Annotated in this window: 42 protein-coding genes, 18 pseudogenes and 1 riboswitch (1 of these 61 running past the window's edge); of the genes and pseudogenes, 28 read left to right on the top strand and 32 right to left on the bottom strand. The window is 59.3% G+C overall.

The window, feature by feature from the left end; genetic code table 11:
• The 7 genes and pseudogenes from NKH21_RS10260 to NKH21_RS10235 form a co-directional block, all read left to right on the top strand.
• A protein-coding gene (locus tag NKH21_RS10260; RefSeq protein WP_352864681.1) for an 8-amino-7-oxononanoate synthase crosses the window boundary here: on the top strand, positions 1-442 show its 3' portion. 698 nt of this gene lie to the left of the window's left edge; the window shows 442 of its 1,140 coding nt (coding positions 699-1,140); its start codon lies off the left edge, out of view; it ends in the stop codon at positions 440-442.
• Between the two features lie 11 nt (positions 443-453).
• Entirely contained in the window at positions 454-1,089 is a 636-nt protein-coding gene (gene bioD / locus NKH21_RS10255; RefSeq protein ID WP_031194973.1) for a dethiobiotin synthase, read from the top strand.
• Positions 1,089-2,354 carry an adenosylmethionine--8-amino-7-oxononanoate transaminase gene (locus tag NKH21_RS10250; protein WP_352864677.1) on the top strand — a complete coding sequence of 422 codons (1,266 nt, stop codon included), beginning with the start codon at positions 1,089-1,091 and terminating at the stop codon, positions 2,352-2,354. Before bioD ends, NKH21_RS10250 begins: the two co-directional genes overlap by 1 nt.
• Positions 2,351-3,334, top strand: a complete 984-nt coding sequence (bioZ, locus tag NKH21_RS10245) for a 3-oxopimeloyl-[acyl-carrier-protein] synthase BioZ (RefSeq protein ID WP_352864674.1) — start codon at positions 2,351-2,353, stop codon at positions 3,332-3,334. Before NKH21_RS10250 ends, bioZ begins: the two co-directional genes overlap by 4 nt.
• A 60-nt stretch (positions 3,335-3,394) precedes the next feature.
• Positions 3,395-3,703 (top strand): annotated as a pseudogene (locus NKH21_RS10240) (aspartate 1-decarboxylase); the annotation flags it as partial.
• Between the two features lie 29 nt (positions 3,704-3,732).
• Positions 3,733-3,939: pseudogene (locus NKH21_RS32785) on the top strand (NrtR DNA-binding winged helix domain-containing protein); the annotation flags it as partial.
• A 731-nt stretch (positions 3,940-4,670) separates the two neighbouring features.
• Positions 4,671-4,793, top strand: a pseudogene (locus NKH21_RS10235) (HPP family protein); the annotation flags it as partial.
• 969 nt (positions 4,794-5,762) lie between these two features.
• On the opposite strand, the gene NKH21_RS10230 reads toward NKH21_RS10235, so the two are convergent.
• Positions 5,763-5,975, bottom strand: a complete 213-nt coding sequence (locus tag NKH21_RS10230; RefSeq protein ID WP_352864671.1) for a hypothetical protein — start codon at positions 5,973-5,975, stop codon at positions 5,763-5,765.
• A gap of 409 nt (positions 5,976-6,384) precedes the next feature.
• On the opposite strand from NKH21_RS10230, the gene NKH21_RS10225 reads away from it, so the two are divergent.
• The gene (locus NKH21_RS10225) at positions 6,385-8,040 is read left to right on the top strand and encodes an MFS transporter (RefSeq protein WP_352864668.1); all 1,656 of its coding nucleotides are present in this window, start codon (positions 6,385-6,387) and stop codon (positions 8,038-8,040) included.
• Positions 8,041-8,072: 32 nt separating this feature from the next.
• A pseudogene (locus NKH21_RS10220) lies at positions 8,073-8,622 on the top strand (ABC transporter transmembrane domain-containing protein); the annotation flags it as partial.
• Here NKH21_RS10220 and NKH21_RS10215 read toward each other — a convergent pair.
• Together NKH21_RS10215 and NKH21_RS10210 are read right to left on the bottom strand one after the other, a co-directional pair.
• Entirely contained in the window at positions 8,597-9,262 is a 666-nt protein-coding gene (locus tag NKH21_RS10215) for a cold-shock protein (RefSeq protein ID WP_352864665.1), read from the bottom strand. The pseudogene NKH21_RS10220 and the gene NKH21_RS10215 overlap by 26 nt on opposite strands.
• A gap of 262 nt (positions 9,263-9,524) precedes the next feature.
• A pseudogene (locus tag NKH21_RS10210) lies at positions 9,525-9,741 on the bottom strand (3-methyl-2-oxobutanoate hydroxymethyltransferase); the annotation flags it as partial.
• A 147-nt stretch (positions 9,742-9,888) separates the two neighbouring features.
• Between NKH21_RS10210 and NKH21_RS10205 the strand changes: the two are divergent.
• A complete protein-coding gene (locus NKH21_RS10205; protein WP_352864663.1) occupies positions 9,889-10,851 on the top strand; it encodes an NUDIX hydrolase in 963 nt (320 codons plus the stop codon).
• Between the two features lie 4 nt (positions 10,852-10,855).
• On the opposite strand, the pseudogene NKH21_RS10200 reads toward NKH21_RS10205, so the two are convergent.
• A pseudogene (locus NKH21_RS10200) lies at positions 10,856-11,182 on the bottom strand (transposase); the annotation flags it as partial.
• Between NKH21_RS10200 and NKH21_RS10195 the strand changes: the two are divergent.
• A pseudogene (locus NKH21_RS10195) lies at positions 11,182-11,404 on the top strand (PIN domain-containing protein); the annotation flags it as partial. The pseudogenes NKH21_RS10200 and NKH21_RS10195 overlap by 1 nt on opposite strands.
• A 227-nt stretch (positions 11,405-11,631) precedes the next feature.
• On the opposite strand, the gene hemN reads toward NKH21_RS10195, so the two are convergent.
• Positions 11,632-12,972, bottom strand: coding sequence for an oxygen-independent coproporphyrinogen III oxidase (hemN, locus tag NKH21_RS10190; protein ID WP_352864660.1), 1,341 nt, complete (start codon positions 12,970-12,972; stop codon positions 11,632-11,634).
• A gap of 1,046 nt (positions 12,973-14,018) precedes the next feature.
• Here hemN and NKH21_RS10185 point away from each other — a divergent pair.
• Together NKH21_RS10185 and NKH21_RS10180 are read left to right on the top strand one after the other, a co-directional pair.
• Positions 14,019-15,176, top strand: a complete 1,158-nt coding sequence (locus NKH21_RS10185; protein WP_352864657.1) for a porin — start codon at positions 14,019-14,021, stop codon at positions 15,174-15,176.
• 606 nt (positions 15,177-15,782) lie between these two features.
• On the top strand, positions 15,783-16,007 hold the full coding sequence (locus NKH21_RS10180; protein WP_352864655.1) for a hypothetical protein: 225 nt from the start codon (positions 15,783-15,785) through the stop codon (positions 16,005-16,007).
• Between the two features lie 81 nt (positions 16,008-16,088).
• On the opposite strand, the gene NKH21_RS10175 is transcribed toward NKH21_RS10180, so the two are convergent.
• From NKH21_RS10175 to NKH21_RS10145, 7 genes and pseudogenes are all read right to left on the bottom strand, one after another.
• On the bottom strand, positions 16,089-16,685 hold the full coding sequence (locus NKH21_RS10175) for a mobile mystery protein B (RefSeq protein WP_352864653.1): 597 nt from the start codon (positions 16,683-16,685) through the stop codon (positions 16,089-16,091).
• Positions 16,682-17,143, bottom strand: coding sequence for a mobile mystery protein A (locus NKH21_RS10170; RefSeq protein ID WP_352864651.1), 462 nt, complete (start codon positions 17,141-17,143; stop codon positions 16,682-16,684). Before NKH21_RS10170 ends, NKH21_RS10175 begins: the two co-directional genes overlap by 4 nt.
• 733 nt (positions 17,144-17,876) lie before the next feature.
• Positions 17,877-18,005: a hypothetical protein gene (locus NKH21_RS10165; protein ID WP_352864649.1), complete on the bottom strand. Its 129-nt coding sequence runs from the start codon at positions 18,003-18,005 to the stop codon at positions 17,877-17,879.
• Between the two features lie 272 nt (positions 18,006-18,277).
• Positions 18,278-18,517: pseudogene (locus tag NKH21_RS10160) on the bottom strand (ATP-binding protein); the annotation flags it as partial.
• Between the two features lies 1 nt (position 18,518).
• Positions 18,519-19,019, bottom strand: a pseudogene (locus NKH21_RS10155) (helix-turn-helix domain-containing protein); the annotation flags it as partial.
• Between the two features lie 480 nt (positions 19,020-19,499).
• Positions 19,500-20,651, bottom strand: a complete 1,152-nt coding sequence (locus tag NKH21_RS10150; RefSeq protein ID WP_352864647.1) for a DUF418 domain-containing protein — start codon at positions 20,649-20,651, stop codon at positions 19,500-19,502.
• A 644-nt stretch (positions 20,652-21,295) separates the two neighbouring features.
• A pseudogene (locus NKH21_RS10145) lies at positions 21,296-21,694 on the bottom strand (IS110 family transposase); the annotation flags it as partial.
• A 242-nt stretch (positions 21,695-21,936) separates the two neighbouring features.
• Here NKH21_RS10145 and NKH21_RS10140 point away from each other — a divergent pair.
• Positions 21,937-22,053, top strand: a pseudogene (locus NKH21_RS10140) (integrase core domain-containing protein); the annotation flags it as partial.
• Between the two features lie 23 nt (positions 22,054-22,076).
• On the opposite strand, the gene NKH21_RS10135 reads toward NKH21_RS10140, so the two are convergent.
• The 3 genes from NKH21_RS10135 to NKH21_RS10125 form a co-directional block, all read right to left on the bottom strand.
• Entirely contained in the window at positions 22,077-23,360 is a 1,284-nt protein-coding gene (locus NKH21_RS10135; protein WP_352864645.1) for a recombinase zinc beta ribbon domain-containing protein, read from the bottom strand.
• The gene (locus tag NKH21_RS10130; RefSeq protein ID WP_352864642.1) at positions 23,320-23,967 is read right to left on the bottom strand and encodes a recombinase family protein; all 648 of its coding nucleotides are present in this window, start codon (positions 23,965-23,967) and stop codon (positions 23,320-23,322) included. Before NKH21_RS10130 ends, NKH21_RS10135 begins: the two co-directional genes overlap by 41 nt.
• A 155-nt stretch (positions 23,968-24,122) precedes the next feature.
• The gene (locus tag NKH21_RS10125; RefSeq protein WP_352864640.1) at positions 24,123-24,320 is read right to left on the bottom strand and encodes a hypothetical protein; all 198 of its coding nucleotides are present in this window, start codon (positions 24,318-24,320) and stop codon (positions 24,123-24,125) included.
• Positions 24,321-26,053: 1,733 nt separating this feature from the next.
• Between NKH21_RS10125 and glyA the strand changes: the two are divergent.
• From glyA to NKH21_RS10110, 3 genes and pseudogenes are all read left to right on the top strand, one after another.
• A pseudogene (gene glyA, locus NKH21_RS10120) lies at positions 26,054-27,383 on the top strand (serine hydroxymethyltransferase).
• Between the two features lie 54 nt (positions 27,384-27,437).
• Positions 27,438-28,613: a methionine adenosyltransferase gene (gene metK / locus NKH21_RS10115; RefSeq protein WP_352864637.1), complete on the top strand. Its 1,176-nt coding sequence runs from the start codon at positions 27,438-27,440 to the stop codon at positions 28,611-28,613.
• 124 nt (positions 28,614-28,737) lie between these two features.
• Positions 28,738-29,715 carry an adenosine kinase gene (locus NKH21_RS10110; protein WP_352864634.1) on the top strand — a complete coding sequence of 326 codons (978 nt, stop codon included), beginning with the start codon at positions 28,738-28,740 and terminating at the stop codon, positions 29,713-29,715.
• A 32-nt stretch (positions 29,716-29,747) separates the two neighbouring features.
• Here NKH21_RS10110 and NKH21_RS10105 read toward each other — a convergent pair whose 3' ends face one another.
• The gene (locus tag NKH21_RS10105) at positions 29,748-30,425 is read right to left on the bottom strand and encodes a transposase (protein ID WP_352864631.1); all 678 of its coding nucleotides are present in this window, start codon (positions 30,423-30,425) and stop codon (positions 29,748-29,750) included.
• A 288-nt stretch (positions 30,426-30,713) separates the two neighbouring features.
• Between NKH21_RS10105 and NKH21_RS10100 the strand changes: the two genes are divergently transcribed.
• A complete protein-coding gene (locus NKH21_RS10100) occupies positions 30,714-30,965 on the top strand; it encodes an MFS transporter (RefSeq protein WP_352458261.1) in 252 nt (83 codons plus the stop codon).
• A gap of 62 nt (positions 30,966-31,027) precedes the next feature.
• A complete protein-coding gene (locus NKH21_RS10095; RefSeq protein ID WP_352864627.1) occupies positions 31,028-31,861 on the top strand; it encodes a helix-turn-helix transcriptional regulator in 834 nt (277 codons plus the stop codon).
• Between the two features lie 317 nt (positions 31,862-32,178).
• Here NKH21_RS10095 and NKH21_RS10090 read toward each other — a convergent pair whose 3' ends face one another.
• Positions 32,179-32,433, bottom strand: a complete 255-nt coding sequence (locus tag NKH21_RS10090; RefSeq protein ID WP_352864625.1) for a hypothetical protein — start codon at positions 32,431-32,433, stop codon at positions 32,179-32,181.
• A 555-nt stretch (positions 32,434-32,988) separates the two neighbouring features.
• A riboswitch (cobalamin riboswitch) is annotated at positions 32,989-33,189 on the top strand.
• A gap of 95 nt (positions 33,190-33,284) precedes the next feature.
• Between NKH21_RS10090 and metE the strand changes: the two genes are divergently transcribed.
• Positions 33,285-35,630 (top strand): 5-methyltetrahydropteroyltriglutamate--homocysteine S-methyltransferase, encoded by a 2,346-nt coding sequence (gene metE / locus NKH21_RS10085; RefSeq protein ID WP_352864622.1) that lies wholly within the window; start codon positions 33,285-33,287, stop codon positions 35,628-35,630.
• 98 nt (positions 35,631-35,728) lie between these two features.
• Here the strand turns inward: metE and NKH21_RS10080 are convergent, their stop codons facing one another.
• Genes NKH21_RS10080 through NKH21_RS10070 form a run of 3 tightly spaced genes read right to left on the bottom strand, consistent with a single transcriptional unit; the run spans position 35,729 to position 38,169 of the window.
• Positions 35,729-35,947 (bottom strand): FMN-binding negative transcriptional regulator, encoded by a 219-nt coding sequence (locus NKH21_RS10080; protein ID WP_352493360.1) that lies wholly within the window; start codon positions 35,945-35,947, stop codon positions 35,729-35,731.
• A 34-nt stretch (positions 35,948-35,981) separates the two neighbouring features.
• The gene (locus tag NKH21_RS10075) at positions 35,982-36,884 is read right to left on the bottom strand and encodes a dihydrodipicolinate synthase family protein (RefSeq protein ID WP_352864619.1); all 903 of its coding nucleotides are present in this window, start codon (positions 36,882-36,884) and stop codon (positions 35,982-35,984) included.
• Positions 36,885-36,936: 52 nt separating this feature from the next.
• Complete coding sequence (locus NKH21_RS10070; RefSeq protein ID WP_352864617.1) at positions 36,937-38,169, bottom strand: trans-sulfuration enzyme family protein; 1,233 nt, start codon at positions 38,167-38,169, stop codon at positions 36,937-36,939.
• 84 nt (positions 38,170-38,253) lie between these two features.
• Here NKH21_RS10070 and pdxR point away from each other — a divergent pair, with 84 nt between their 5' ends.
• The 4 genes and pseudogenes from pdxR to NKH21_RS10050 all read left to right on the top strand — a co-directional run bounded on the left by pdxR (position 38,254) and on the right by NKH21_RS10050 (position 41,686).
• Positions 38,254-39,750 carry a MocR-like pyridoxine biosynthesis transcription factor PdxR gene (gene pdxR / locus NKH21_RS10065; RefSeq protein ID WP_502911888.1) on the top strand — a complete coding sequence of 499 codons (1,497 nt, stop codon included), beginning with the start codon at positions 38,254-38,256 and terminating at the stop codon, positions 39,748-39,750.
• Positions 39,751-39,915: 165 nt separating this feature from the next.
• Positions 39,916-39,993, top strand: a pseudogene (locus NKH21_RS10060) (MOSC domain-containing protein); the annotation flags it as partial.
• Between the two features lie 218 nt (positions 39,994-40,211).
• Positions 40,212-40,919 carry a B3/B4 domain-containing protein gene (locus tag NKH21_RS10055; RefSeq protein WP_352864615.1) on the top strand — a complete coding sequence of 236 codons (708 nt, stop codon included), beginning with the start codon at positions 40,212-40,214 and terminating at the stop codon, positions 40,917-40,919.
• 245 nt (positions 40,920-41,164) lie between these two features.
• Positions 41,165-41,686: a helix-turn-helix domain-containing protein gene (locus NKH21_RS10050; protein ID WP_352864613.1), complete on the top strand. Its 522-nt coding sequence runs from the start codon at positions 41,165-41,167 to the stop codon at positions 41,684-41,686.
• A 277-nt stretch (positions 41,687-41,963) separates the two neighbouring features.
• On the opposite strand, the gene NKH21_RS10045 is transcribed toward NKH21_RS10050, so the two are convergent.
• Positions 41,964-43,019, bottom strand: coding sequence for a cytochrome-c peroxidase (locus NKH21_RS10045; protein WP_352864611.1), 1,056 nt, complete (start codon positions 43,017-43,019; stop codon positions 41,964-41,966).
• A gap of 328 nt (positions 43,020-43,347) precedes the next feature.
• Here NKH21_RS10045 and NKH21_RS10040 point away from each other — a divergent pair.
• From NKH21_RS10040 to NKH21_RS32780, 3 genes and pseudogenes are all read left to right on the top strand, one after another.
• A pseudogene (locus NKH21_RS10040) lies at positions 43,348-43,508 on the top strand (sigma factor-like helix-turn-helix DNA-binding protein); the annotation flags it as partial.
• Positions 43,486-43,947 (top strand): annotated as a pseudogene (locus NKH21_RS10035) (LLM class flavin-dependent oxidoreductase); the annotation flags it as partial. The pseudogenes NKH21_RS10040 and NKH21_RS10035, both read left to right, overlap by 23 nt.
• Positions 43,948-44,371: 424 nt before the next feature.
• Entirely contained in the window at positions 44,372-44,740 is a 369-nt protein-coding gene (locus tag NKH21_RS32780) for a hypothetical protein (protein ID WP_502911887.1), read from the top strand.
• Between the two features lie 49 nt (positions 44,741-44,789).
• Here the strand turns inward: NKH21_RS32780 and NKH21_RS10030 are convergent, their stop codons facing one another.
• The 6 genes and pseudogenes from NKH21_RS10030 to NKH21_RS10010 all read right to left on the bottom strand — a co-directional run bounded on the left by NKH21_RS10030 (position 44,790) and on the right by NKH21_RS10010 (position 51,049).
• Complete coding sequence (locus NKH21_RS10030; RefSeq protein WP_352864609.1) at positions 44,790-45,431, bottom strand: GntR family transcriptional regulator; 642 nt, start codon at positions 45,429-45,431, stop codon at positions 44,790-44,792.
• Positions 45,432-45,678: 247 nt separating this feature from the next.
• On the bottom strand, positions 45,679-46,962 hold the full coding sequence (locus NKH21_RS10025; RefSeq protein WP_352864607.1) for an ATP-grasp domain-containing protein: 1,284 nt from the start codon (positions 46,960-46,962) through the stop codon (positions 45,679-45,681).
• 171 nt (positions 46,963-47,133) lie between these two features.
• Positions 47,134-47,348, bottom strand: a pseudogene (locus NKH21_RS32775) (transposase); the annotation flags it as partial.
• 107 nt (positions 47,349-47,455) lie between these two features.
• Positions 47,456-48,036 (bottom strand): annotated as a pseudogene (locus tag NKH21_RS10020) (transposase); the annotation flags it as partial.
• Positions 48,037-48,310: 274 nt separating this feature from the next.
• Positions 48,311-49,984, bottom strand: a complete 1,674-nt coding sequence (locus NKH21_RS10015) for a M81 family metallopeptidase (protein ID WP_352864605.1) — start codon at positions 49,982-49,984, stop codon at positions 48,311-48,313.
• A 156-nt stretch (positions 49,985-50,140) separates the two neighbouring features.
• Positions 50,141-51,049, bottom strand: a complete 909-nt coding sequence (locus NKH21_RS10010) for a dihydrodipicolinate synthase family protein (RefSeq protein WP_352864603.1) — start codon at positions 51,047-51,049, stop codon at positions 50,141-50,143.
• A 163-nt stretch (positions 51,050-51,212) separates the two neighbouring features.
• Here NKH21_RS10010 and NKH21_RS10005 point away from each other — a divergent pair, with 163 nt between their 5' ends.
• Entirely contained in the window at positions 51,213-51,920 is a 708-nt protein-coding gene (locus NKH21_RS10005; protein ID WP_352864600.1) for a GntR family transcriptional regulator, read from the top strand.
• A gap of 56 nt (positions 51,921-51,976) precedes the next feature.
• Here NKH21_RS10005 and NKH21_RS10000 read toward each other — a convergent pair whose 3' ends face one another.
• The 5 genes and pseudogenes from NKH21_RS10000 to NKH21_RS09980 all read right to left on the bottom strand — a co-directional run.
• Positions 51,977-52,819 (bottom strand): ABC transporter permease, encoded by an 843-nt coding sequence (locus NKH21_RS10000; RefSeq protein WP_352864598.1) that lies wholly within the window; start codon positions 52,817-52,819, stop codon positions 51,977-51,979.
• A gap of 12 nt (positions 52,820-52,831) precedes the next feature.
• Positions 52,832-53,776: an ABC transporter permease gene (locus NKH21_RS09995; protein WP_352864595.1), complete on the bottom strand. Its 945-nt coding sequence runs from the start codon at positions 53,774-53,776 to the stop codon at positions 52,832-52,834.
• A gap of 29 nt (positions 53,777-53,805) precedes the next feature.
• Positions 53,806-55,401, bottom strand: a complete 1,596-nt coding sequence (locus NKH21_RS09990; protein WP_352864592.1) for an ABC transporter substrate-binding protein — start codon at positions 55,399-55,401, stop codon at positions 53,806-53,808.
• A gap of 35 nt (positions 55,402-55,436) precedes the next feature.
• Entirely contained in the window at positions 55,437-57,287 is a 1,851-nt protein-coding gene (locus NKH21_RS09985; RefSeq protein WP_352864921.1) for an ABC transporter ATP-binding protein, read from the bottom strand.
• A gap of 70 nt (positions 57,288-57,357) precedes the next feature.
• Positions 57,358-57,671, bottom strand: a pseudogene (locus tag NKH21_RS09980) (dipeptidase); the annotation flags it as partial.

Genomic DNA, 57,671 nt, shown 5'->3' with positions numbered 1-57,671 from the left:
CGGCGCATCTGGTGGGCTCGTGACCGGGCCGAGGACACTGTGCGAGTATCTGATCAACCGTTGCCGGCCATTCATCTACGCCACCGCGCCCTCGCCGCTGATGGCGGTCGCGGCGCGCGAAGCGCTCGCAATGCTCGCGGACGAGCCTATGCGGCGTTTTCAACTGCATGAACGCGTCGCCCTCGCAGGCCGCCAATTGGTCGATCGCTGCGGCGTGACACCAAGTGGCTCTCAGATCCAGCCCTTGGTGATCGGCGATGTCAGGCGCACCATGGCAGTGGCGGCGCGCCTGCAGGCCCACGGCTTCGACATACGCGGCATTCGTCCGCCGACCGTACCCGAGGGCACGTCGCGGCTGCGCATCTCACTGACGCTCAATATCGGCGAAGCCGACATTTCCGCCATGGTCGAGGCGCTCGTCGAGGTGTTGGCTCAGACATGACCGGAGGCGACATGACCAAGCGCATCGTCATCACCGGAACAGACACCGGAATTGGCAAGACGGTGTTTTCGGCCGGGCTTGCCGGCCTGCTTGACGGTTTCTACTGGAAGCCGGTGCAATCGGGCCTCGACGGCGAGACCGACAGCGAGGCGGTTGCACGGCTTGCCGGGCTTCCGTCGGGGCGCGTGCTGCCGGAAGCCTACCGCTTGAAGAGCCCGCTTTCGCCGCATCGTTCGGCCGAAATCGACGACGTTTCGATCGAGGCTGCCGATCTTTCGTTTCCGGTCCTGCCGACACCGCTCGTCATCGAAGGCGCCGGCGGGCTGATGGTGCCGCTGAACCGCCGGACAAGGTTCATCGACATATTCGAGCAATGGCAGTTGCCGGTCATTCTGTGCGCCCGCACCGCGCTCGGAACAATCAATCACACCCTGCTGTCGATCGAGGCCCTGCGGGCGCGCGCTATCCCGCTGGCTGGCATCGCCTTCATCGGCGATGAGATGACCGATACGCAACGGACGATCGTGGAATTCGGCGACGTGCCGCAACTCGGCAGGCTGCCGCACCTCGATCCGCTGACGGACAAAACGCTGAGACAAGCGATGATTGCCGGCTTCGACCTCGCTTTGATTGCCGGAGGCGGATGATGCCGCAATCCCGTGTGTGGCATCCCTTCACCCAGCACGCGCTCGAGCCGGCGATCCCTGAAATCGTCCTGACTGAAGGCGCCTATCTCCACAAGGCCGACGGTTCCCGCATCATGGATGCCATTTCCTCCTGGTGGGTCGTCACACATGGCCACCGCCATCCCCGCATCATGAAGGCAATCGAGACGACCGCCTCGAGCCTCGACCAGATCATCTTCGCAGGTTTCACGCACGAGCCTGCCGAATGCTTGGCCAAGGCGCTTGTCGGGCTCGCTCCCGCCGGACTCGACTGGGTGTTCTATTCCGACAGCGGCTCGACCAGCGTCGAAGTCGCGCTGAAGATGGCGCTCGGCTATTTCCGCAACATCGGCGCGCCGCGCTCGCGCATCGTCGTCATGGAGCACAGCTATCATGGCGACACGATCGGCACGATGAGCGTCGGTGCTCGTGGCGTGTTCAACGCCCCCTATGAGCCTTTGCTGTTCGAGGTCGACACCATCCCCTTCCCGGCGGCCGGGCGGGAGCAGGAGACGCTGGATCGGTTCGAAGCAGTCTCCCGCGACCGGCGCGCCGCTGCCCTGATCGTCGAGCCGCTGGTGCTTGGCGCCGGCGGCATGCTGATGTATCCGGCCTCGGTTCTGACCGGATTGAAGAAGATTGCCGAAGCCTCCGGCACGCTGCTGATCGCCGACGAGGTGATGACCGGCTGGGGCCGCACCGGGAGCATGTTCGCCTGCGAGCAGGCGAACATCTCTCCGGACATGCTGTGCACCTCGAAGTGCCTGACCGGTGGCGCAATCCCGCTGGCCGCCACGCTTGCCACCGATGCCATCTTCCATGCTCATTGTTCGGCGGATCGCAAGAAGACGTTTTTCCACTCGAGTTCCTACACGGCCAATCCGATTGCCTGCGCGGCAGCACTCGCCAATGTCGAGATCTGGCGTGACGAGCCGGTGGCCGAGCGGATCGCCACCCTGAGCGCGAGGCAGGCCGCCGGGTTTCGACGCTTTCGCGACAATGCCAACTTCACCGACAGCCGCGCGATCGGCACGATCCTGGCTCTCGACCTGCGCGCCGGCTCTGCCGGCTATCTGGCCGAGATCGGACCTAAGCTGCGGGCCTTTTTCCTCGAGCTCGGCCTGCTTGTGCGCCCGCTCGGCAATGTCCTTTATCTCCTGCCGCCCTATTGCGTCACCGGCGACGAGCTCGATCGGCTCCATGACGCGATCGAGGAGGCCGGCGAACGCTTCGGTTCGAGGCCATGAGCAGGTTGTCGCGCCTTCTCGGGTTTGGCCATCATGCGCCTGGCCGAAAGGTGACGAATGCCGAAATCGAGAACAATCTCGGCCTCGAACCGGGCTGGATCGAGCGGCGTACTGGAATCCGGTCGCGCTTCTGGGCAACGGACGAAGACACGCTGTCTGGTCTTGCTGCGCAGGCCGGCGCCATGGCGCTGGCCAGCGCCGGCATTGCGCGCAACGACATCGGTCTGCTGCTGCTTGCCACCTCGACGCCCGATCACCTCCTGCCGCCCAGCGCGCCCCTGGTCGCACATCGGCTGGGGCTCGGCCGCGCCGGCGCTGTCGATCTGACCGGCGCCTGCGCCGGCTTCATCTATGCGCTGATGTTTGCGGACGGATTTACCCGCCTGCACGGCAAAGCGAGCCTTGTTATCGCCGCCAATATCCTCAGCCGCCGCATCAATCCCGCTGAGCGCGCCAGCGCCGTGCTGTTTGCCGATGCCGCCGGCGGCGTGGTGATAGGTCCGTGCGAGGATACTGATCGGGGGATCCTCGGTGCCTCGGTGAATTCGGACGGCTCGCGATACGGGCTGATCCAGATTCCCGCAGGAGGAAGCAACATCCCGTTCCACGGTGACCTCGACCTCGCGCAAACCCGAATGATGATGACCGACGGCCGCGAAGTGTTCGCAAAGGCCGTCGAGATGATGACCGATTGCTCGATAAGCGCGCTAGCCGCTGCCGGAGTGCGACCACAGGATGTCGACCGGTTCGTGCCGCATCAGGCCAATGCTCGCATTTTCGATGCGGTCGGGCGAAACCTCGGCGTTGCCGATCACCTGATCGTCAAAACGATCGCCGAATATGGCAACTCTTCCGCCGCGACGATCCCGCTCTCACTGTCGCTCGCCAATCAAGCGGAGCCGTTTCGGCCGGGCGAGAAAATACTCCTGGCGGCGGCAGGTGCGGGACTCAGCGGCGGGGCGCTCGTCGTCGGGATTTAGCCCAGCGAAGCTGCTCAACATCAGGACTGACTTTGTGAGATGAATAGGACAACGGGACCAATGCGAAAAATAGTCGCCGGCAAGCTGCACGGCATCCACGTCACCGAAGCAAACCTCAACTACCACGGTTCGATAACGCTCGACCCTGACCACTGCGAAGAAGCCGGGATCCTGCCAATGGATTCGTGGAGACATGGAGCAAGACTTCCGGCGCGCGAATCTCGACCTATGTCATCCTCGGCGAGCGCGGCTCTCGATGCTGCATCCTCAACGGCGCGGCCGCCCGGACCTGCCAGCCCACTCCATCCATCTGGACGAAGCGCGCATTCCTCTCTGAAGCCGCGGATCGTTACGTTCGTCATCAACAATGTCGTTGGCTTCCCGCCGATGGCAATGCGCTGACGCGGACGGCGTTGACGACTACATCGGCAGGGGCGCTTCAGCAGAACTTTCGCCGGTTGATGGAGCAGCAGGAACTGGTGGAGGAGACCGGCGAAAGTGCTTTTGACACCGGCGGTCGGCCGGCGAAGCTTTATCGCTTCCGCCACCATGTCCTCGACGAAACGGCGGTCGCCCGGACAAAATTGCCGCTGGCGCGGGCTTGACATCCTTTATACTCAACGTAGAAATATACCCTTATAATCAATTCGATTATAACGAGAAATTCATTCGCACCGTCCGAACCCACGGTCTCGCTCGGGAAGCCCGTATGAGTGGATCGAAGTGATCTTGGAAATGAAACGTCCGAGGACGGGCTTTCAACCTTTGTCGTGAAGGAGGTGCCGCGCGAGTGGGCCAATGCCTTGCGGCAACGGTGAAGGATGTATACCGCCAGTAAACGCATGCGTCAAAGTCGCTATCGAATGTACAGTTCGTCTAAATGTGCGATACGTTCGATTTGTGCAAGTAACACTTGGAGAAGTATCGCATAAAAGAAACGTTTAATTACATAAAGCAGGCAAGCTAAACTTTAAACTTGCACAAATGAGCGTAGGGCGCCCTGTTCCAGGGCGCCTTTTTTAAGGATTATCATTAGACTCTCTCCCGGGGGAACTGTGGGTGAAGAAACAACGCATCGTCCTGCTGGCAGCTGTTTTGGCGTCTGCCTTTGGCTTTTTTTTGCTGATCCTGATCCTGCAGATGGTCAGTTTTTTGGTTGACTAGGCACGCGCAAGCGGGATGGATCGCGCAGAGACACGCGGAAGTTTTTTTCGCCAGCGAAACCCCGACGACCTGATGGGGAGTCGCGCCAGCAGGGTGGGAGCCACGTCCAGTGCCACCGACCATGCGAGATGCCGATTGTTGGCGCGTCTGTCAGTTCGCGCGGCCATATTGCCGCAGCCATGCCGTGGTCATCGTCGATGCCGAGCGACGCATTATTGGGCTGATCACCCAGACCGACCTGCTGGCAGCGGCAGCGCGCGTGCACATGGCCGACACAACGCTGGCAGCGGCATAAAATAGTGATCCGGACTTGCTCAATCCGGGAAACCGATGGGCGCCAACAGGATAGCGGTATCAAGTGCGGCCTTCCGCCTAAGACAATTCCTTTTTACGAGTAGATCAATCCTGAAACGCGACCGCGCGCTCACGCATCTGGTTCACGCAGGCCAAGTACCGACTGCAACAACGGAACGCTCTTCAACCTTGCCGGTGGCCAGAGCCAGTCCGCTATGTCGACCAGAGGCGCGGGCTACAAGTGGAACCATCTGGTGGACGGCTCCTCTGCAACGATGGTAGCGCGGTTCGCGTGTCCAAGGCTGGGTTGAAGCTCTACGGCGTGGGTTGAGTGATCGTTGGCAAGGGTCGCGGCTCAGACGTCGAGGACGCGGTTCGCAATTCCATGCAGGTGGTCCTTTCCTTTGGTTCCTGCATTTCGCCTATGGTGAGGCGCCGCCGACTCCCGTCATGCATCACGCCGACGACCGCCGCTTCCTCGCCGCGCCAAGGGTTTGACTAGTCTAGGCCGACGATAGACCATGCGATAAGCAATTCCGAAACGATGTGGCTTCCTTGCGCCAAGTCGGCTCTGTCGAACAGCGATGTCAACATGATCCTGAGTTCCGAGGGTTCGCCGCGCATCAATCCTACAACCTTGATGACGTTCCTGACTAGGAGGATGAGGCTGCTCCAACAGGTCCACGGTGTTAGGAATTGCCATTGCACGAGTTGATCTCGGACTTCTTCGTCGCTCGTCGCCAATTTCCAGCCCAATACCGCGCCTACGTTTGGTACCCCAACCACGCGGCCTATAGCCCTCATGCCCACTTCGAGGACCCTCCAGGATCGGGCCTATTCAGATAAGTGTGGGAGGCCGAGGCATCAGAGGGAACGGCCAGACGCTACCATGAGGATGCGCCATTTGCCGAAGAGCCGTACCGTTACCTTCGTCACTGTGCGGAACGCGGGGCGACCGTCGCTTCAGCCATCAGGCTTTGGGTGTCATTTCTCCCCTGGCGGAGTCCACCGCCCCCGACAAAAGCCTGACCCTTGCCAGTCTTCTACGGGCAAGCGTTCGCGCCAAAAGTTCAAAGCCGCGTCCATAACATTCAACAATGAAAGCCAGCGTCATCAGATCGAGCAGAAAGTCGTCGATCGCATGTGTGAGCGCGTCAGACTTTTGTTCAAGCTGAAGCAGCAAAGCGCGCGCCTCTTCGATCGCGGCCCGGCAACCGTCTGCGTTTATCAGGAATCTATCCTGTCTAAGATCTGCAAGCCCTCACCTCGCCCCAAGCCAGACTCAGCGCATCGAACGCCGTTGGAGAGAGTTTCCGACGAAAGAACATCGTCGCGTTTCGCGAAAAGGCATCGCTCGGCAAAGTTACCGTTGATGAAGCATGTTGCGTCAAAGTACAAGCAAGAATCCGGGCTCCACCCAGGTGATGTCTTCGAAGGCGGGGTGAGCCGGCTCGGGCATGCGTCTCGGCCGCAACCCTTAATCACGAGGAACTGTGCCGCAAGGGAAACAGTTTCTCTCTATTCTTCTAGCCGCCACGGTTCAGCCTAGATTACATGGGAAACGGCAATAACGGAAAGCAAAGGTTGGCAAAATGAGTAGGGTGGCTGGATCTAATGAAGATTTGGCTGCACCAACGAGCTTTGCGCCACTTTTGCAGCCCACCTTTCGGTCGATCTGGCTCGCCACGCAAGTCTCGAGCCTCGGCTGGTTGATGCAGACTGTTGCCATCAGTTGGCTGATGGCTACCATCTCGACTTCCGATCTGATGGTTGCGCTGGTGCAGGCTTCATCGAACCTGCCCGCTTTCATTTTGTCCGTGTTCGCCGGGGTTCTCGCTGACAATTTCAGCCGTCGCAGGGTTATGTTCGCCGGCCGCTGCCTTATGGTGATAGCATCTGCGATGCTGACCGCTGTTGTAGCGCTGGGCTTTGTCGACCCATGGATGATTCTCGGCTTCAGCTTTCTAATCGCATGCGGCGGCGCTCTCAACGATCCCGCCTGGCAGGCGTCGGTTGGCGATATGGTGGACCGGCGCGATGTTCCCGCTGCCGTTACCCTGCTTTCCGTTGGCTTCAACACCGTACGGACCGTGGGCCCGGCGCTCGGCGGCATCGTGGTTGCCTCCTTCGGGCTTTTGGCCGCTTTTACCGTGACCACCCTCACCTATTTGGTACCCTTGGCCACCATTTGGCGCTGCAAGTGGAAGGTTCGCTCGTCGCCTCTTCCGCGCGAGTCGATGAGGAGGGCCATCTATGACGGGCTACGCTTCACGGCGATGTCATCGGAAATCAAAGCGGCGATCGCACGCGGAACCCTCTTTGGCCTGGCGAGCATCGCCATACTCGCGCTGCTGCCGCTGATTGTCCGCGACCAGTTGGGAGGAGGCCCGCTCGCCTATGGCACGCTCATGGCAGGTTTCGGAACAGGCGCGGTCTTCGCCGGCCTCTCCAACAGCCTGTTCAGACGGAGCTTGTCGCAAGAACAGCTGATGAGGCTCTCCTGCGTCGCCTGCGCGGCGTGCTCCCTCTCCCTGGCGCTGACCTCTTCGATCGTCGTGGCGGCAATTGCACTTGCTTTGGGCGGGGCAGGCTGGGTCACTGCCTGGTCCGGGGTTGGCGTGAGCGTGCAACTGGCAAGCCCGCGCTGGGTCGTGGGGCGCACGATCTCCATCTACTATGCATTGATTGACGGCGGCATAGCGGCCGGCAGCTGGCTGTGGGGCACCGTTTCCCAGAACCATTCGCTGACCTGGGCGCTAGAGGGTTCCGCTGCGGCCCTGCTGCTCGTTGCTGCAGCCGGCGTTCTGTTTCCTCTTCGCGAGCGCCGCGACTCCGAGCCCGATTCTTTGGAGGAATTCGACGCCCCAGCTGTCGCTCTCAGTTTGAAGCCGAGAAGCGGCCCGATCGTGGTCAAGATCGAATATCTGATAGCCGAGAGAAATGTCGAGGCCTTCCTCGACCTCATGCGGCAGCGGCGTCATGTACACAGCCGCGTCGGTGCTCGGAACTGGACGCTCCAGCGCAACCTTCAGAAGCCTATGCAGTGGACAGAAACGTTCCGCACGCCGACCTGGACCGACTACCTTCGCCTCAATCATCGTCTCACGGAAGTAGACAAGGAACTGGACGAGCGTGTCTTCCAGTTACACGCGGGAGAGGAAGCGCCTCAAATGACGCTTTCGATTGAGCGGCCGACAAGCTCGGCCCGGAAACCCGACCAGTCAATCCTTCACCTTCCCCGTCATTGAAGCCTGACCTTCCCATATCTGGGCGTCAGCGATCGTTAAAGATCCGGGTGATGGATGAGAATCTCGGCGGCATCCGTGTCGTGCGTGCCTTCGCCGCGCAGCCGCACGAGCTGGAAAAGTTCGACCGCGCCAAGCAGGACGCGCCTTGATCTCGCCAATGAGCGCGTCGACATCCGTGTCGGCAACACCAGCGCCATGAATTTCTCGTTCCTGACCGCCATGGGCCTGGTGCTCTGGTTCGGTGGCCAGAAATCGATCGCAGGTCAAATCAGCGTCGGCACGCTGGCCCTGTTGCTCACCTTCATGACCATTCTGCAGATGCCGGTGCGCCAGCTCGGATTGATGGTCAACTCGTTCGCGCGCGCCTCGACCTGCGGCACGCGGCTGTTCGAGTTGCTCGACGCCGAACTTGACATCGAGGACGCGCCGGGCGCCAGGGATCTCGTCGTCGCCGACGGCGTGCTGCCCTTCGACAATGTCGGTTTCTGCTACGCGGGCTCGGGCGGCCGCCCGACGCTCTCCGGCATCTCCTTCGAGGCGAGCAATGCATCGCCGTCTAGGCAAGGCGAATGCTCCGGACTTCCCAGCCTTTCTTGCCTTGCCCGCATTCGACAAACACCTTCTGTCCCGCCACCAGCACGCTGAGCCCTGAGCGCGTCAGGGCGCTGGCATGAACGAAGACGTCCTTCTCACCGTTGTCAGGAGCAATGAAGCCGAAGCCCTTTTCGGGTTTGTACCACTTGACCGTGCCCCCGCTCTCCAACTGCGCACCGGTTTCATCGAAGGTCCCTCCAGCGACGCGCGTATGTGACGGAGTTTTCGCGCGGTGATCGCCGATCTCCAGCACCTGCGCGACTTGATGACCTTTTGGACTTTTTTCGACCGTGATCTTGAGAGGCGTTCCCGCGGCAACATCCCGGCTTCCGGCCGCCTCTAACACTCGTACGTGCAGATAGGCCTCCGTGCCGTCCGACAGTTTGACGAAGCCAAAACCCTTGCTGACTGTGAACCACAATACCTCCGCATCGACAGGATCTGCCGTCACGGTTCGGGTGCCGACTTCGCCATGAGTGGTTCGGCCCCTTGGTAACCCGGTCGGCGGGCGCTGAAAATAGCTTGGCTCGGAAGTCCGTTCCGAAAAGGAAACGGGGTCATCGTCATAGCGATGCCGGCGTGGCTCGCGATGGTCTCGATATTTGCCCATGATCATCTCGACTGGCATGGATGGCGCACTGCGCTACCGTCAAGATAATCTCAATCGGGCGACGCGTTTATGTCAAAAAGGGCCGTGAAGGCCTCAGCTGTGCCCCGCCTATCGGCCGAACCCTTTGAAACTAGATTCATTTCCCCTGAAACAATAGTGCCGGGGAGTCGATTTACTGACTCGCATAGGTTGTGTTGGAGTGAGAGTGCGATGATGCTGGCGCGGGCGCACTGGAAGGGCTTTATCAGGCATTGCGGAAAGGCTGCTCCGGGTTTCTTCAAAAGGAACCGAACGGCGGGTCGACGACCATTTGCGCCGGCTCCAGGCCACGGCGCAGGTCTGACCGTGCATGATCATCATCTCCAGCGTCACGCCCAGCGTCGACGCCAAGCCGTGGAGAACTATGCCGCGCTGTCGCCGACGAGAACAACGTCGCAATGTCGATCGACGAGCTTTGAATCGGCGCACTCAATGGGCCTCCTTCCCCAAGCACGGATGTCGCGTTGGCACTTTTTATGCAGCTGCGAAGAGCTAAAATCGCCACGACGGGTGGTGTTGACGCGCCGACAATTATCAGACAAAAACGGAATTCAATCGGTTCAGCCGCCTACGCGGCGGGGCTCTGCTCAACAACCTCGGGGACCATGGACGAACGCGCAAAAGGGATTAGGAAAGGCGGAGCTGGAGGCAAGGCCAACGACGTCAATGCGGACTTAATCGCCGTTGTGGTCGCCATGGACAGCAACGCCCCCTGCGTTCTGACCATCCCGCAGGCAAACGCCCTGCCCTCGGGCCCGTTCGAGCTTGCTCACCGTTCGCTGCAGTCGGGCCTCAGGGGATGGGTGGAACAACAGACCGGCCAGCCGCTCGGCTATATCGAACAGCTCTACACCTTCGCCGATCGCGACAGGGTTGGCGCTGACGACCGCGTGGTCTCTATCAGCTATCTGGCGCTCACCCACCAAGACGAAGCTGGCGACCCGGCCGGGCGACACTGGGGAAGCTGGTACGACTATTTCCCGTGGGAGGATCACCGCTCCGGCACACCGGCGGTCGTGTTGGACGAATTGCGGCCGCGCCTGATGGAATGGGCGGATGGCACTGACGACAGTACGACACGCCTCGACCGACGACGGCGGGCAGCGATCGCCTTCGGCTTTGACGACCGCCATTGGAACGAGGAACTCGCGCTTCAACGTTATGAGCTGCTCTACGAAGCCGCCCTGGTGGAGGAAGCAATACGCGCCGGACATTCCGTTGCGCCCACCTCGGTCTCGGGCAGATCGATGATCGCCGATCATCGTCGCATCCTGGCGACCGGCATTGCGCGGCTGCGCTCCAAGATCAAATACCGGCCGGTCGTATTCGAACTGATGCCGCCGGTCTTCACGCTTTTGCAGCTGCAGCGCACCGTGGAGGCGCTTGCCGGCAGGCTCGTACGTAAGCCGAACTTTCGCCGGCTAATCGAGCAGCAGGAGCTGGTCGAGGAAACCGGTGAGACAACCGCGGAAACCGGCGGCCGGCCGGCGCAACTTTATCGCTTCCGTCACGCCGTTCTCGACGAGAGGGTGATAGCCGGAACAAAATTGCCGCTCTCGCGGGCTTGACCCGCCTTGCGCCAGCAGCCCTGACGATGTCGCGGACGGCTTGGCCCTTGTGAGAACCGGGATTGTCGAGAATGACGATGTCGCCGGCTTCAGTGTTTTGTTGAGTTCGGTTTCGACATAGACGCGAAAGGCCTGCGTATTGATGGGTCCGTCAATGACCCAAGGCGCCTCCACCCGATCCTGCCGCAGCGCGGTGATGAAGGTCATCGTCTTCCAATGGCCATATGGTGCGCCGCTTGCCGCGCACACCCCAGCCGCGCTACGGCGCCATGTTGGTCTTGACCCATGTTTCATCCAGGAAGACCAGCCGCGTAGGGTCAATGCGGGTCTGTGTCGATCGCCGAGATCCGGCGCGGCCCTCATGGACAAAGGTCGGAAACTTGACGCACTGGCCGAATGGCTCGCCCGGGACCTGCCGCAGCGCTTCGAGTCGAGAGTCCTGCCGGTGGACGAACTGGTTGCCTTGGCCTGGGGCGACCTGACGGGCCTCGCGAAGCGGCGTGGCCGCGGTCTGTCATCGATGGACGGGCTGATCGCAGCCACCGCGATCTCCTGACCCATCACATGGCGGGGATCTTCATGCGCTGACGGCGAAACACCCAGATATCCCGCACCTACCACGATCAATATGGAAACGCCTCGGTGGCAGCCACGAGGTCGATGTCATTGAAGATGAGATGAAATAGGCGGATCAGCTCTGCTTTTCGCATCCTTGACGCGCGCTTCATGACAGGCCTCGGCCAAGGGCGTCGAGTTTAGCTTCCGGTTGGATGCTTGCCCTCACCTGGGGCTATGCTTACGGCCATCCCGATCGAGAAAAGCATCGAACGCGGCAGCGACAGCACGAATCACAAAGCGATGCTCCCGCCGTACGCGGACAAAACCGTTTTCGAAGTCCACTATCCCGTCCTCGGCCAGCATCGCCAAGCGTTCAGCTGAATCGAGAAGACGGATCGGATCAGATCCGTGGGCGGCACAGATTGCCTGCACATCGGCCTCGAGATCGCACATTAGTTGCTCGATAATTGCGGCTCGCACGCGGTCGTCGTCGGTGAGGCGATAGCCCTTTGACGTCGCCAGACGGCCAGCTGCGATATGCTGGATGTAGGAATCCCGTGTAACTTCGTTTTGAACGTACCCTTGGCCGATGCGGCCGATAGCCGAGGCTCCGAAACCGATCAGGGTTCTGCAGGTGTCGGCCGAGTAGCCCAACGAGTTACGCCGCAGGCGACCGGTTTTCTGTGCCAGCGCGAGCTCGTCGTCCGGCAAGGCGAAATGGTCGAGCCCGATCTCTCGGTAGCCGGCGGCAATCAGCGTCACGGCCACAGCCGCGTGCTGTTCAGCGCGGGCAGCGCTGTCCGGCAGAAATTCCTCCTCGATGAGGCGCTGATTCTTTATCTGGGATGGAATGTGCGAGTACCCGAACACCGCAAGCCGGTCGGGGCGCATGGCGACCACCGCCCTCGCTGTCTCGACGCATGATTGCACCGTTTGATGCGGGAGACCAAAGATGAGATCGAAGTTGATGCGGCTCACGCCGTGCCGACGCAGCATTTCCACGGCAGCCGACGTCTGGGCCTCGCTCTGGATCCGGTTGATTGCTTTTTGAACGATTGGATCGAAGCTCTGCACGCCGAGGCTCGCGCGGTTCACGCCGGCCGCTCCTAAGGCCTCGGCCATCTCGACCGTGAACGTGCGTGGATCGATCTCGATGGCGACCGTAGCTGTTTTCGACAGAGCGAAGCGGCGTCGCAGGAACTCTATCAGAGCGAGGAACTCGGGTGGTCCTATGAGAGACGGAGTTCCGCCGCCGAAATGTATGTCGCTCACGGGCAACGTCTGCGGCACTCGCTCCGCAACCAGACGGATCTCTTCACGCAGGGTCGCCAGATAGTTGAGGATCGGCGCATCATGGCGGGTGATGGTGGTGGGGAAGCCGCAATACCAGCACGCTGATCGGCAGAACGGAACGTGCAGATAGAGTGACACCGGACCGTCAGCCGGCAGGTTCTTGAGCCATTCCTCATAAGCCTCGGCGCCGACCGCCCCAGAGAACTCCGACACAGTCGGATAGATAGTGTAACAAGGCAGCCGGGCCTCTCGATATTTCGTGGTCTGCAACAGTTACCGTCCCATGCTGATAACCACCAACCTTACCGCTGCGCTCGCCTGTGTCTTTGCGCTATGTCAGTCCGTTGCGCTTTGGGCTCGAAACTTGTATTTCGCAGCAATAGCGGCCGTTCAGTCTTGGCTGGACGGTCAGCGACTGGCCATGGCTGTTCCCGCCGCGACCCTCACGCGTACCGTTTGGTTCCACCATCCCTTCCCTTCAGCCTGCGCCTGGTCGCGTAGATTCGGCTGAGCGGCGGCCGCATCCAACGAGATAACACCGCGTTGGGACCAGACTTTGCTCGCCAGCTAGCGCAGCCCCATGGCGATCTCTGGCATCTCGATGAGCTCGTTTTGTGAATTGCTGGCAAGAAGCATTAGCTGTGGCGCGCCGTCTATCAGGACGAGAGCCTGCTCGACGCGACCGTCAGGTCCGCCGCAATGCCAAGGCTGGCGCGCCTACTGACTCCGTGGTGAAGGCAAGGCTGCGCGTTCAGCGTGTGATTACCGATCATCGCGCTCGCCAAAATGACCGCGTCGTACCGAGCGGTGCCCGCCGCATGATGTCTCAACCTCGGGGCTCACAGCAAACAAAGCTGTCGCCATTGAACGAAACTGTCGCGAAGCGAACAGACGAACCGTAGCCGAAACGTTTGCCGTTCGTGCTTGGGTTGGTCCGCAAGGCATAAAGGAAGGAAGAGGGAACCAAGGTCCGCCGGCACACTTGAGCTTCAAGCCGCAGCTGCGTCGTCAGGATGGCACGTCATTTGCAGTAGAAGCCTTTGTGACGGCCCGCCCACAACTAGCGGAGATGACGGTGATGGTTTGTACAGAATTGTTGAATGGCGTCGTTTCGGCAATAATTGTATTTGTAATAACAATTGCATATCTGTAACAATAATACCCAATAGTATTCTCAATTTCTCATGAACAGATGGCATGACGAGCGCATCAAAACTGCTCCAAAAATTCACTCAAAGCGCATCGTTAGACTGGTTCCTTGGCAAAAATTCATTCACTGACGTCCATTCCTTTTACTCTTTGAACGGAGATCAACAATGAACATTAGGAGCCTCCTCCTCGGCTCAACTGCGGCACTGATTGCCGTTTCCGACGCTCGCGCCGTGACCGCCGTTGCCGAGCCTGACTCGACTGAGTACGTTAAAATCTGCGACGTTTACGGCTCGGGCTACGTCTACATTTCAGGCACTGAGACCTGCCTGCGCATCGGCGGCTATGTCCGTTACGACATCGGCTTGCGCCATGTCGGATTGTTTGACCACGCAAGAACCTCGGATGTGAGGACTGGTGAGCATCAGGGCACATGGCAAAACAACACGCGCTTCACATTGAAAACTTGGACCGGCCAGGAGACCGAACTCGGCACGTTGAAGACCTACACCGAAACCCGCATGAACTTCGGCAACCGCCACACTTCGGTTTCGGACAGTTCTCGGTCCTATGCCTTCAACGGAGACAGCACCTTGACTTTCGCCTGGATTCAGCTTGGTGGCCTCCGAGTTGGTAAGGACTGGTCGGCCTTCGACATGTTTATTGGCGGCGCGGGTGACGTACTCAACCAGACGCCGGTTCCGTACGGCGCTTTCGATACCAATGTGGTTCAGTACTACTTCGACGCCCGGAACGGCTTTTCGGCCGTGGTTTCGCTCGAAGAAGGCTCGGGCCTGGTCGGCACAATCGACAGCTACGCACCGCACGTAGTCGGCGGCTTGAAATACACACATGGCTGGGGCGCGATCACCGGCGTTGCCGCTTATGATAGCAACTACGAATCGGTGGCCGCCAAGGTCCGTGTCGACATCAATGTCACCGACGAACTGTTGCTGTTCGGAATGCTCGGCTACGGTTCCAACGGCAAGCTCAACGACGACTCCACGAACGCCATCGACGCTCATGGTCGCGGCTTCTATAAGAGTTGGGGCGGGAACTGGGCTTTCTGGGCTGGCGCCACTTACAAGCTCAACGAGACAACTTCGTTCAACCTTCAGCTCTCCGGTGATCAGCTCAAGAACCATGGCGTCGCTGCAAACGTCGCCTATGCGTTTCTTCCAGATTTCACAGTTACGGCGGAACTCGACTATAGCCGCTACGGCAACTTCGCCGTCGGCAAGGTGGACGCTTCCAACGTGAACTGGACCAACGCCAACAAGAAGAGCGGTGTCGCCGGAATCCTGCGTTTCGAACGCTCATTCTAACGCGATTAAAGGGTTGAGTTCCGGTTGAGCGGACCAATCCCGCAACACTCCAAGAGAACGTCGCATGAAGCCCTACGAGATTGGAGCCTCGATCTCGGGGCCGGACGATGTTTCATATCAGATCTGGTCCGGATCATCGCGCAGGCGATATTCATCGCTCGATTATGTGTTTTGATCCGCAGCTCTTTCATTTCGACATCCCTTCCGCCCGCGTGACGAACCCTCCCATCCAGCAGTACCCGGCCGGGTTTTCCGAACTCGAAGGCCCCAGTCGGGTGAGGACGTGTTCAACTTGTTGATCGATTGTGGGGTGCGGCCCGATGCACTTGAAAATCGCAAATGTTCGCCTCGGTTAAGCCATCCCCGCGGAAATTCGGGCGCGAGAGAACAAGCTCCAGAGCATAAGCGAGGCTGATCGAGGAACAGACGATTCTCAGGCGACGCTCCATCCGATCTTGCGCCTGGCCGAGACGATTGCCCGACGATCACCGCCGCGGGCCGAATGCGCTTGACAAGATAGTTCCGGCCCGCTCAATTTGAGGTATTCACCAGGGGAGTCCCGGCAAGGGGCTGAGATACTGCTAGCTTTCGCGGCGCAGTGACCCGTTGAACCTGATCCAGTTCTGGGCGAGAGCGATGGATAAGCGCTTCGCGATGCTCGACCGTTATGGCGCAAGTCCCGTCCGTAAGATTGAAGCCGGGCTGACTGGCGTGCGGGACGTGAGATGGCCTGGCCAGTGGCAGACCGGGTCGCCGCCCGCCCGCAAGGATCGTTGCGTCGCCGTGAGGCAAAATCGCGACTGGAGTGAAGAGGCCCGGTTGGCTTTCTGACCGACGCCTACAACAAGGTGCGATCTGTACGGCTTCCCTCGAGCGGCGCCTGGGGATACGCGTAAGCTGCTGTCGAACTGACTACGACCGCGCAAAAATCAGCAAAGGCCCGATGTCGTGATCATCGGCTGCCTTCAAGGCCGCGATATAGCGGCCGCGCAGTTCGCCAGTATCGGCAAGACTGCCTCGGCCCCAGCTGAACGGCTCGCCGCCAAGCGCTTCGATCAGCAGGTCCGCCATCAGGCGCGAATGACGGCCGTTGCCGTTCGGAAACGGGTGGATGGCGACCAGCTGATGATGCAGGCGGATGGCGATTTCATCGGACGGATAGGTTTCATGCTCTATCCAATACAGCGCGCTATCGAAGAGCGCCGCCGTTTCCGTCGGTATCCGGTAGGCGTCAACGCCGATGTTTCGCGCCGTGCGCCGAAACGTGCCAGCCCATTTCCACACCTCGCCGAACATCCGCTTATGCAGCGCCAGCGCGAAGCCGATGTTCAGCAGGTTGGCCGGCTTGCGCCCTCGTCCGCCGCGCGCCCACGCTGCGCCTTTGATGATGTTCTCCTGCTCAGCTTCGTTGAGATCGCTGCGGTGCGTAATCCAGCTTTGCAGGAGCCCTTCCCGTTCCTCCGACTCCAGCGGTGTAGCATCTTCCGGTTCCTGGAAGAGGTCCGTCACGGCTCGTTCCACAGGTCGCGGTCCTTGATCGAATCGCGGATATACGTGTCGATGCGCGCTTCCATGCCCGCATCGCCGGTCTCCTGCGCTTCGAGCCGCATCGTGTGGGCGACGCGCTGAAGGTCGCGGATGGCAAGTTTCCGGGCGCGCTGATGGACTGCACTTTCAAGCGAACTGTTCGGCACCAGTGCATAAACCAGCGTGCAGTCCATCGCCTCGGCGGCGCGTCGCAGCGTGCTGAGCTGGATGGACCCGCTCGCTTCGGATTTCTCGAGGGCTTCGACCGTCTGCGGGCGAACCCCAAGCCGTTTCGCAAGCTGAACGCCGGTCATGCCGAGCGCGTCGCGGATCGCCCGTATCCAGCCTTTGGGCGGCGGACGGAACCGGTCTTCCGGCTTGAGACCCGAAAGCCGTACATCCAGCCGCTGCCTGGCGCGTTCGCGTGCATCGCTTTTCATGTTGTCGACCTGATTCTTTCCTGCATAAATCAGTCTACAGCTTGAAGAGATGGGGAGCAAGATCAGACTATAGGCTGCTTGCAGCTTTCTCAGTTTATGGGCTGCGAGTCCTCGGCCGAGCGGGCGGCTTCGGCCCAAGGATTGCGTAGAAGCCCGCCAATGGGCCGAAGTACATCCTCAACATCCAGGGGGAGGAACTCCCCTGGGACCAGGACACGATCACGACCGAGCAGATCGCCGAGCTGGGTGGCTGGGATATTTCGCAGGGCGTGATCGAAGTAGACCAGCACAATGTCGAGCGGACGCTGGCGCCGGGCGAGGTCATCGAGATCAAACCGGGCCACGGTTTCGGCAAGAAGCACCGCTGGAAGCGCGGCTGATGCGCACCCGTATCAAAGATGAGCTCGCCCTGCTGCTTCGCCACTTTGACGGCGTGGAGCGTGAGGAAGCAAACTGAATTTCAAATGGAGCCACGCCGAACCACACGGGCGGACCGCCGGCGGCGCCGCCCTTCTCCGGCGAGTGGCTGCATTTTTCCTGGTCGGTCGACAATTGGGCCGCGACCGGCGAGGTCGGCAAGGGATCGAACCTGCTCGCATGGTCCGCAGCTTCATGGTGCGGTTTAAGGAGGGAGTATGAAGGCGTTCCTGAAAATTGCAGGCGGCGAGCTGGATGAACTTCTTGCCCATCTCCTCCCGCTAGAGCAGCGCGGTTGGATCCGGGTCCAGCTTCTTCAGCGGCTGGCGTTCGAGACCTGTCCCGCCACCAGCCAGCTCGATTCACTCATTTCGACAACGACCGTCACCCTGCTATTCTGCTCAAACGAGACCAGCGAACGGCTCAAATCGTTAACCTGGGTCATGGGGCACCTCTGTCACTTCTATCGAACTACGATGGTGCCATACCGCCGCCGCTCGCTCCATAGCTTCTCCAGATTCTCAACCACGCCGCCCCGAGGAATGGGAACGCGCCCCGCGCGAGTGGTTCCAGGCCAGGACACAATTCGCCGTCGTCTTCGGCTGGAGGTTCGTCAGCCAATGACGACAACCGGCCTCACGCACAAGATTCCTGACGAGTCAATGCCGCTCGAATTTTCCCCAAAAGTGCCGAAGTAAAATTCCCCAGTTTCGCCGCTCAGGCTGTCGCGGAAGAGTGTCCATTTTTCGGCGGCCGGCCGCGCGGTCGTGATGGTGCGTTGAGCGTCGGCGGCGTGATGGAGGCTTTTGATGGCAGGTGTTCGGGCATGAGCTCGGCGTGCTGGCGGAGCCGATAGCTCGATCCTTCGATCTGGACGACGACCGCATGATGAAGCAGGCGATCGAGAAGTGCGGTTGCGACGACAGGATCGCCGAAGACCTCGCCCCATTCGGCGAAGCAGATCCTGGTGGACGACGAAGCGTGCCCAGATAAGGCGACTGAAGCCAAGCACCATGGAGAATAGCCAGACGATTCTCGGCGTGGTCGGCTCATCGGCAAAGACGACATTGAACTGAGCGAAGTCGACCTGCGCTTGCTCGCCGGGCGGGGTCTCGAAGCGAACCTCGTATCCACGCTCCGCCGCGGCAGGACGGACGTCGCGCAGGAAGTCGGTAACGGCCGTGTAGCCGCCGCCATAGCCGAGGTCCTTCAGTTCGCGGAAAAGCCGGCTGCCGGTGAGCCCAGGATATCGCGTGACCCGTTCGCGAAGATAGGCTGTGAAGGGATCGATCACCGCCTGACGCGGCTTGCGCGGTCCGTAGGCCGGAGCCTCGAGCCCGCGCGCAATGTATTTGCGCACCGTCTTGCGGTCGATCCCGCTCTCCCTGGCGATCGCCGACACCGACAGGCCCTGCCGATGCAAATCCAGTATCATCATCATCTCCCCGATCTTGATCACCGAAATCCCTCTCCCGACCATCAGGAGAAGCATCAACGATCATGCGCCGCCGGTCTCCCGGAGCGCGCTCCGGAAGACCGGCGACAGCGCTATACTGGGGAAGATTCAAACGGCACTTCTGGGAGTATTGACCCGGCATCGATACTGACGGTCCCGCGAGTTCTTCCATCGGACTGCTGGAGCCACCGGATGATGGCTTAATAATAGCGTTGCTTCGAGCGCGCTGAGACGTCACTGCCGGGACGTGAGCAGAGCCATTCCGCTTGTTGGGGTGCACCGCTGGCTCAGCAGAGTGCGTCGTCCACATTTGAAGGCTCCTCCCCTGAAGCTCCGTCATGCGGCGACTGATGTCGACCGCGAAGACGACCCTGGACCGGGAATACGTCTGTCTATCGTCTCCTTCAAAGATGCTTGGCTCTGCCACCGCGCTTATCCCAGCTTTTCAGTAGTGTCGATTCGGAGGCCGGGGCGACGTGGCGCTCAGGGGATGTGACGCGCGAGATCTGCGATTCTACCAATCAGCGCTTCCATCGGTCCCCGCTGGAAGACGCGCAGCCAAAGCACGGCAAAAGTGCTTACAAGCACGATGAAGCCGAAGAGCATGGAGAGGCGCGAGCCTCCTCCATACAAATCTATTCCCACAATGTGCAGGAGATAGGATATTGCCACAATGTGCAGGACATAGGCCGTCAAAGGCATCGAGCCGACCGCGATTATTGGCCGGACCAGCTTTCGCAGATCCGGGAGCGCATCCATAGCGAGCAAGCAAGCCGCCAAGACAATCATTGCGCAACCGGTGCCGCCCAGGATCGAGAGCGTCGTCTCGCTGTGAGGTGAGGCAACCCATAAATACCAACTCGCTGTGCCGCGCCAGGATGAGGGGTAGCCAACGTCCGACCACCAGAAGGCGGATTCCTGCAAAGCGGCGGGTACGCCAGGCAGCAAACGCAGCGCGAGCAAGGATCCCCCATGGCCCAACACAGCCAGCGCGACCCCAGCTAGACCAAGGCGCCAGTGCATTGCTTGCGTACTAAGATCGAGGCGCGCAATGGCCATGCCTGCGATCACGAAAGGAACCCAGGTTATCGCGGGATACTTGCCGCCGACCATGAACTCTAAAACCGGATCGAAGTACGAGCTCTCGAAGGCAAAGATGGACTCATGGTGGAAGTACACTTGCGGGAGAACTAAAGCGGTCGCCGCAGCGAGCAAGCCGAGCTGCTGTGCGCTGAGCCGATAGAGCGGCAAGACCAACAAGAAACAGATTCCGTAGTAGGCCAGGATGACCTGGATCCGCGTATCGAGGTAGGTCAGGATTGGACCAAGCGCGAGTAAAACAAGGCCACGAATTGCGACTCTGGCAATGGCCTGTCTACCGGCTACCCCCGACTTCGGCGCCTTGCGACCGGTAATCAGGAGGATCGAAAAACCGGCCAATACGGCAAACAGGGCGGACGACCGCCCATGGGTTATTTCCATCAAATTCCCGACTAGTCCTCCTTCGAGCGGGTTGGGACCGACATGGGCGGCATACATGCCGAAGACAGCCAGCCCGCGAGCAAGGTCGATGCCGACCAGCCGATCTACGGCCGACCCATCGCTCCCACCCAAAATCGGCGCGCTTTTCGCCATGGTGGTTCCTTTCCTTGGGTTGTGTCGATCGCGGGGACCGCGACAGAGAGCCGGTCGGCTGCTGCCGTCGTCTCACCCTGAAGGGTTCAAAAATCGCGCCAATCTGCCGGATCGAGCCGGCGACAGAAGTTTATGCTTGCTGTTCAGCTCTTTAGCCTGCGGCAAAGAACAGATCGGCTCACCAACCTGGGGCGCGGACCTGACAAACCCGACAAAGGAGTCGCGGGGCCGCCATTCTTGCAGGGATGGCGGACCCGGAGATCCATCGAACCGGGGCGAGAGGCTTAGCGACAGCGGATGATCCGATCAGCACGCCGCGGCAAGGCCGGTGACGGTCGTCCCGGGTGTCAAGGCCAAGGCTTAACCCTGCGATGATCTGTGGTTGTGCGCCTGACCGCCATGTCGCGAGGTCGGCGTGACGCGCGTTTCCCGCTCGCGACCCGGGCAACCGCCGTCAAACTCCCGAACCGTGCCGCCGCGCAGCATAGCGTCGGCCGTGGAATTGCTTCGAAGCTTGCCTCCTCGTCGGTGGTATCATGCTGTTGTTCGTTGTTCTTGAGGTAAGGCTCCGTAGCAGCCGACCCCAGAAATTCGCTCCCGGGCAGCCTCCACCCCAACCAGGCAGCTGGAGAGGCTGCGGGGCGGAGGTTCTTCAGCCGCGAACGCTGGCAAACCAGCTGTGTCCGCCTGGTGACCTGTCTTCGGAGGGCAAGGGTCCCGGCAGAAAGGCCGAGGCGTAGAGCTTCGCAAGGACAGTGGCGTCGATCGTGTCAGTCTTCACCTTCGCGTGCGCGATCATGTGCACCTGCTTGGGATTTGGCGATCACGATCCGATTCACGTAGGGCGACAGCACTTCAGCGACGGCAGCAGCATTGCCTGTCGCCTCGATCACCACATGATCATCGTGGGTGAGTTCCGTCCTGGCGAACTCCTCGAGCTTGTTGCGCAGCATTTGAACGCGGCCGAGCTTGACGATCTCGCCATCAAGCAACGACACGACCTCGGCGGCTAGGCGGTGTATGTCCATGCCGATAATACGCACGGTTCCCTCCATCGTTGGTCACGAACAGGGAGCGAGCGGGCAACACGACAAATACGGATCCGCGCTCGCAGCGCATCCGGGCGAGTCGTAGGGGCGGCCAGATAATGTGCTCGAACTCGCAGTTCATCTGCATACGACGGCCTGCCCACACTTGCGTGCTCCCGGTGCCCCGTGGCCCGGATGCGCCAAGCTTAACGACACATGACCGAACAAACGATGACACCGAGAACAACATGCCGGATAATGGCTTCATCGAGAGCTTCAACGGCCGACTGCGCGATGAACTGCTCAACGAGACGCTGTTTACTTCGCTGGCTCAGGCACGCGTCGCCATCGCCCTGTGGCGCGCCGACTACAATCCTGTTTCATAACACCCATCTGTCTATGTCGTTGAAGTGAATAGGTTTTGCTGATCTGGATGCGATCCCGTGGGGTATTTTGGGTTTTGCCGCGCGCGATGAACGATGCGCTGTGCCGCAGGTTCGCCAAGCGTTGATCGGCTGAAGACCCATGGACCATCCGGCAGAGGATGAACGCCTTCGATCTCGCCCGCCTCGGCGGCGAGCCTGAGGGTCTTCGGTGCAACGCCGAGAAGGCGCGCCGCCTTGTTCAGGTTAAGCCATGGCTCTTTGCCGTCCGCCGCTGGCCGGAAGACAGGGATCTTATGATGCGACCTGTGCGCGGTGACCCGTTCGCGTGTCCATCGATTGCCGTGGCCGGTCACCAGTCCATTGCGGTTGAGGATGCCAGCAATCAGATCATCATTGGCGATGAGCACCAGTTGGCGGACGGCCGCGATGATATCGCCGGACGTGCTGTTGCGCTGTCCACGGCGCCGCTTCGGCAGGCGCAGTTCAGTATGGACGCCGCCAACCCAATGGATCAGAAGAACGATCTCTGACGCTTCGTCATCGATATCGGCGACCACCTCCCGGATGACGGTGCGAACGATGCGCTTCTTGAGCCTTGCATCCGTCGTCGGCGCCGCCCATACAGCCTTGAGATCGGCGGCGAGCGCGGTGACGTGTATTGGCGACAGAAGTGATGGCTCCGATGTCGAGGCATCATGCGCGGCAATCCTGCTCTCGATCTCGCCGACACGCGTAAGCGCCCGGTTCCATCGCAACTCCAGTTCCGCCGCGACCAGCCGGTTCTGCGGATCGATGGCGTCGTATTGCCGGAACGCCCGATCGGCGTTGTAGCGTGCCGCCTCGCGATCGCGCATCAGAGCATCGCGGACCTGATCGCGGCGACTGGCCGCTTGCGCTTCGGCCTCGACGGCCGCGGCTATCGCTGCCGGCTCGACAACCCGCAGAAGAGCTTCCTCGATGGCGTCGTCGACGCGTAGTCCACCGAAGGCGATGCAACGCGGCTCGCCATTGTCAAGCAGACCACGCCAGCAGGAATAGCGCGGAATGTTGTGCTTGGTTCCCGTGTAGCGGACCGTCAGCTTGCGGCCGCAGCGCCGGCAGCGGACAAGGCCGGCGAGCAGAGCGTCGCCATGCTTGGGCGCCCCGTGATGCCGGCTCGTGGGCACGTTGTCGCTCACCATCTTGCGGATCGCTTCCGCCCTTTCCCAGCTGACGTAGCCTTCGTGTGCACCCGGGATCAGCGCCAGCCATTCATCACGCCTTACGGCGGCTGCGCGAACGAATGGCTGTTGCATCATATCCCGACGCAGCACGAGTCTTACCATAGGCATAGGCGCCGCCGTAGATCGGGTTCTCGATCATTCGGTGGATGGTCGCATAGCTTGGCCTGCGCCAGACCACATCGCCATTGTTGCGCTTGGCAGGCAAATCCAGCCCATGTTCGAGGAACCAGAGCAGGGCCTGGCGGGCACTGCCGAGTTCCGCCACCTTGTCAAACACAAGGGTGATGGCCTCCTGCATGCGACGGTCGGGATCCTTCTCCAGCCGGTCGCCGACCTTCACGAAGCCGACCGGGGAAGCGACGACGAGTTCACCGCGCCGGGCCTTCTCATAGCGGGCCGACAAGGAGCGCTGACGCAGAAGATCGAGCTCATACTCGTTGAGACTGCCCTTCAATCCCAGCAGCAGCCGGTCATTGCCCTGGCGCGGTGCGTAGACCGTCTCCTGGTCGATCAGCACGGTATCGACGACGCGGCACATCTCGATGAGCTGCTGCCAGTCGCGGCTGTTGCGGGCGAAGCGCGATACCTCCCGCGCCGCAACCGCCCCAACCTTGCCGAGACAGACTGCTGCGACCATCCGATCGAAGCCCGCCAGCAGCAGAGCGGCCGAGATCGTCATCGACCGTCTCGATGCAAGACCAGCCGAGCGCGACCAGGCGATCGCGCATCGCATACTGCAGGGCGCTGCTCTCACGATTGTGCAGAACCTGATGGGCCGAGGACTGCCGCACATAAAGGATCGCCTTTCGCTCCAGATGGTGGGGCCGGATCTTCTCATGCATCATGGCGTGCCTCCTCCCGTGGAACGGCGCGCTCGCCGTCGACGTGGTCGAGGATCAGGCGCACCATCAGCTTTGTCAGCGTCAGGCGCGTCTCTTCCGGCAGCGCCTGCCATGGTGGCATCTGCGCGGTCTCCGCATCGTGCGGGTTGGAGAACAGATCGAACTGATATGCCGTGGGCTGGCGCGGCATGGACCTCTCCCCGATTCGCGTCGTGAGGATCCGATGCTGCGCCCGAAACCTCCAATTGCGATGGGGTGTGGGAATTGGCCGTCGCGTCCTGCAGCAGTGTCACCAAGACGCCAAGCGTTCTGGGATCGACATGTGGGGCAGCGGCAATGCGCCACGCGGTGCAGACCGCGCGATCAAACATCCAGGCCGGAACCTCCAGCCACCGATCGGAGGCGTGGCCAGAGAGACTGCAGCGGAAAACCTCCCGGTCAGCCTTCTCGATCACCTCATGAACGTGAACACAACGCCCGGCCCAGGGATGCCATGGATAAAGAAACTTGCGTTCCTCGGTCCCGTGGGCGTTCTCTCGTCGTGTTGTACAACACCGCGCGGCCGCATTCCCAAATCGCCTGGCAGACACCGGCCGAGTTCGCCACCACCTTCAATCTGCGACGGTCGCTCGCGCTGTGCTATGCCAAAGGCTCCGCGCCAGCGCCCGTCGCTTCACCCGCCCAGCAGGGCACAACCCACGCCGGAAACGAACTCAAAGATGGATAGAAACTGGGGGCAACGTCAAGATCGCCCGCCTTCGCACCCGCTTCATGCTCGCCAGAACCGCGATGATCTGCTCTTCCGTAAACCGCTTTCTCTTCATCAGTGCGTCCTTCAATCAAGGCCCGGACTCCAATCTCAGATGGAGGTAATTCTCAATCGCAGGTCAAGATCGACGCAACGCTCTATGGCGAGCTAGGTATGATTCTCAACTGGATTAAGCGCCAAACAATTGGAAAAGCTGAAAAAAGAACAGTCCCGGAGCTTTCGGCTCGGGAGTGTCGGTATCAGTGGTTACGGGACTGAATTTGAACCTGTGATCGTCAGGTTAGGAGACTACCACTACTTGACCAGGAAGAAGATCGGATTGAAAGGGAACCTTCCTTGTCATCTTTGCATCACGGTCAGTCTGCTCGAGATTGACCGCTGCAAACCGGGAGCACGAGCGGGCTGGGCAAACGTTGCAATAGATCCTTCAAGGAAATTCATAGACTCTTAGCAACTCCGGTTCGCTGTGAATGGTAGGCTTATTGCAACGTCTGAGGTCAGTGGGGTCCAAACCGTGGCGCCGCTTATTCTCCGACCCGCCGAACTGCGTGCAATTTCGGCTAAAGGCAATGGCAAGAAGAGCGTCCATCTTGTTTGTTCGACACAGCCATATCGGCTCAAAACAGTACCTTCACGGCCAACGACATTGTCCGGTCGTTGGACAACCAACCATATAATTTGGTTCGAAAGCCGCAACATCTGTGGAGAACGCGACATGACCAATTCAGTAGGACGAGTGCCCAGGCTTTCCAAGTGGCTTGGTCCTGACCAATGCTGACACTGGTCAGTCGCATACGGACGGCAGCGCATTTAGATCGCCTTCGAATCCTAGGCCTTTGCGCGCATGCGGACCTAACTGTCTGCCAGCTAGCGGAGATTCTGGCTCTGCGTCGTGAGCACGTTGTCGACACGTCCGGCTGCTGGCCAGAGCCGACTTTCTTTACTGCAACGAAGAACGTCCGTGGTGCTCGTACCATCTCAAAGCAGGAGGTAAGGACGGCGGGCTGGTTCAATTGTTGGTTGATCTCCTGCCCTACGGCGATGGCTATCACAAAAGAGACCTTGAACGGCTCGAAGCGACACAAGACGCGCCGTCGAAGGGGATCGCATGCTTGACGGTGAAATAGATAGTCCAATTGGAGCGCGAAACCACCATGGACAACTCCGCCGACGGCGCCATCGCGCCGCCCGACACTTACGGACGGTCTCGCTTGGCGGCGGTTGATTGCCGCGTTCACGAACTGCTTCTAAGACAGGAGCGGACGACGCTCAAACTGATCGCATCTGAGAACTTTGCCTCCTGGGCCGTGCTGGAAGCGACCGGTTCGATTTTCACGAACAAGTACGCCGAGGGGTACCCCGCTGCGCGCTACTACGCGGGAAACGAGATCGTTGATGAGCTTGAAACCCTCGCCATTGAGCGCTTGAAAACATTATTTGGCAGCGAACACGCCAACGTCCAGCCTTATTCCGGCTCGCCGGCCAATCAGGCTGTCTACCGCGCGCTTTTGAGCCCCGGTGACAAGGTCATGGGCTTGCGCCATCCGAAAGGGGGCCATCTGACTCATGGTTGGGCCATCAATTTTTCCGGGACTGACTATCAACGCGTCCCTTATGGGCTGCACGAAAAGACGCAGCAAATTGATTATGACCGCTTGCGCGAGACAGCCAAGCGGGAACGGCCGCGGCTCATTTGGGTCGGCGGGACTGCTTATCCGCGTGTCTTTGACTACGCGGCAATGGCAGAAATCGCTCTGGAGGCGAACTCCTATCTCGTGGCCGACATCGCGCACATCAGTGGCCTGATTGTCGCTGGAGCGCATCCGAATCCCGTACCCCATTGCGACGTGGTCAGCAGCACCTCCCACAAATCGATCCGCGATCCCCGCGGTGGTTTCTTTTTGTCCAGGAACGAAGATCGCTATCAGGCCCTGTATCATACAAAGAGCAAATACAATCTCGCCAGACGAATAGACCGGGCGGTCTTTCCTCACCTGCAAGGCGGGCCCCACATGAATGCCATCGCTGCGCTAGCAGTTGCCTTGCACGAAGCCGCGAACCCGTCCTTCCGAAGCTACGGCCAACAGACCGTCAAGAATGCCAAGGCTCTTGCACAGGCACTGATCGAGCGAGGTTATGACCTGGTTACCGGGGGGACGGACAATCACATGCTGATCCTTGATCTGCGCGATCGACCACTATCGGGCAAGGCCTATGCCGAGCGGCTAGCAAAGGCAGGCATCATTACGAACTTTAACATGGTGCCTGGCGACCCGCGGGATCCGGCGGTCACAAGCGGAATTCGCCTGGGGGCGCCAGCAGTGACGTCAATGGGCATGCGCGATGTGGAAGCCGTGCAAATTGCTCGCTTCATTGACTCCGTCCTCTGGCGAGCCAGACGACAAAGATCTCCATGCCTCCCTGCGAAGAGACGTTGCCGACTCGTGCGCTGCGTTCGAGGTCCCGGGCATCCCCGACAGGTAAGGTGGGCTAAGCAAGATGCCCCATACAACTCCAACACCCGAAGTGAGGCATTTCATGGCTAGGCAGTTCGTGTTCTCTTCCGAATCGGTTGGCGCGGGACACCCGGATAAGTTGGCCGACAACATCTCGGATGCCATCCTCGATGCCATCCTCCGCACCGATCCCAAGGGGCGCGTCGCCTGTGAAGCGTTGGTAAAATCAGGGATGGTCGTTCTGGCTGGCGAGATTACCAGCGATGCGCAGGTGAATTATAGCCAAGTTGCGCGCGATACGATTCTCGATATTGGATACGACGATGAGGCCGTCGGCTTTGACGGCCGGCGTTGCTCCGTCGTTCATGCACTCACCGAGCAATCGCCCGACATTAGCCAGGGCGTTGACGAAGGACGAGGGCAGGACCTCCAACAGGGAGCGGGAGATCAGGGCCTCATGTTCGGCTACGCATGCCGCGAAACCGATACTCTGATGCCTTTGCCGATCCAGCTCGCTCATCGCTTGACGAAACGACAGGCAGATGTCCGGAAAGCACGACAGCTTGGCTGGTTGCGTCCTGACATGAAATCCCAAGTCTCAGTGCGTTATGAGGGGTTGCGCCCGGTCGCCCTCGATACCATCGTCGTATCGACCCAACATGACGAGCAGGTCTCGCAAGAGACGGTCCGCGAGGGCGTCATTGAGGAAATCATAAAGCCTGTCCTGCCGACCCACCTGAAGACGGAAGGCATCAGAATTCTGGTCAACCCGACGGGGAGGTTCGTAGTCGGCGGGCCGCGCGGCGACTGCGGTCTCACTGGACGCAAGATCATCGTCGATTCCTATGGTGGGATGGGTCGTCACGGCGGCGGCGCCTTTTCGGGCAAGGACCCGTCCAAGGTTGATCGCTCAGCTGCCTATGCGGCCCGGTATGTCGCAAAGAATATCGTCGCTAGCGGACTTGCCGACGTCTGCGAGGTGCAGCTTGCTTACGCAATCGGCGTGGCCAGTCCGGTTTCTGTCATGGTCAACACGTTCGGAACAGCGAGGGTTGAGGAAAGAAGGATCGAGCGCCTCATTCTTGAGTTGTTCGATCTCAGACCGAAGGGCATTATCAAGATGCTTGATCTCTTACGCCCTATATACCGCAAGACCGCGACCTATGGCCATTTCGGCCGTGAAGAGCCTGATTTCACCTGGGAGAAGACAGACAGGGCCGACGAATTGCGTCGCGAGGCAGGACTTGCCGCCCCGTGAGGGCTGACGCCGAACGGATTGGCAATCGGAAAGCCCATTCCCACTGGCCAGACCCGCCCGCGCCCGGCGTGGCAGAAAGCCGGTGGCTTTTGGCGGAGACATGAATTGATGCCGGACATATGACGTGCTTTGTATCGGGAATGCCATCGTCGACATCATCGCCCAGTGCGACGAGGCGTTCCTGGAGACCAACGGCATCATCAAGGGCGCAATGAATTTGATCGACACGAGGCGCGCCGAACTGCTCTACAGCCGCATGGGCCCGGCCATTGAAGCCTCGGGCGGCAGCGCCGGCAACACGGCGGCGGGCGTCGCCTCCTTCGGCGGCCGCGCCGCCTTCTTCGGCAAGGTCTCCAACGACGCGCTCGGCGAAATCTACGCGCATGACATCCATGCCCAGGGCGTCGCCTTCGACACCCGGCCGCTTAACGGCGAACCGCCGACGGCGCGCTCGATGATCTTCGTCACGCCGGACGGCGAGCGCTCGATGAATACCTATCTCGGCGCTTGCGTCGAACTCGGCCCGGAGGACGTCGAGGCCGACAAGGCGTCGGGCGCCGCGGTCACCTATTTCGAAGGCTATCTGTGGGACCCGCCGCGCGCCAAGGAAGCGATCAGGCAGACGGCTAAGCTCGCCCACGCCGCCGGGCGCGAAGTGTCGATGACATTATCGGACTCGTTCTGCGTCGATCGCTACCGCGACGAATTCCTCGATCTGATGCGCTCCGGCACCGTCGATATCGTCTTTGCCAACAGCCACGAGATCAAGTCGCTCTACCAGACCGCGTCATTCGACGAGGCGTTGGCCCAGATCCGCAAGGATTGCAAGATCGCCGCCGTCACCCGCTCGGAAAAGGGCTCGGTGATCGTGCGCGGCGACGAGACCGTGACCATCAATGCCACCAGGATCCGCGAGCTGGTCGACACCACCGGCGCCGGCGACCTCTACGCCGCCGGCTTCCTCTACGGCTACACGCAAGGCCGCAGCCTCAAGGATTGCGGCGATCTCGGCTCGCTGGCAGCCGGGCTGGTCATCCAGCAAATCGGCCCAAGGCCACGGCAAAATCTGCGCCGAGAGGCCGAGCAGGCGGGATTGCTGTAGGTGGCGAGCCAAGAACCAGCTGCCCACCCTCCTTAATCCAGCCCGAGCCTTTTCTTCAGTTCTGCATTCTCCTTGCGGAGACGATCGGCAAGCAGGCTCTTTAGCCGCTTGTTTTCTTCCTCGAGCGCGACGAGATCCTTCAGCCCGTCACTGTCCGCCGCAGGCGCCGCCGACTTCTTCCAAAGATAATATGTCTGTTCCGAGATGCCGGCTTGCTTCACCGCGCTCTTGAGAGTAGCGCCGCCGCCGATCGAGGTTTCGATCTGCGCCAGCTTCTGGGCACGATCCTTCGCGGAGTAGCTCTTTCGGCCTGTTCGCGCTGACGGCGGTGCTTCAGTGGTCGCGGATATCGGCTTGGCGCCGTTCTTGCGGGCAGGCGCGCTCGCCTCAGCTTCTGGCTTCCTCGACCGCCGGGCTCTCGTCTTCGGTTTTGGCGTTTCCGCTTTGTCTGCTGGTTCGCTATAAACTACTGCTGACTCAGTTTTCAGGGGATTGGCCATGAAATGCTCCACTCGCGGTTTGTGCAAAGGTTCAGCATCAAGGGCCACTACAGTAGAGTCAACAAGCTGACGATTTAACGGCTCGACTTCCTTTGTTGTCTCGGCCATCGCCGCGGCGATGTCGAAATTGCCCCAGATGGAACGTGCGGATTTTTGATAATTGCGCTTTTGTTTGATTTCCACGGTGAATGGTCGCGTCTGCCGCCTCATAGTTCCTTCCTGAATAGGAGAATGAAGTCGCCGCTCGAATTTTTTGGCGCTTCCTGCTTAGCGCGGAGCATTATCGTATAGCCGCTCAACGGGCAAGTGATGCCGGTCTTCGATGGCTGACCATCTGGGGAGATTTGAGCGGCTTCGCACGTCCTGCGCATCCCTGTAAGGCCGCCAAGTTTTCTGGGTTAGCAGGCGCGCACTGTGGCAGCTTGGCTTGTACGGCGAGGCCATGGTTGAGTGAGGCGAAACAAATCCAGCCCCGCGTCAATCCCGAGGCTTCCCACAATGGCGAAGAGAACATCTTCACTCGTTCCTTTTGAGCACAAGACCTTCCGTTCGCTATGGTCGGCTGCACTCATTTCGAACCTTGGCACCCTAGTGGAAGGTGCGGCGGCAGCTTGGCTGATGACGAGCATCGCAGCAGTAATTTTTGATCGCCCATTCGTGCTGTGTACCAGCCCTGTGTCTTGTGCAAGTGGTCACGAACGGCTGCCGGAGCCTCGAAGACGCCCTAAAAACACATGCTGCGATTTTTGAACACGCTTGACGTGTTAGATTAATTCATCCACGATGCGTGTGTTGAACACGCGAGGCGAGTTATGAACATGAAAGAGCTTAGGGTTCGACTGGGCATGACTCAAAAAGATTTGGCAGAGCAGATGGCAACGACGCAACAGACTGTGGCCCGTTGGGAAACAGGCAAAACGCAGTTGAACGTCGAGCAGATCAAGGACCTTTGTCTCACGTTGAAATGCACGGTCGAGGAGCTGCTGGGCTGGAAGATTGATGTCGAGGAGTGGCGCACGAGCCCGTTTGCAATTGCCGATGCCGAAACGCGATACGGCACGCTCAGAATCAAGACGACTGTTGGCAGCCGCCAATATCCTATCGATGAAAAGGCGCGTGAATCGATTTTACGTCAGTTGAAGGAACTTCATAATCTTCGTAGAAATAACACAAGCAGGCCATGGCTGTATTGTTGGAGCCTTGACAACAAAATACTCTTGATAAATCCGCAATATGTCCGCACCATTGAGCTTATCGGTGACGATGTAGAGGAGATGCCAGAGTATTATCATCCAGAAATCTATCGGGCTTTGGATGACTGGGATAAGGGTGAGGTTTCAGGAAAGCTGAAGAAAGAATGCGATGCCATCATCGCAGAGATGGGTGATCAGGAAGCCGTGCGCATGGCCTCCTATGTTCGCGTCACATATGACGACGGAGAAGATGAGTGGAACTTCTTGGATGAAGAAACCGCTACGACTTTCTTCGGATTGGAAGCTGCGACCTTTGACGTTCCCCAGTGTAGTTTCGCCGAAGTGGAGGAAGAAGGTTACTACCGAGCGCGATACGCCAACCTTGATCGCGTCGTGGTGATGGAGGTTCCAAGCGACCGTTATCACAGATTGACCGCGCCCGAGGAAGCTTAGAACCATCCACGAAGGGCGCATGTTACATCTCGACCTTGCGTGGTGCGTTTTCAGTACGAGATGACGTTAAGCGTAGGTAGTGGCAGGTAAGTGTGCTCGACCAGAAGCTCAACTGCCTCCTCAATATCGCTGCCGATGTGCCGCAGGACACGTCCACGGGAGCGTGGATAGGCGTGAAGTTCCTGCACTCCACGGTCCGCTCTCCCATCGCCGGTGTGTGTCCGACGCCATCTTGTGGACGAGCTTGGCCGCCTGCACCCGGTTGTATTCCGGCTTGCGGTCCGCCTGGGCGGTCCGCCGCGATGGCTATCTCCATGTCAATCGGCGCCGAACTTTGACTGCCCGCTGCTTTTGATGAATTCGGCGAGGTCCCGCGCATAATCACTCTTGGTCTTCTCCTTGAGGCCCTGTGTCGCGAACTTGTGGTCCAGCAGGGCAAACAGGTCCAAGTCCCCTTCCGCCTGTGGCGCTGGCTTGCCCTCACCGCCCTCGGCTTCCCAATTGGGGACCGCTTCTGCGCGCTGCACCGTGGCGATTGTCCGCCCAACACGCATCACAAGATCGAACGCCAAACCGTGCGCGTGCACGACGATTTGCCGCTCAGGCCTCATTTGGACAGGACTTGAGCTGGCCCCGTGGTTTGAGCCGGGTTACCTTGAGCCCGTGGGCTGCGAACAAGCAGTTCGAGACATTGGCCTCGATCACTTCGCAACACGCCGCTGCGCCTGGCCTCGGTGTGCTCCCCCCGAAATCGTTGTGTCATATCACCGAGGGCATCACGGCCAACAGCTTCCACATGGGGAACAGCCTCGCCATTGAGCCGAATATGGTCGCGAGCAGATCACCAACGAAGCGGTCGGAACCTCGGAGCCGAAGTTCGACGCCGAGGTGGTTCGCATGATGCGCTAAGCAGCACCACGGCGCTTGCCGGTATGTTTGCTGCCGGCAGCCGACGAACTCCTATCCTCCTGGACAAGGGCGCCGTGCGTCATTGCTTTGATTTACCGGCCGCTCAAGGCTTCCACAGTTTTCGCTTTCGAGGCGACCTTTGGAACATGCCAATGGAAATTTAACATAACGACATAAACATTTCTTTATGCGGCGTTGACAAAGAAGCGAACTGCTGTAATTGTCTCCCGCGTCGTGGTTCTCCGTACGGCGCTGCCGCAGCGGAGCTAAGAGGGAAGCCGGTGCGAAGCCGGCGCTGCCCCCGCAACTGTTAGCGGCGAGCCAACCCCACTCATGTCACTGAGGCGAATAGCCTTGGGAAGACGGGTAGAGGCTATGACCCCGCGAGCCAGGAGACCTGCCACGGCGAATTACGTCCACGGGCGGGGTGTCTCGGTGGCCGCTGCAGCCTGGCGTTCGTGCCGGCCTGCTAGCGCCTTCCTTGTCACCGACGCCCCAACCATCGGGGTATGGCATGACTGTCTTTCATCAAATTCCTGTAGCAACGCTCGGCGTGCCGCGCTTCGGTCGTCGGCGAGAATTGAAATTCGCGCTTGAAAGTTACTGGTCCGGAAAATCTTCCGCCGCCGACCTTCTCACGACGGCGAAGGCGCTCCGTGCCGCTAGCTGGGAGGAGCAGCACGATCGCGGCGTGTCGAAAATCCCGTCGAACGACTTCTCGCTATACGACCATGTGCTCGACACCGCAGCCATGGTCGGCGCCGTTCCATCCCGTTACGGCTGGAATAGCGGCGAGGTCCCACTTGACATCTACTTCGCAATGGCGCGCGGCAACCAGGGTCAGACGGAGGATTGTCGACACGCTGGTCACCAGCAGGCGGCTCATCGGCCTGATGTAACCGCGATGGAAATGACCAAGTGGTTTGACACCAACTATCACTACATTGTGCCGGAACTCGACGATGATCAGACGTTCGCCCTCTCGTCGACGAAACCGGTCGACAACTTCCTCGAGGCTAAAGCTCTCGGCATTCACACACGCCCAGTCATCCTTGGACCGATCACCTTCCTCAAGCTGGCGAAATCGCCTGCCGAAGGCTTCGATCCCATCGCGCTCCTGCCGAGGCTGCTGCCCGTCTACGAGCAACTCCTGCAGAGGCTGAAGCTGTCGGGAGCCGACTGGGTGCAGATCGATGAGCCAGCGCTTGTCCTCGATCTGAACCCGAACGAACGAGCTGCGTTCGAATTCGCCTATGGCCAGCTGTCAAAAGCCGCGCCCGAGTTGAAAATCATGCTGGCTACGTATTTCGGGCCGCTGGGAGACAATCTCGAAACCGCGGTTTCTCTGCCCCTGGCCGGGCTGCATATTGATCTCGTGCGCGCTCCCGAGCAGCTGGAAACGGTGGGTCGGCTCGCACCGAAGGATCTGGTGCTCTCGCTTGGCTTGATCGATGGCCGCAACGTCTGGCGTGCGAACCTGCCCGCCATTCTCGACCGCATCAAACCGATCGTCGCCGGCTGGCCCTTGGACCGCGTCGAGATCGCGCCTTCTTGCTCGATGCTGCATGTGCCGATCGACCTGCGCATGGAGACGGAACTCGACGCGGACATCAGGTCGTGGCTCGCCTTCGCGGCCCAGAAGACCGACGAGTTGGTGTTGCTTGCCCGGGCCTTGTCCCAAGGCAGGGATGCGGTGGCAGGCGCGTTGAAAGCGTCTGCCGAGGCTGCCGCCACTCGCCTGACGTCCACGAAGATCCATGACCCGCTTGTTGAGGGGCGGATCGCCAGCATTGACGACAGCATGAAGCGACGAGAGAGCGCTTTTGCCGAGCGCTCCAGAGTCCAGGCCGGCACGCTCGGGCTGCCGCCGTTCCCGACGACGACCATCGGGTCCTTCCCGCAGACGCCGCAGGTACGCAGGGCGCGGGCCGCTCATGCGAAGGGCCAGCTGAGCTATGTCGACTACGAGACCTTCCTGAAGAAGGAGATCGAGGCTGCAATTCGCTGGCAGGAAGAGATCGGGCTGGACGTGCTGGTGCACGGTGAGTTCGAACGAAACGACATGGTACAGCATTTCGGCGAGCAGCTGTCCGGCTTCGCCTTCACCCAGCATGCCTGGGTGCAGAGCTATGGGTCGCGTTACGTGCGCCCCCCCATCATCTTCGGCGATGTATCGAGGCCCAAGCCGATGACGCTGCGCTGGTGGCAATTCGCCCAGTCGCTTACGGAAAACCCTGTGAAGGGAATGCTCACAGGCCCGGTGACCATTCTCAACTGGTCTTTTGTTCGCGACGACGTACCCCGCTCCGAAGCATGCCGCCAGATCGCGCTCGCCATCCGCGACGAGGTGACGGATCTCGAATGGTCCGGCGCAAGGATGATCCAGATCGATGAGGCCGCGTTTCGCGAAGGATTGCCACTGCGCCAGTCTGACTGGAAAGACTATCTCGACTGGGCTGTCGAATGCTTCCGGATCGCTTCAACGGGTGTAAAGGACGCGACTCAAATCCATACCCACATGTGCTACTCGGAGTTCAACGAGATCATCGACGCGATCGCTGAAATGGATGCGGATGTCATTTCGATTGAGACGTCGCGCTCGAAAATGGAGCTGCTGGACGCTTTCACGAGCTCCAAATATCCGAACGAAATCGGTCCCGGAGTCTATGACATTCACTCACCACGCGTCCCGGAAGTCGGCGAGATTTCGGATCTCGTCATGCTTGCCCGCGAGCGACTGTCGGATGCCCAACTGTGGGTAAACCCGGACTGTGGCCTCAAAACACGCAAATGGGAGGAGGTCCACCCTGCCCTCATGAACATGGTTGCTGCAGCACGCGCGCTCCGGGAGAAAGTGTAGGCCGGAGGGTTTCCTGGTTGCTCACCATGTGGTGAGTTATCGGCTGCCGCATGTGGGCCGTGAATGTGCCAAAACGCGATCACATCCTTTGAAATAAGTCACTCGAGCGAGAAAGTGCACTTTCCTTCGGCACGTGTACTAATCGCGCAGGAGTAAAGGGTACCGTTTTCTCCCTGTGACGTGTCGAGTTCGAAGGGGATGTGATTGGCGTCGAGACCGCTCCGGCCATGGGTTATCAGCATGCCAAGTGCGCTCTTCTCGATCAGTTCGCAAAGGACTTCTCGGCTCGGTTCATCGAAATGAACGGGTACATACATGACAGTTCCTTTCACTGGCCGCCGGGTTCGCTGTTCACCGGCTGGCATCCGATGGCAAGCGTTCCAACGCGGCGGCGATCTGGCGCTTCGCTGCTGAGGGCAGAGGCAGGATGGGACGCGGGGGGTCGGCACGGCAAATGTCGAGCAATTCGGCAAGTGCATAGACGACGCGAAGGCTCGAGAACTCCATGAAGAGGCTCCAGAGCGGCGCAAGCGTGGCATCGATCCGTCGCGCTTCGGCCGCATCGCCCTGCTGCGCCGCCGTGACGATCTTTGTGCAGACCTCGGGCAGGATGCCCGCGAGGACGCTGTACCATGTGTCAGCGCCAGCGATCATGGCCTCTGCGGCGTTCCAGTCGCCGCTGTAGCCGATTGAGAACCCTTCCGGCACAGTGCGCCTCTGGTCGGCCAGATGGCTCTTGATCGCATCGCCCTTGTCTGTCGGATTCTTGATAGCGACAATCCCACCCACCTTTGCCAGGCGGCTGACGAGTGCTGGGGTGAAATGGAAATGCGTCGTTCCTGGATTGTCGTAGACGACAATCGGCAGGCCGCTCTCGCACGCCACCGTCGAGAAATGTTCGAACACCTCGTCCTCAGTGAGCGGGGTGTAGGAGGCGGCCGCAAGCAGCCCCGCGGCAGCTCCAAGGGCCTTGGCGTCCTGCGCGAACCTCACTGCTTCGTCGGTGCGCAGCGCGCCCACACCCACCACGACCGGCATTCGCCCTGCGGTTTCGTTTAAGGTCTCGGCGAGCGCCCGTCCCCGTTCCTCGCGCGACAGATACATGTATGTGCCGGTGCTGCCGAGAAGACCGATGGAATCGACCTGAGCGGCGCAAAGCCTGGCAATCAGCTTGCGCAGAGCAACGGTATCGACACGGCCGTCACGATCGGTCGGCGTGATGGGAAACGCGGAAAGGCCGCTCAGGAATGCCATGGCAAGGCTCCAGGTTTGTGCGTGAGCGCAGGACTGGCCGGACGACAAGTCATCACAAGGCGTCCAGAGCCCGCCGCAGGTCGGCGATTAGGTCATCGGCGTCTTCAAGACCCACCGAGAGACGCATGAGGTCCTCGCCGACTCCATCGGCCAGATGCGCATCCTTGCGGATCGGCTGACGAGCACGGGTCAGGCTTGCCGGATGATAGATGAGACTGTCGGCATCGCCGAGGCTGACAGCCCGGGTGATCAGGTTGAGCCGGTCCATCATCCGCCGCGCGCCCTCGAACCCAGCGTGGAGGCCAAAGGCCAACATGCCCGACCCTTGGGACATCTGCTTTCGCGCCGTCACCTGATCAGGGTGCGAGTCGAGGAAGGGATAACTCACCCATGCCACCGCCGGGTGCGCCTGGAGCGCCTGAGCCACCGCAAGGGCAGTGGCGCTGTGCCGTTCCATGCGCAGCGTGAGCGTCTTCAGACCGCGCAGGATCAGGAAGGCTGACATGGGCGAGAGCGCTGCGCCGGTGATGTAGCGCAGGCCCGTTTCGTGCAGCGTGCGGAGCGTTTGCGCGTCGCCGAGAATCGCCCCGCCAAGGGCATCGCCGTGCCCATTGATGTATTTGGTCAGCGAGTGGAGCACGAGGTCTGCCCCATGTTCGAGCGGCCGCTGGAGCGCGGGGGAGGCGAAGGTGCTGTCGACTGCAACCTTTACACCGCGCGCGTGGGCGCGCTCGGCAATGGCAGCGATGTCGCAGATGCGGCTCAGCGGATTCACCGGCGTCTCGAAGAAAACAAGCCGGGTCCGCTCGGTGATCGCGGCATCGAGATTGTGAGGATCGGACAGGTCGACCGCGACGACCTTGATGCCGAAGCGGGGGACCGCCTGTTCGACCATGGCAAGCGTGTTCGCATAAAGTGTCTTGTGGACGATGAGTTCATCCCCTTGGGACAGGAGCGACAAGATCAGTGTGCCGAAAGCCGCCATCCCAGAGGCAACGACCAAACCTGCCTCGGCTCCTTCCAGATTGGCGAGCCGTTGCTCGAGGATCTCCGTCGTGGGATTGTATTCGCGCGCATAGAGCCTTCCGCCAAGGGCGGCGGCGGCCTCGTTCGCTGCCACGCTTTCGAATCCATAGGTCGAGGTCAAGAAGACTGGCGGCTGAACGGCATCGGAAAAGCCGGCCGGATCGTAGCCATGATGGATCGCCCGAGTGGCAAATCCGGGACCGGTGTCGTTGAGCGACCGCGTGAGAGCATCGGTTTCGGATTGATAGGAACGGGTCATTCGGCCTCTAAGATCTTTCTTGGGTTTCCGAAAGATTTGACGGCAAACTGGCCAATGTGAAATATCCAGTTGGCGATGAATGAAATGGTCCAGTCTTCAAGTGCCGGTTCTGCAGGTCGCTCGCACGCGATGGGTGCACGCCAGATCTACGAGGCTCTTCGCGAGCAGATCCTCGGAAGTGTCTACGAAACCGGCAGTCAGCTGCCGTCCTCCCGAGGCCTCGCAAATGACCTTGGGGTTTCGCGAACGACGGTGACGGTCGCCTATGAGCAACTGGCTGCGGAAGGTTTCATCGACGTCCGTCAAGGCGCACGACCCCGCGTTGCATCTTCGCTGATCGGTCCTGAGACGAGCCGCACTGTCGCGAAACGAGTCGGCCCGGTTCATCTGTCCGCCTATGGCGAACGACTGCGCGTCACGCCGCCCTGGCCGGATTATCTGCCGACTGGGCTGAAGGTCGATTTCCGCTATGGCGACCTGGCGCCGTCAGACTTCCCCGCATTGGTCTGGAAACGTGCGATGAACGAGGCGATGGGGCAGCGCCCGTTGCGTCTTGCCTATGACGATCCTCGCGGCTCGCGCCGGCTGCGCCAGGCGCTCCAGGGCTATCTCTGGCGCGCCCGAACCCTGAGCTGCGACCTCGAGCAGATCATCATCGTCAACGGTTCGCAGCAGGGCCTCGATCTGTGCGCTCGCCTGCTTCTCGATCGCGCCGACCGCTTCGTCATCGAGGACCCGTGCTACAGGATGGCGCGTCAGGTCTTTGCCAGTACGGGTGCCTTGCCCATCCCCGTCACCGTCGACGAGGACGGGATGAAGACGGAGTTGCTGGCGGGGATCGGGGCGCGACTGGCCTATGTCACGCCATCGCATCAGTTTCCGCTGGGCGGCGTCATGCCGATCGCGCGCCGCCATCAGCTTCTGGAATGGGCGCGGCACAACAACGCCTATGTGATCGAGGACGACTACGACAGCGAATATCGCTACGACATCAATCCGGTCCCTCCGCTGCACAGTCTTGAGGACCACGGGGCTGTCATCTACCTCGGCACGATCTCCAAAACGCTCTCGCCGATGCTGCGTATCGGCTATCTCGTCGTCCCGACGGAATTGCAGGAGGTCTTCGCTACCGCCAAACAATTCGCGGACCGGCATTCGCCGGTGGCTGAACAGGAGGCTCTGGCCTCTTTGATCGAGAGTGGCGGCTACGAAAGCCATGTGCGGCGCGTGCGCAGGCTGAACGGCGAGCGTCGGGGGACGTTGTTGGGCGCCTTGCGGCGCAGCTTCGGAGATCGCATCGCGGTCCAGGGAGCAGAGGCCGGTCTGCACGTCGTCGTTTGGTTCGACGAACTGCCGCGATCGCGGGAAACGACCCTGGTCGAAGCCGCCCGAGGCGCGGGCCTGGGGCTGCACCTGATCTCGCCCCTTTACGAGCGGCAGTCGGACGAAGGCCACATCGATCGCATGGGGCTTGTCATGGGCTATGCCGCCTTGAGCATTCGGCAGATCGAGAAGGGCGTTGAGATCCTGCGAGCGGTTGTCAAGCAGGTGCAAGACGCGTTGCCGGGACACGGTGGCTAAAACGGCGGGGACGTGGCGTGCTGGCGAGGAAACCGACCCTTGGGCTGAACCGCATTTCGTTTTGCAAAGCCAACTGGACTGGGAAAACGCCACGCAACTGGTGCTGTTGATCAGGCCAGTTTGGCGGCAGATTTTTCGTGCGAGACGAATTTCCGAGAGCGATGCATGACCCGGCAAGGAAAGCTGCTTCACATCCATATCGCGCCCGCTGCCTCCTATGAAATGGAGGATCTGGCGGAGGCGTAGCTTGTTGCCGGCCGAGACGGGCTCGAGCACCCGCAAGACATAATCGACGATCTCTACCAGGCCTTGTCCACGGCCGAATGATGGAATTATCCAGCGCATGGTGCGGCATGCACCATGCCGATGCCAGAAGATCTGGACTCTCGACAAGCACCTTTCTTCAAACATTTCCCGAACGACCCGCAGCGCAAAGCCTCCCCATGAGAAAAGAGCATCCCATGTCTTTCACGCCATTGATTGCCCCCGAGATCAAGGCCCGCTACCCGGATTTTCATCTGATCAGCATTGTGGTGCGGAACGCTGAAATCGACGTGCCGGATGCACAGGCGTTGAACGACACGATTGCGGCGGCGGAACAGGCGGCGCTTCGCGATGACGCCCAAAGGGACGCGCATCTTGCGGCGTGGGCCGTTGCCTACGAGGCTTTCGGCACAAAGGCCAATCGAACGCCGTGCTCGGCCGCCGCGCTTCTCAAGCGGGTGCGGAAAGATGGCTCTCTCCCGCGGATATCCCCACTGGTTGATGCCTACAATGCCGTCAGCGTGTTGTATGGCGTTCCGATTGGCGGGGAGGATCTCGATCTTTACCAGGGGGTCCCGAGACTTTTAATTGCGAAGGGAGCGGAGCCATTCGACACGATCCAGCAAGGTGAAATGGTAACCGAGCATCCCGAACCGGGCGAAGTCATCTGGTGCGATGATGCCGGTGTCACGTGCCGCCGCTGGAACTGGCGGCAGGGGCGGCGCACCATGGTCACGGTCGATACCCGCGCCATGTGGCTCGTGCTGGAAGCCCTCGGCCCAATGTCAGCTAAACAGATGACGGCCACCGGAGAGCATCTGATGGGACTTATCCAAGCGTTGTGCCCGGGAGCGCGAATCGAAACCGCGCGGATCGACGAGTCCACAATATCTCGTGTCCCTTAGGGCATGGCCCCCCTTTCGGAGAAACACCCACTCAGCCCTGTCCGGATCTGGCGCTCCTTGCTCGCTCCGCTGGCCTACACAGTTGATTGCGAACGACCCAGAACGGCTCTCGAAAACGAGCGTCGAACGAAATCAGATCACTGCTTGTTCTCCCTTAGCGTTGTTTGGCGAACTTTTATCGCGATGCCTCCAGTGGGGATGGTCCAAATCGCGCAAGCTCGGTCGAGTGATCGCGGAGAAGCTTAATGTCGACTAAATCGAAATTCATGGAGCGGTACGGACAACGGGTGCGAACCCGGGACGTCGTCCCGGTGTCGTCAGGCTCTCCCGTCCGACTGAGCCTCAGTTTTCTTCACGGCGCGAATACTCCTGAGGCCACCCGGATTCTCGTTAAGAGACAGCTGCCGCTCAGGACGGCCCACGCGATACTCACGGAGATGGTCGATCACGGCAAGGCGTTCGTGACGGTTCCTTGCGTCGACGACCTATTGGCACTGAAGAATGAACTGTCGTCCGCAGGCGTGATCGCGAAGGTTCATGCGCCGCGGCCGATAAGTGTTCGCGAAGTCCGGGATCGCACGAAGCTCTCTCAGGAGGCATTCTCCGTGAGGTATGGCCTCGATCTGGCAACGCTTCGAAACTGGGAGCAAGGTCGCTCGAAACCGGATGCAGCGGCGAATACCCTCCTTTGGACCATCGCCCGGAATCCGGAAGCAGTCGAAGAATCGCTGGACATGGAGGACGGAGTGGCTGCCCCTTCGCACTAAGGGGGCCGATCACTTCGGCGCACGGCAATTCGGCCGCCAGCGCGATGGCCGGCCGCCGCGCGGTATCGACAGCGCGCGAGCCTCATGCGTCAGACGCCTTCCTTGGCATGTCGCACGCCAGATCCCAAACATGATTCCATCGCAACGAGCTGGTGACGGAAGCAGTGTCTGCACTTTGGAAACGAGCCATTTGCGTTCTCATGGACGTCGCGAATCGTCTCGTCTAGTAAAAGTCGCAAACATTGTCAATTGCGATGTTCCGCAGTCAGCTGGCCGTTTATTTTCCTAAGATCTGCGTTATAGGCCGGGGTGTTGTCGCCGTTTCGGCGGGTAAGATGGGATAGGCGACCTCGGCTGCCTTTCCGGTCAGCGAGTTGAGGAAGGCAACAAGCAGGTCGACTTCTTCGTCCGCCAGTACCACGCCAAGCTGGGTGGTTCCCATGATGGCAACGGCCTGTTTCAGATCCCAAACCTTGCCCGAATGAAAGTATGGCGCGGTGAGTGCAACGTTGCGCAGCGGCGCCACGCGGAAAACATAGGAATCGTCGGCTGCATTGGTGACCGCAAATCGGCCCTTGTCTTTTTCCGGCAGGACCTCGGCGCTGGGCTGTTCCACGAGGCCGAATGGGTAATAGGCTTCCCCACCAACGTTGATGCCGCCATGGCAGGACGAGCAGCCTTTGTCCATGAAAAGCGCCAGGCCCTGTTTCTGTTCGGAAGTCATGGCGGCGTCATCGCCATTGAGGAAGCTGTCGAAGGGGGCCGGCGTGACCAGTGTCGCCTCGAAGGCTTCGATTGCCTTGGCGAGGTTGTCGAAGGTGACCCGATCGGCCTCAGCCGGAAAAGCTGCATCGAACCACTCGACATATTGCGGCATCGACTTGAGCGTGGCGATGACTTGGCCCGGTGTATTGGCCATTTCGATCCCGGCTTGGACCGGGCCCTTCGCCTGAGCCTTCAGGTCTTCGGCACGACCGTCCCAGAACTGGGCGATGTTGAAGACAGCGTTCAGTACAGTCGGCGCGTTGCGCGGTCCCTTCTGCCAACCATGGCCGATCGAGGTTTCGTGATTGTCGTCGCCGCCGGTGGCCAGGTTGTGGCACGAGTTGCACGACAAGACACCTGACGCAGAAACGCGTGGATCGAAGAACAGTGCCTTGCCGAGAGCGATCTTTTCCGGGGTGATCGGGTTGTTGGCGACTGCCGGCGTGGTGGATGGCAAAGCCCTGAAGGTGGCCAGTGCCGTTTCTCTGAGGTCTGCGGGGATCGAATCCGCAGCAAAAGCGGTGGCTGCCAGCAAGGGGACAGCCATCGTACTGAATAGGATTTTCATAAATGATCTCCCTGCGTCGTGCACGCAGCCACTCTTGGGATACGCGGCTCATGAACGCCCTGCGCTAGATCAGCTGCGGAGAGGACTGGGTGGTCGGACACCTGTTTTCGCGGCAGAGCCGCGACGGGCCGGAAGTGACCCTCTTCTCGATTCGATTGCGTATTTCAGACAATCGTGAGCACGGATTTCACGAGATCATGAGCAACGATTTCGCGGGATCGTGAGCAGCGATTTCAGACGATGGTGAGCAGCTTTTCGAAGGTGCTGGACGCTTCGGCCGACAACTCAGCCAGTCTGCAGGATGCCTCGTTCGAAACGAGGAAGCCTGATGCCAACCCAGAGATTGTCGATGCCCGGATCAGAGAAGCTTTACGTCTAAGGCATGTCTAGGGCCTGACCGAGCGCGCCATCGCGCGCACGCTCGGGGTGAGCAATGGCGTCGTGCATGCTTACCTGCGGCGTGACGCAGCCGGAATATTCTCTTCACCCGCTACCCCGCATCGTAGATGCCGACCTTTCCAGCTAAGATCTGGACGGGCCATTTTCGCGCGAGCTCATCAGTGTCGAAGGCGAGCGCGGTGCGAGCAGTCGCTTCCAGGTCGTACTCGACATTATCGAGCGGGAGAATCCAACCATCCGCCAGTTGCTCCACCGCCTCGCCGGGGCGCGGGCATTGGGTCCAGGCCGGGACGCCCGAACAGATCGCCGACAACATCCCGCAATCGTTCGACAACGGTGCCGCGGACGGCTTCAATATCATGCCGCCCTATCTGCAGCGCGGGTTCGACGTCTTCGCCGACGAAGTGGTGCCGATCTTGCGCAGGCGCGGACTTTCCGGCACGACTATGACGGGGCAACGCTACGAGACCATTTCGGTCTGCCCCGCCCTGACAATACGTTCAGCCAACCCCAAAAGGCGAGCGCCTGAACTACTTTTGCAGCGAGCATTTAGGTCTCAAAGGCATTCGACAGCCCCTGCAAGGAATGGTCACCTTCTGGTTCTGATTGGTCACTGCCGACAGACCTCAGCCAGTTCGGAATAGGCTGCTACACCTGTGAATGCTACAGCTGCAGAACTATACCGGATCACCGTCGGCATTGTCATCGGGCTGCTCGGCATCGCGAGCAGCGCTCTGCTGAAGGCCAAAGGAGTGGCACTCCTTCCGTGGCACAGCAAGAAAGGCAGGTCATGAACGTCAACATTTCGGATTGCCCCAGCAGTTGGGCTGTCAAATGCAAGACAGCAATCGTCCAGTCGCTGCGTCTGTTGCCATTGCGATTGCAGCTGTTCGTTATAGCCGTTTAGAAACCGCCGCGACTGGGGATGGGAGCGCGGCGCGCAAGACAGATGTATGACCAGATTTCAGAACCCGCCTGAAGGAATTTCGCAAGAGACCTTGGCCGGCCTGGTGACCGAGGCAGTGCAGCAGGCATTGATGCAGAATGGCGTCCTTCTGGACGACGACGCACTCGTTTCCGCCAGCGCAATAGCCGGCGGGGGTTGCCGCTGCCCTTCCCTTCCTGCCGCAGGCGCAGCGGCTTGCAATCGTATCCTTCAAATTAGGGAGAAACCGTCGCCACCCCAGTTTGATCCGAGAACAGTGCATTCCTGCAGGCAACAAACCGCCGCATTCTACTCGAATCGAGTGCGGCCAGGTTCTCCGACTTCGCTCGAAGAGCACCGGCGTCATGGTGACGATGTTCGCCCAAGCCTTGCTTAAATCCATCGCCCCGCTGGGAAATAGACACGTACACCTTATAAAAGCGATTTCAGGGAAACGACTCGATAATACTACATATATGACGACGAAGATAGTCTATTGCGGCCGAATTGCGCTCAGCGCATAGCCTTAGAAGCTCGCGATGCTCCTTATCAGCAGCATGAATTCGACCAGACGCTACAAGCGGTACTCGAACGAGGTGACCAGTGCGTAGGTGCATTTTCTCAACAATCGATAATGTTTCTGTACGGTTAGAAGGAATGTATAGGCATTTGTGGAACTTCCAATTCAAATCTCCGCGTTTAGGATTGTCCTGGCAAGTTTCCTCAAGTTTATCCAGAATACCCTCGGCGGCCGATAGGTCTGGTTTCTTATGAAGTGAAAGTGCATGTGTTAGAATGTCGCACTCTAAAAGAATCCTGAGCTTTAGCAGTTCGATGACTGTCTCGCGCTTCGTTGAAATGGCGACTGCGCCCTTATGCGTTCTGCGGGAGACCAGTCCTTGCGCCTCCAATTGTCGGAGCGCCTCGCGAACTGGCACTCGGCTCACCTCATACTGTTCTGCGATAGTATCCTGCACGAGGGAGTCGCCGTCCCCGATTTCGCCGCTAAGAATGCGCTCTCGCAAAGCCTCAGCGAGCATTTCAGGTAAACTTTGTCGTCTGATTGGAAATTTTGCTTTCGACTTCATGGGAGTTGCCAAACCTTAGTCCGTCTTCGTGCGTGCACTACGAATGGTGCTGTCACATTGTTTGACGTGTGAATGAGCGGCGACCTGGTTTCATGTTGTATCAAGCGGACTCGGGCCCATTGCCACCAAGGCCATCTTCTCTGCTGACCTAGACACGCACCCATGGCTGGGCAGCGCGCGGCGAAGGCTTGTCGACAAGGGCCGCACGTCTCTCTTGTGCTTTCAATTAGATCAATATTCGCGACGATCACCTCTTATCTAGTGCCACCTGCGCTGGTGCGGAGAGTTGAGGGGCCGCACACTGTTCCTGTTCGCCGGGGATCGGAAATGGTGTGATCGACCAATCAATTAAATCGACGGCACGCTGAAGTATCGCTTCGGTACGAGCCCGGCTGCTTGAGGCGGCGATAACATGTCCGATCCAGTCCCGGTGATCGCCTTTCCTGACGATCGACGTCTTGGGCCCAATATAGAATTCGACCTCGGCGACGCCTGGTATAGCAGCCGCCCGACTGTCGCCGTCGATCCGATCGAGGGTGCCATCGCGATCCGGAACTAGGATTCGCGCAGCCGCAATCTGAGAATGCCTTCTGCGCAAATCCCATTCGTTGCCGATGACAAGCTTGATGTGCTCGGTGACCAGATCGAGCCCGTAAGTCAGCTGAACCAGTTGAGGACCGGGCGCGCCACCAAGACGCGGATTGACTTCAATGACGACTGGGCCAAGCTTCGTCCACCGGAATTCAATGCACGTTGGCCCCCATCCAAGGCCGAGAGCTCGCAAGCAGCTCAGCGAAACGCGGGCTATACGCTCGTGCTCGTCATCAGTCAGAGGGGCCGGTAGGGTGAATTCACGAAAGACGAAATGCGGGTGGGGGCCGAACTCCCCAGCGTAAATTCCGATGACCTCATCACCCATTATATCGGCGCTATAGTAGGGGCCTTGGGCGAACTCTTCGATCAGTATCCGCGGCGAAGATCGCCATATGTGCTTCCCGCCCAACAGATAGGTTGCGTGTTCGGCCAACTCATCGACGTTCCGGCATAATCGGACACCGCTGCTGCCGACTCCTACGGCTGGCTTAAGAATTACCGGCAGCCCAATTTCAGCGGCAGAGCTTTCTATGTCCGCCGCATTCGTTGCCAAGCGATAGGACGGCACTTGAATGCCAGCCTCCGCGAGGAGCTGACGTTGGGTGAATTTATCGCAACATTGTTCTATCGATGTAGGGTCTGGTCCCGGTAGATCGAAATGGCGGCAGAGCTTGCCAACTGTCGCATAGACCGACTCTTTGGCGCACGTAATGCCAGCAATGCCATAAGTCGCACGCAGCCGGGAACATTCATCGATCAAGGCATCGAGATCGTCTGTATCGACACGGATTGCCTCAGCCTCTTCCGTCACAATATAGTCGTACTGAGCTGGATCAGCCGACAGGGTAATAGGATGAAGTCCAAGACGCTGGGCTGCCTGGATGTATAACAGACCAGTCCTCGAGCCTTCAACCAGGATAAGCGCTCTTTTGGCCATTCGCTTTTGATCCCGAGTTGCATGCCGTGTCTCAGTCCGAAGCGTAAATCGGCGTCAGCCTTTTTGGCGCGCCTAATCTCAGACCTGTCGTGAAAGTAGCATCGTCGGCGATTTGCGGTTGTGAAGTTGTGTGAATTTATGGTAAACGGCGGTTAATGCGGCCTGCTGGATCCTGGCGAAAGCGGTGGCGATGGAGGCCAAGACAGCCCTGCGGGCCGCTATTGCCGCCATGGGCAAGTACGTTCCTCATCAAGTGGATGCGATAGCGCTGCCGTGTGGCCGACGGAATCTTGGTGCGGCCGCGTTGATGCCTTCATCGGCATCGGAGACGACGAGACGCCGCGCAGGCCGCGACGGGTCAGCTTGCGCAGGAACTCCGTCCAGATCGGCTGTAACCGCCCGATTGTCGCCGCCTGCCTTCGTCGATGACCAGGAACTCATCGCTCGCATCAAAGCGAAATCTCCGCGGTAACAACCGGGCAGTTACGATCGGCTCCGCCTCCCACGTGCCAATCTCCATGCCCAGTACCTCGCGCCGGCCGTCCGCGTGACGCCGACGGCATGATCGATCGGCCCACCGCGGCGGACCTTCGGGTAAGTGGCGTCAATTCACAGGTATTGCCAATCGCCTTCGATCGGCCGCTCGAGGAAAGCCTTCACCTTGCCATCGATCTCCTCGCATAGCCGAGAGACCTGGCTCTTGGAGATGCCGCCATTCCCATGGCGGTCAACCGACCGGGTCGAGATGGCCTCGCACATAAGGTTCCTCGATGACGGCGGTTAGCGCCTTCTCGGCCATGCGGCGCGGTTCGAGTAAACCCGGGAAGTAGCTTCCCTTCCTGAGCTTCGGGATGCGCAGCTCGACGGTGCCGGCGCGCGTCTCCCAGTGGCGCTCGCGATAGCCGTTTCGCTGGGCCGTGCGCAACAGGTTCTTCTCGCCACAGGGGGCGCCGGTGGCCGCGCCCAAGTCCATTTCCATCAGCCGCTCGGCGGCAAGGCCGATCATCTCCCGCAGGAGATCGGCATCCGGGTCTTCTCCACGAGCGTGCACAGGTTCATCATGTCGTCGGTCATTGATGTTCCTTCCGAAATCGGTTGGCGTCAACAACCAACCCTACCGGAAAGCGCCGATGACCGATGACCGGCGGAACTTCGGAGCGACAATGCTCAATCGCGAGCGAACCGCGGAGGCGAAAGGTGAAGCCACTCGCTAGATTGGCCGGGCTTGGCACCGTTGTCGCCTGCAGCGTCGAATCAGATTCCGCGCGCCTATCCGGCGGAAGCTTCCCATAAAGGGAGAGGTGTAACCGTATGGTCGATTACTCTGCTTGCCCTGATTCAAAAGTTGTTACTCTCGGTTCTCGGCAATTTGAAACTCACTCCGCTGACTGGCCATCGAGATCGGCATGCTGCGTACGCCGTCGCGCAGGTTCTTATAGCCAAGGGTGTCATTCCGGCACCAATGCGCTCCAGGGGACTGCACCGTAAGTATCTCTTCAGCGATGGGTGCGAAGTCGGCACGGAAGTGAACTGCGCTTTTGACTGCCACAACCGACTGTTTGCTCGGCTCTATCCCAACCGCGCGAAACAGATCCTGATCGAGACACTGAAAGCGGACACTTGCTACGACGACCTGTACGCTCGATCCAGAGTCAAGGATGAGCAAGCGTGCCATGCGCCCAAGATGTACTTGCACACCGCCTAGGCATGCCCCATTAGCCGTGAACACTCCATCGGAAAGCGCTTCCACACGAACTCTAACGTTATATGGTTCCGAATCGTACCCGTAGCGTCCACCAAGTCGCACCTCGAGTTCAGCGCCCAAACCCGCAACGTGGGCTGTTTCAGCCGCTTCTGGATCCCAAAGCAAGCCAAGCACACTATTTCGAAGGCCGCCCTCTACCATACCCTTTAGAAGCCCGATGGTATCCGACGTTCCTCCACAGCCAGGGTTGTCCTGCACATCGGCAAGGACAATCAGTGAACCTTTGCGCCCGTTGCGAGCAGCATATTCGACAGCTTCCTTTACATCCAGAAGCGACATATGGAATCTTTCTTCAGCCTCCAGTATATCGTTCAGTTGCATATCTGCCGCGTTTGCGACTGCCGCCTCATCGACCCCATAAGCGACAACTGCTGGCCCGCACTCGCGAATATCAGCCAACGGAAAGCCCAGCGCGACGTCTGCGTTTAGAACTGCTCCTCTGACCCGTTCCGGCAGCCCAGCATACAGCGATAGGCATGGCTCTAGATCAGTACACTGGGCAGGCAGCGGGATCAGGAATGGCGCCTTCCGGAACGCTTTGATGAAGGGCCTCCCGTGGCGAATGCGCTGCTCCAGTAAATTGAAGGCGCGCCTGCCACTATCAGCCATGTCTATGTGAGGGTAAGTGCGGAAAATAGTAATACCGTCGGATAGCTCGACCATGGCCTCGGTGACATTGGCATGAAAGTCCAAGCTGATCACGATGGGAATATCTCGGCCGACGATTTCTCGCACGCGCCTCAACAATTCACCTTCCCCGTCCTGGTAAGATTCGACGACCATCGCGCCATGCAGGTCTAGATAGATGGCGTCGAGAGCACCAGCGGCAGTGATCCCATCGCAAATCATTCCTGCAATTCGCTCAAACGCGTCATCTGAGACGAAGCTGCTCGGCTCCGCAGCGGCCCAGACCAGAGGTATCAATTCATAAGTATCCTTCGCAGCGCCGATGAAACCACCGATGGGAATTTCGATCGCAGGAAAAACATCGAAAATGGCCGCACCGAACGTAATAGCAGGCCAGCCGTCGGCCCGAACAAAGTCGTCAAAGGAGGCGCCGAACGGGGCAAACGTGTTGGTTTCGTGTTGAAAACCAGCGATAGCTACTCGGGGGCGGCCCGATTTAGAGCTGGCGAAGGTTGTCGGCGTTGAATGAACCATCTCTTGACCTTTGAACTTCAGTTGCTGTCTTCCGAACGAGCGTCCCCCGAGGGACGTCATGATCCCCAAACTGTTGTGTTTCAGGTCTTGTCGCATGTCGCGCGCCCCGGCGAACAGTATTTCTTGCCTCCCCAGCCCGCTGCTGATCGTTGCGTTGGGCTAACGAATGCGGATACCCCAACCTGAGGCGAAGCAACCCTTGTAATATATTCGATCGGTTCATGACGGCACCGGTTTCCTGCCGATCCTAAATCAGGCGGCCTTTTTCACCCGCTTGCCCAATGTCTCGATAGCTAGCTGAATCGTCGATATGACGAAGTCACGCTCTTCGCCGACGAGCGGCAAGCGTGGTGCACGCGTCCATTCCGGGGCGCCGTAGACGAGGTTTTCGGCAAGCTTGATGTACTGAACCAGTTTGACGTGGGTGTCGAGGTGGAAGGACGGCGTCAGGATGTGGTAAAGCGCGCGCGCTTCCTCATATTTGTTTTGGGCGCAGAGGTTGAAGAGCTCGACGCATTCGGATGGCCAAACGTTGGTCATGCCCGACACCCAGCCGGTGACGCCTAGCGCGCAACTTTCGACAATAAGATCGTCGACGCCGCAGAAGATGCTGAAGCGGTCGCCGAGTTCGACATACATGTCGGTGACGCGACGAATATCCCCGGTTTCTTCCTTAACGCAGACGATTTCCGCAGTGTCGATGAGTTGCTTGAGAACGTTGACTGTGCAGTCGACGCCGTAGGCGATGGGGTTGTTGTAGATCATGATCGGCAGCGACGAGGCCCTAGCGACCCCCTTGTACCACTCTACCGTTTCACGATCGTCGGTCTTGTAGCCGAGACTTGGGAATACCATTAGGCCCTGGGCGCCGAAGGATTCGTAGAGCTTGGCGTTGGTCTTCGCATTGTCGAGTGTGATTTCTGCAAGCCCGGAGAGCACCGGAACACGACCGGCTACCGCTTCGACAGCACTGCGGATGATGTCCTCACGATCCTTCAGCGACATCGAAGCGTTTTCGCCGAGCATCGGGAGCACAATGACACCGGAAACGCCTGCCTTAACGAGACGGTCAAGGCTGTCGTTCGTCGCCCGCAGGTCAACCTCACCCTCCCTTGTGAGCTTTGTCGTCACTGCGGGGAATACACCAGCCCATTTTACCATAGTTCTCCATCCATATGCGATCTAACTGGATCCAATCTACATGATGACAAATGATATGTCTACCCTTTGAGGTCACTGTTTTTTGGGTTACCTTCCCCCACCAGGCCAATCGCATCAGCGAAAAGCCAGCTTTTCAAATTTGGGTTTTGGGATCCAAAAAACGATGGACAAGATGCTAGAACAGAAGAAGCAGCGCTCGAAATACCGTCTTCAGAGGCAGAGCCTACCAGAGGCGCTGTCGGAGTCTTTGCGGGAACGCATTCTCAGTGGCGAGTTCAAGGAGGGGGACCCCCTCATACAAGAAGCGATCGCAGCTGAATACGAGTGCAGCCGAATGCCTGTGCGCGAGGCATTTCGCCAATTGGAAGCAGCCGGGTTGATTGTTTCCAAGATTCACAAGGGTGCGATTGTTTCGACACTGCCATCCGAACAGATCATGGAATTGTTCGAACTTCGGGCAACGCTGGAATGCGATATTCTGAGCCGCTCTCTGGAGCATCTCTCGGACGAAGACTTGGCTCAGTCCGCGCAAATTCTCAAGCGACTCGAAGAGGCATATCACAAGCGGGACATTGCCAGGGTAGGCGCTTTGAACTGGGAGTTTCACCGCAGTCTCTATCGGCCCGCGGGACGCATTCAGACACTCGCCATTCTCCAAGGCATCAATGTCCAGATTGATCGATATATCAGGATTCAGCTACTTTTGACTTCGGGCTTCGAAGAAGCAGAGCGCGAACATCGCCAAATTCTGAGCATGTGCAAAGAACGCGACCGCCAAGTCGTGGAGTTTATGCGAGGGCACATCATCCGGGCTGGTCATAATCTTCTAGAAGCTCTCAACAAGCGCCGAACGAGCGACACTGCAGTATAATCGCCACCTCACGAAGGTCAAAGAGCGCCGCATGATTTGGCATCCCTCGGAGAAGCTCAATCAGGCAAGGCGAATCGCGGGTCGAGCATGTCCCGTGCCCCATCGCCTATCAAATTGATTGCGAGCACGACTACCGCAATAAGCACGCTTGGATAGAGAATCATATGGGGGGCGATCAAGGCAAAGGACCGCCCCTCGGCAACAATGTTGCCCCAACTCGGATGTTCGGGTGGTACCCCAACACCCACAAAGCTGAGGTAAGCCTCGTAAAGGATCGCCACGCCGCAGATATACGTAGCCTGCACTGCGATCGGAGCCAACGCGTTCGGCAGAATGTACTTGAACAGAATGCGCAGAGGCCCAGCGCCGTAGGACCGAGCTGCCTCTACAAAAACTTGTTCGCGCAGTGTCAGCGTTAAGCTCCGAGCCAGGCGCGCGACACCCGGCACTTCCGGGATCGCCAAAGCTACGATCACGGTCAAGACCCCGCCGCCGAAGATCGTCGCCAAGGCAATCGCAAGCAGGATTCCAGGTATAGCCATCATGCCGTCCATGATCCTCATCAAGATCTTGTCCGACAGTTGCCCAGCTCCGGCGACGAGGCCCAGGATCGTTCCGATCGTTGTCGCTAGAGCCGCTGTAGCCAACCCGATCACGAGCGAAATCTGTCCCCCGTAGAGAACACGCGCAAGAACGTCGCGACCGAACATATCCGTCCCCAGTAAATGACTATAGCTAGGGGGCTTCAGCCTTGCGCCGGGGATCATGGCCAACGGGTTAACGCTAGTTAGGACCGGCGCTAAAAATGACACCAACACAACCCCGAGCATGAAAATTGAGGCTACCAGCACAGGAGTTGGCATGCGCTTTTTTTGTCGCCACGAGAGAGAAATCGTCATCGCCAACCTTCCCTAGGTATATTTAATTCGCGGATCAATTACAAGGTAAGACAAGTCCACCAGCAAATTGATCATAACATATACAAGCGAGCTTATTAGCAAGACGCCCTGGATCACGGGAACATCCTTATGTTGGATAGCATCGACCAGGAGACGTCCAACTCCCGGGATGGCAAACACTGTCTCGGTTATCACAACGCCACCAAGCATATAGGCAAACGACATTCCAACTATCGTGACGAGAGGCACGGCAATGAGCCTGAGGCAGTGCCGCATGATAATTGTGCGCTCATCGAGGCCTTTTGCCCGCGCGACCCGAATGAAGTCCTGATTAAGGACCTCGATCGCACTCGCTCTCGTGATCCGAGTGATCAGCGCGGTCTGCGCAAATCCCAACATGGTCGCCGGCAGAAGCACATGCCTCAAAACTTCCCATGCTCCGCCTTCGAGCCCAGGGAACCCCGAAATGGGCATCGATCCAAAGTACACCCCGAACGTAAATATTAGCAGATACCCAATCAGGAAGGCGGGTATTGCCGTTCCGGCAATACCGAAGAACGATACCAGTTGATCGGCGATGCCGCCCCTTTCCCGCGCAGCCAGCAGTCCCAATGGCACAGCAATCACAACCGAGACCAGCGTTGCGGCGAGAGCCAAAATGATTGTCGGTTCAACTCGCGAGAGGATGAGACTCAATACCGGTTGTTCAGAAAAGATCGAATTTCCGAGATCGCCCCGCAGGACGTTCCCCAGCCAATGAAAATACTGGGGTAAAATTGGTGCGTCGAGGTGAAGCCGCTCTCGAATAGCGGCGATCTGAGCGGGCGACGCATAGTCGCCCGCCAGCACAACCGCCGCATCCCCCGGGCTCAAATAGGTCAGCCCGAAAACAACGGCGGTTACCACCCCCATCACCGGTATGATGGAGAGCATTCTGATGATGAGATACCTGATCATAATAACCTCACGCCCACAGATATGGAGCGCTACTTGCTCTTTCGCCGGATATTCCAAAAATACATCTCGGCCGTTTCAGGGTTGAACCCTTCAAGCTCGGCTCTGTAGACGACAGACCCAGTATTCTCTCCGGTGAGGATGAACGGGAGATAAATGGATGCACGCGCCTGGAGTTCACTGGCGATCCTCTTCTTCTCATTCTGGTCCGCTGCGCTAATGAATGCTGCTCGCAAGTCCTCGATCTTCTTGTCACAGGGCCAACCGAACCAGGCCTTGTCACAGTTAGAGGCTAGCATGAGATGTGTAAGCGGAGAGGAGGCTGGCTGGCCTTCCATGATGTTGGGGAAGAGGTTCCAGCCGCCTTCCGAAGCTGGCGCCTTGGAGGTGCGGCGCGAGGTCAGCGTCGACCAGTCCATTGCCTGAAGGTCGACCTGAGCGCCGACCTTTCTGAGTTGCTGCCCCAAATACAGCGCCCTAGCGTGGGCTTCAGACCAATCTGTCGGGTCGAGGATCACGATCGGCTTCCCGTCGTAGCCGGCTTCCTTGAGGAGTTCTTTCGCCTTGTCTAGATCGGCTGCCCCGCGATGACCCTTATAAGCGGACTCGTCTCCATACGTCCCCTTGCAGGTCAAATAAGCATAGCAGGTCTCCCAGAATTCTTGGTCACCCACCGCCGCGCGACTAATCTCGGTTTGATCAATCAGATAGGTAAGCGCCTCACGTGCCTTATTGTTGTCGAACGGAGGCACTACGTGATTAATCACAACAACTCCCTGGTTTAAAAACCCTTTCGCCACAACGAGGTCGGGATTGTCCCGCAAAGCCAGTGCGTTATCCAGCGGAGGAGCTGCCCAAATATCTTGCTGCCCAGTGAGCATCTCCGCCATTGCGGTGTTGGCATCTGGTACGTATGCCATTTCAATTTTGTCAAAGGTTGCCTCTTTCTTGCCGGCAAAGAAGCTCGGTGGATCGGTCCGCGGGATGTAATTGGGATTTTTGGTATAGATGCGCGTTTGCCCTGGCTTCCATGAGGAAATATCGAACTCATAGGGCCCAGATCCGGTGGTATCGGTGAGCTGGTCTGTTGGTGGCAAGGAAGCAACCCGCTTGGGCATGATGAAGGCAGGGTTCCCCGTGATCCCGGCAAGCGCCGCCGGGACGTCGAACGGCTGGGTCAGCTCAATGCGAAATGTCAGATCATCGACTTTCGTCATCTCCTTCAGCCTAGTAGCCAGTAGCTGCCCAGTCTGGTCACGGGATGCCCAACGCTTCAGGGACCGGAGAACGTCGTCCGTCGTAATTGGGCCTCCGTCGGAGAATTTTAGACCTTTCCGAAGCGCGATCGTGTAGCTCTTTTTGTCGGCGCTGGTATCGACTTTATCAGCCAACTGGGGACGGGCGATGCCTTCTTTATCGAACTCGAACAATTTGTCGTAGATCAGATAGGCATGAACCAAGGTCGTGCCCGACGTCGTCACTATGGGATCTACGGTTTTGAGATCTCCGTCAGCAATTACGCGAAGCGTATCCGCCACTGCCGTGCTAGCGAAAAAGACCCCGGCAAATAACGACGAGAGCATTATCCTCTTAGCCACGCTCTTGCGACCGTTAGCGCTTATCTTCATTTTTATTTCCCCTTTTCTGGCCGTTCACAACAACGTCAGGCAGCGACGGCCGGCGCTTCCTTTTTGTCCCATTCTGGGTCCCAGATCATCACAGTGTGGCCGGGCGAGACCTCGCGATACTGGCGCACGGGCGGAACATAATCTGCAGGCCGTACTGGGCTCTTAACTTCGTCATTGGTAAGCGGACGTTTCTGCAGGCGCCGTGCCGGATCGGCGATCGGCACTGCGGCGAGGAGCCGCTTGGTATAAGGATGCTGCGGATTCTGGAAAATCGCTTCGCGTGGGCCGATCTCGACGATCTCTCCTAGATACATGACAGCGACGCGGTGGCTGACGCGCTCGACCACCGCCATGTCATGGGAGATGAAGAGATAGGCGAGCCCCATTCGTGCCTGCAGATCCAGCATCAGGTTGACGACTTGTGCTTTCACTGAAACATCGAGCGCCGAGACAGCCTCGTCTGCCACAATGAGCCGCGGCTCAAGCGCAAGCGCACGCGCAATGCAGATGCGCTGACGCTGGCCACCCGAAAACTCGTGCGGAAATCGGTTGACCATATCGGGCGAAAGACCCACCCGCTGCAGGAGGTCGGCGGTCTTGTCGCGTGCTTCCGAGCGGCTCACGATATTATTGATCAGCAGCGGCTCGACGATAGCGGTGCCGACATTCATGCGCGGATTGAGCGATGCGAACGGATCCTGGAAGATCATCTGGATGCGGTTGCGCTGCTTGCGCAATTCGTGCGGGCCAAGATTAAGAAGATCGACACCGTCGAGCAAAATCGAGCCCGAGAGGGGCTCGGTCAATCGCATCACCGTGCGGCCGGTCGTCGACTTACCACAGCCTGACTCGCCGACCAGCGCCAAGGTTTCGCCGCTCCTGACGCTGAAAGAGACATTCTCAACGGCGTAGACGCGCCCTTTGACCGAAGAAAACAAACCCGAACGGATTTCAAAGCGCTTCGACAGGCCGGCAACCTCAAGCACCGGGCGCTGGGCCTCCTTGATGGTGTCCGGGACCTCGGCCGGCACGTCGGATTGGCCAGTCGCACGGTCGACAACCGGGAAGCGCATCGGCCGCCTACGACCTTTCATCGACCCAAGTTTTGGAACGGCCGAAAGCAGCGATCGCGTATAGGGGTGTTCGGGGCTGTTGAATATGTCCTCGGTCTGCGCGGCCTCGACCACCTGGCCGTTATACATGACTACCGTTCGGTCGGCGATCTCGGCGACGACGCCCATATCGTGCGTGATGAAGAGGACTGACATGCCCTCCTCCTCCTGCAACTCCTTGATCAGCTCCAGGATCTGCGCCTGAATCGTCACATCAAGCGCCGTCGTCGGCTCGTCAGCGATCAGCAGTTTCGGCTGACAGGCTAGTGCCATCGCGATCATCACGCGTTGACGCATGCCGCCCGAGAAGCGGTCTGGATATTCGTGCAAGCGCGCCTTCGCGGCGGGGATGCGCACCTTATCCAAGAGTCGAACACTCTCCATCTCAGCCTCGGACCGTGATAGGCCACGATGCAGGATCAGCGCCTCGGCGATCTGAAAGCCAATGGTCAACACCGGATTCAGTGAAGTCATTGGTTCCTGGAAGATCATGGCAATTTCGTTGCCGCGGATACGGCGCATCTCGGCATCCGCCAGGGTGAGCAATTCCTTGCCCTCGAGCTTAATTGACCCTTTGACCTCGCTCGATCGCTCGGAGTTGAGCCGCATGATCGAGAGCGCAGTCACGCTCTTGCCGGATCCGGATTCGCCAACGACGGCGACAGTCTCCCTCGCGCAGATCTCGAACGACACGTCATTCACAACCGGGGTCCAGCGGCCTCCGAGCCGAAAGGAGGTGACCAATTGAGAGACTGAAAGGATGGGAGGAGTCATCTGCTGTTTAGGCACCGCGAGAGGTTTAGATCCAAGCTTGCGGAGGTCTTCCAGGTTGAAAGTCACAAGATCACTCCCCCCAGACTTCTCGGAAAACACGCAACCAGTTCAATCCCAGTATCTTGCGGACATCGTCTTCCTTGCATCCGCGGCGAATTAGCCCCTCCGTCATTCCGAGGAGCATCTCCGGCGTTTCAATTTCAGGCGGGTAGTAATGAGGTGGACGGGGATAGACCTCCGGGGTAAAAGCACCCTTCCTAACGTATTTCTCCCACTCCTGAACGACGGTATCGAGCGAGGAGAACGGAAGAGTTCCCCACCAGTAATCCAGCCCAAGGCCGACATGGTCGATGCCAATAAGCGAGACGAAATGGTCGATATGCG

The organism is Mesorhizobium sp. M1329 (genome assembly GCF_040318035.1).
In the GTDB taxonomy this organism is placed as follows: Bacteria; Pseudomonadota; Alphaproteobacteria; order Rhizobiales; family Rhizobiaceae; genus Mesorhizobium.
This window is presented reverse-complemented; position numbering and strand designations above follow the sequence as displayed.

What these genes read in the sequence shown, in the direction of transcription:
- bioD (WP_031194973.1), top strand. Translation starts at nt 454, where the DNA reads ATGACCAAGCGCATCGTCATCACCGGAACAGACACCGGAATTGGCAAG.
- NKH21_RS10250 (WP_352864677.1), top strand. Translation starts at nt 1,089, where the DNA reads ATGCCGCAATCCCGTGTGTGGCATCCCTTCACCCAGCACGCGCTCGAG.
- bioZ (WP_352864674.1), top strand. Translation starts at nt 2,351, where the DNA reads ATGAGCAGGTTGTCGCGCCTTCTCGGGTTTGGCCATCATGCGCCTGGC.
- NKH21_RS10225 (WP_352864668.1), top strand. Translation starts at nt 6,385, where the DNA reads ATGAGTAGGGTGGCTGGATCTAATGAAGATTTGGCTGCACCAACGAGC.
- NKH21_RS10215 (WP_352864665.1), bottom strand. Translation starts at nt 9,262, where the DNA reads ATGCCAGTCGAGATGATCATGGGCAAATATCGAGACCATCGCGAGCCA.
- NKH21_RS10205 (WP_352864663.1), top strand. Translation starts at nt 9,889, where the DNA reads ATGGACGAACGCGCAAAAGGGATTAGGAAAGGCGGAGCTGGAGGCAAG.
- NKH21_RS10185 (WP_352864657.1), top strand. Translation starts at nt 14,019, where the DNA reads ATGAACATTAGGAGCCTCCTCCTCGGCTCAACTGCGGCACTGATTGCC.
- NKH21_RS10170 (WP_352864651.1), bottom strand. Translation starts at nt 17,143, where the DNA reads ATGAAAAGCGATGCACGCGAACGCGCCAGGCAGCGGCTGGATGTACGG.
- NKH21_RS10165 (WP_352864649.1), bottom strand. Translation starts at nt 18,005, where the DNA reads ATGACCCAGGTTAACGATTTGAGCCGTTCGCTGGTCTCGTTTGAGCAG.
- NKH21_RS10150 (WP_352864647.1), bottom strand. Translation starts at nt 20,651, where the DNA reads ATGGCGAAAAGCGCGCCGATTTTGGGTGGGAGCGATGGGTCGGCCGTA.
- NKH21_RS10135 (WP_352864645.1), bottom strand. Translation starts at nt 23,360, where the DNA reads ATGCAACAGCCATTCGTTCGCGCAGCCGCCGTAAGGCGTGATGAATGG.
- NKH21_RS10130 (WP_352864642.1), bottom strand. Translation starts at nt 23,967, where the DNA reads ATGACGATCTCGGCCGCTCTGCTGCTGGCGGGCTTCGATCGGATGGTC.
- NKH21_RS10125 (WP_352864640.1), bottom strand. Translation starts at nt 24,320, where the DNA reads ATGCCGCGCCAGCCCACGGCATATCAGTTCGATCTGTTCTCCAACCCG.
- metK (WP_352864637.1), top strand. Translation starts at nt 27,438, where the DNA reads ATGGCTAGGCAGTTCGTGTTCTCTTCCGAATCGGTTGGCGCGGGACAC.
- NKH21_RS10105 (WP_352864631.1), bottom strand. Translation starts at nt 30,425, where the DNA reads ATGAGGCGGCAGACGCGACCATTCACCGTGGAAATCAAACAAAAGCGC.
- NKH21_RS10100 (WP_352458261.1), top strand. Translation starts at nt 30,714, where the DNA reads ATGGCGAAGAGAACATCTTCACTCGTTCCTTTTGAGCACAAGACCTTC.
- NKH21_RS10095 (WP_352864627.1), top strand. Translation starts at nt 31,028, where the DNA reads ATGAACATGAAAGAGCTTAGGGTTCGACTGGGCATGACTCAAAAAGAT.
- metE (WP_352864622.1), top strand. Translation starts at nt 33,285, where the DNA reads ATGACTGTCTTTCATCAAATTCCTGTAGCAACGCTCGGCGTGCCGCGC.
- NKH21_RS10080 (WP_352493360.1), bottom strand. Translation starts at nt 35,947, where the DNA reads ATGTATGTACCCGTTCATTTCGATGAACCGAGCCGAGAAGTCCTTTGC.
- NKH21_RS10075 (WP_352864619.1), bottom strand. Translation starts at nt 36,884, where the DNA reads ATGGCATTCCTGAGCGGCCTTTCCGCGTTTCCCATCACGCCGACCGAT.
- NKH21_RS10070 (WP_352864617.1), bottom strand. Translation starts at nt 38,169, where the DNA reads ATGACCCGTTCCTATCAATCCGAAACCGATGCTCTCACGCGGTCGCTC.
- pdxR (WP_502911888.1), top strand. Translation starts at nt 38,254, where the DNA reads ATGGTCCAGTCTTCAAGTGCCGGTTCTGCAGGTCGCTCGCACGCGATG.
- NKH21_RS10055 (WP_352864615.1), top strand. Translation starts at nt 40,212, where the DNA reads ATGTCTTTCACGCCATTGATTGCCCCCGAGATCAAGGCCCGCTACCCG.
- NKH21_RS10050 (WP_352864613.1), top strand. Translation starts at nt 41,165, where the DNA reads ATGTCGACTAAATCGAAATTCATGGAGCGGTACGGACAACGGGTGCGA.
- NKH21_RS10045 (WP_352864611.1), bottom strand. Translation starts at nt 43,019, where the DNA reads ATGAAAATCCTATTCAGTACGATGGCTGTCCCCTTGCTGGCAGCCACC.
- NKH21_RS32780 (WP_502911887.1), top strand. Translation starts at nt 44,372, where the DNA reads ATGACCAGATTTCAGAACCCGCCTGAAGGAATTTCGCAAGAGACCTTG.
- NKH21_RS10030 (WP_352864609.1), bottom strand. Translation starts at nt 45,431, where the DNA reads ATGAAGTCGAAAGCAAAATTTCCAATCAGACGACAAAGTTTACCTGAA.
- NKH21_RS10025 (WP_352864607.1), bottom strand. Translation starts at nt 46,962, where the DNA reads ATGGCCAAAAGAGCGCTTATCCTGGTTGAAGGCTCGAGGACTGGTCTG.
- NKH21_RS10015 (WP_352864605.1), bottom strand. Translation starts at nt 49,984, where the DNA reads ATGCGACAAGACCTGAAACACAACAGTTTGGGGATCATGACGTCCCTC.
- NKH21_RS10010 (WP_352864603.1), bottom strand. Translation starts at nt 51,049, where the DNA reads ATGGTAAAATGGGCTGGTGTATTCCCCGCAGTGACGACAAAGCTCACA.
- NKH21_RS10005 (WP_352864600.1), top strand. Translation starts at nt 51,213, where the DNA reads ATGGACAAGATGCTAGAACAGAAGAAGCAGCGCTCGAAATACCGTCTT.
- NKH21_RS10000 (WP_352864598.1), bottom strand. Translation starts at nt 52,819, where the DNA reads ATGACGATTTCTCTCTCGTGGCGACAAAAAAAGCGCATGCCAACTCCT.
- NKH21_RS09995 (WP_352864595.1), bottom strand. Translation starts at nt 53,776, where the DNA reads ATGATCAGGTATCTCATCATCAGAATGCTCTCCATCATACCGGTGATG.
- NKH21_RS09990 (WP_352864592.1), bottom strand. Translation starts at nt 55,401, where the DNA reads ATGAAGATAAGCGCTAACGGTCGCAAGAGCGTGGCTAAGAGGATAATG.
- NKH21_RS09985 (WP_352864921.1), bottom strand. Translation starts at nt 57,287, where the DNA reads ATGACTCCTCCCATCCTTTCAGTCTCTCAATTGGTCACCTCCTTTCGG.